The organism is Acinetobacter sp. YH12064, from assembly GCF_013419735.1.
Classification (GTDB): domain Bacteria; phylum Pseudomonadota; class Gammaproteobacteria; order Pseudomonadales; family Moraxellaceae; genus Acinetobacter; species Acinetobacter amyesii.
In genome coordinates, this window is the sequence record NZ_VOZP01000005.1 from 57672 (window position 1) to 115342 (window position 57671).

The 57671-nt window shown below is 39.2% G+C and carries 50 protein-coding genes and 1 pseudogene (1 of these 51 only partly in view); 28 read left to right on the forward strand and 23 right to left on the reverse strand.

The genetic code is table 11. The features are described 5' to 3' along the window. Positions 1–70 precede the first annotated feature (70 nt). The 4 genes from FTU13_RS06400 to FTU13_RS06415 all read left to right on the forward strand — a co-directional run bounded on the left by FTU13_RS06400 (position 71) and on the right by FTU13_RS06415 (position 4333). A complete protein-coding gene (locus tag FTU13_RS06400; RefSeq protein ID WP_180011423.1) occupies positions 71–1078 on the forward strand; it encodes an SDR family NAD(P)-dependent oxidoreductase in 1008 nt (335 codons plus the stop codon). 199 nt (positions 1079–1277) lie between these two features. Then, on the forward strand, positions 1278–2672 hold the full coding sequence (fumC, locus tag FTU13_RS06405) for a class II fumarate hydratase (RefSeq protein ID WP_180110934.1): 1395 nt from the start codon (positions 1278–1280) through the stop codon (positions 2670–2672). 360 nt (positions 2673–3032) lie between these two features. Then, entirely contained in the window at positions 3033–3524 is a 492-nt protein-coding gene (locus FTU13_RS06410; protein ID WP_078193829.1) for a hypothetical protein, read from the forward strand. A gap of 206 nt (positions 3525–3730) precedes the next feature. Further along, the gene (locus FTU13_RS06415) at positions 3731–4333 is read left to right on the forward strand and encodes a nitroreductase family protein (protein ID WP_180127677.1); all 603 of its coding nucleotides are present in this window, start codon (positions 3731–3733) and stop codon (positions 4331–4333) included. Between the two features lie 154 nt (positions 4334–4487). On the opposite strand, the gene FTU13_RS06420 is transcribed toward FTU13_RS06415, so the two are convergent. Then, positions 4488–6275 (reverse strand): acyl-CoA dehydrogenase, encoded by a 1788-nt coding sequence (locus tag FTU13_RS06420; protein ID WP_180127675.1) that lies wholly within the window; start codon positions 6273–6275, stop codon positions 4488–4490. 122 nt (positions 6276–6397) lie between these two features. Here FTU13_RS06420 and FTU13_RS06425 point away from each other — a divergent pair, with 122 nt between their 5' ends. After that, complete coding sequence (locus FTU13_RS06425) at positions 6398–7384, forward strand: GlxA family transcriptional regulator (RefSeq protein WP_180127673.1); 987 nt, start codon at positions 6398–6400, stop codon at positions 7382–7384. 7 nt (positions 7385–7391) lie between these two features. Here FTU13_RS06425 and FTU13_RS06430 read toward each other — a convergent pair whose 3' ends face one another. From FTU13_RS06430 to FTU13_RS06450, 5 genes are all read right to left on the reverse strand, one after another. Then, positions 7392–8591 carry an MFS transporter gene (locus tag FTU13_RS06430; RefSeq protein WP_180127671.1) on the reverse strand — a complete coding sequence of 400 codons (1200 nt, stop codon included), beginning with the start codon at positions 8589–8591 and terminating at the stop codon, positions 7392–7394. After that, positions 8575–9021, reverse strand: a complete 447-nt coding sequence (locus FTU13_RS06435) for a MarR family winged helix-turn-helix transcriptional regulator (RefSeq protein WP_180127669.1) — start codon at positions 9019–9021, stop codon at positions 8575–8577. Before FTU13_RS06435 ends, FTU13_RS06430 begins: the two co-directional genes overlap by 17 nt. 189 nt (positions 9022–9210) lie before the next feature. After that, the gene (locus tag FTU13_RS06440) at positions 9211–9975 is read right to left on the reverse strand and encodes a DUF805 domain-containing protein (RefSeq protein WP_180127667.1); all 765 of its coding nucleotides are present in this window, start codon (positions 9973–9975) and stop codon (positions 9211–9213) included. A 139-nt stretch (positions 9976–10114) separates the two neighbouring features. Beyond that, positions 10115–10669, reverse strand: coding sequence for a thermonuclease family protein (locus FTU13_RS06445; RefSeq protein WP_180127665.1), 555 nt, complete (start codon positions 10667–10669; stop codon positions 10115–10117). Positions 10670–10885: 216 nt separating this feature from the next. Beyond that, positions 10886–11803: a LysR family transcriptional regulator gene (locus FTU13_RS06450; RefSeq protein ID WP_180127663.1), complete on the reverse strand. Its 918-nt coding sequence runs from the start codon at positions 11801–11803 to the stop codon at positions 10886–10888. 93 nt (positions 11804–11896) lie between these two features. Here FTU13_RS06450 and FTU13_RS06455 point away from each other — a divergent pair, with 93 nt between their 5' ends. The 5 genes from FTU13_RS06455 to FTU13_RS06475 all read left to right on the forward strand — a co-directional run bounded on the left by FTU13_RS06455 (position 11897) and on the right by FTU13_RS06475 (position 17169). Further along, positions 11897–13138 (forward strand): acyl-CoA dehydrogenase family protein, encoded by a 1242-nt coding sequence (locus FTU13_RS06455; RefSeq protein ID WP_180127661.1) that lies wholly within the window; start codon positions 11897–11899, stop codon positions 13136–13138. A gap of 110 nt (positions 13139–13248) precedes the next feature. Then, positions 13249–14370, forward strand: a complete 1122-nt coding sequence (locus tag FTU13_RS06460; protein WP_180127660.1) for a phosphotransferase family protein — start codon at positions 13249–13251, stop codon at positions 14368–14370. Then, positions 14367–15065 (forward strand): histidine phosphatase family protein, encoded by a 699-nt coding sequence (locus FTU13_RS06465; protein WP_180035743.1) that lies wholly within the window; start codon positions 14367–14369, stop codon positions 15063–15065. Before FTU13_RS06460 ends, FTU13_RS06465 begins: the two co-directional genes overlap by 4 nt. Positions 15066–15084: 19 nt before the next feature. Beyond that, on the forward strand, positions 15085–15828 hold the full coding sequence (locus FTU13_RS06470; RefSeq protein WP_078190968.1) for an SDR family oxidoreductase: 744 nt from the start codon (positions 15085–15087) through the stop codon (positions 15826–15828). Between the two features lie 294 nt (positions 15829–16122). Beyond that, positions 16123–17169, forward strand: a complete 1047-nt coding sequence (locus FTU13_RS06475) for a fatty acid desaturase (RefSeq protein ID WP_180127658.1) — start codon at positions 16123–16125, stop codon at positions 17167–17169. Between the two features lie 64 nt (positions 17170–17233). Here FTU13_RS06475 and FTU13_RS06480 read toward each other — a convergent pair whose 3' ends face one another. Continuing rightward, entirely contained in the window at positions 17234–18598 is a 1365-nt protein-coding gene (locus tag FTU13_RS06480) for an alpha/beta hydrolase-fold protein (protein ID WP_180127656.1), read from the reverse strand. 217 nt (positions 18599–18815) lie between these two features. On the opposite strand from FTU13_RS06480, the gene FTU13_RS06485 reads away from it, so the two are divergent. Then, the gene (locus tag FTU13_RS06485) at positions 18816–19532 is read left to right on the forward strand and encodes an SGNH/GDSL hydrolase family protein (RefSeq protein WP_180127654.1); all 717 of its coding nucleotides are present in this window, start codon (positions 18816–18818) and stop codon (positions 19530–19532) included. 39 nt (positions 19533–19571) lie between these two features. Further along, a complete protein-coding gene (locus FTU13_RS06490; protein WP_180127652.1) occupies positions 19572–20180 on the forward strand; it encodes a uracil-DNA glycosylase family protein in 609 nt (202 codons plus the stop codon). Between the two features lie 107 nt (positions 20181–20287). Here FTU13_RS06490 and FTU13_RS06495 read toward each other — a convergent pair whose 3' ends face one another. Then, on the reverse strand, positions 20288–20725 hold the full coding sequence (locus FTU13_RS06495; protein ID WP_180127650.1) for a hypothetical protein: 438 nt from the start codon (positions 20723–20725) through the stop codon (positions 20288–20290). 270 nt (positions 20726–20995) lie between these two features. Between FTU13_RS06495 and FTU13_RS06500 the strand changes: the two genes are divergently transcribed. Continuing rightward, positions 20996–21535: a class I SAM-dependent methyltransferase gene (locus FTU13_RS06500; RefSeq protein ID WP_257226729.1), complete on the forward strand. Its 540-nt coding sequence runs from the start codon at positions 20996–20998 to the stop codon at positions 21533–21535. A gap of 94 nt (positions 21536–21629) precedes the next feature. Here the strand turns inward: FTU13_RS06500 and FTU13_RS06505 are convergent, their stop codons facing one another. Further along, positions 21630–23186: a phospholipase D family protein gene (locus tag FTU13_RS06505; RefSeq protein ID WP_180127648.1), complete on the reverse strand. Its 1557-nt coding sequence runs from the start codon at positions 23184–23186 to the stop codon at positions 21630–21632. A gap of 125 nt (positions 23187–23311) precedes the next feature. Between FTU13_RS06505 and FTU13_RS06510 the strand changes: the two genes are divergently transcribed. From FTU13_RS06510 to FTU13_RS06520, 3 genes are all read left to right on the forward strand, one after another. Further along, entirely contained in the window at positions 23312–24427 is a 1116-nt protein-coding gene (locus FTU13_RS06510) for an S-(hydroxymethyl)glutathione dehydrogenase/class III alcohol dehydrogenase (RefSeq protein WP_078193885.1), read from the forward strand. Positions 24428–24717: 290 nt separating this feature from the next. Then, positions 24718–25737 (forward strand): flavin reductase family protein, encoded by a 1020-nt coding sequence (locus tag FTU13_RS06515; RefSeq protein WP_180127646.1) that lies wholly within the window; start codon positions 24718–24720, stop codon positions 25735–25737. 35 nt (positions 25738–25772) lie between these two features. Then, positions 25773–26942 (forward strand): acyl-CoA desaturase, encoded by a 1170-nt coding sequence (locus FTU13_RS06520; protein ID WP_180127644.1) that lies wholly within the window; start codon positions 25773–25775, stop codon positions 26940–26942. A 122-nt stretch (positions 26943–27064) separates the two neighbouring features. Here the strand turns inward: FTU13_RS06520 and FTU13_RS06525 are convergent, their stop codons facing one another. Further along, the gene (locus tag FTU13_RS06525) at positions 27065–28648 is read right to left on the reverse strand and encodes an ATP-binding cassette domain-containing protein (RefSeq protein WP_180161101.1); all 1584 of its coding nucleotides are present in this window, start codon (positions 28646–28648) and stop codon (positions 27065–27067) included. A gap of 700 nt (positions 28649–29348) precedes the next feature. Between FTU13_RS06525 and FTU13_RS06530 the strand changes: the two genes are divergently transcribed. Together FTU13_RS06530 and FTU13_RS06535 are read left to right on the forward strand one after the other, a co-directional pair. Then, positions 29349–30431: a 3-deoxy-7-phosphoheptulonate synthase gene (locus FTU13_RS06530; protein WP_180127640.1), complete on the forward strand. Its 1083-nt coding sequence runs from the start codon at positions 29349–29351 to the stop codon at positions 30429–30431. 270 nt (positions 30432–30701) lie between these two features. After that, entirely contained in the window at positions 30702–31892 is a 1191-nt protein-coding gene (locus tag FTU13_RS06535; RefSeq protein WP_180021768.1) for a PilT/PilU family type 4a pilus ATPase, read from the forward strand. Between the two features lie 96 nt (positions 31893–31988). Here the strand turns inward: FTU13_RS06535 and gcvH are convergent, their stop codons facing one another. The 11 genes from gcvH to FTU13_RS06590 form a co-directional block, all read right to left on the reverse strand. Beyond that, positions 31989–32363 carry a glycine cleavage system protein GcvH gene (gene gcvH, locus FTU13_RS06540; RefSeq protein WP_078193810.1) on the reverse strand — a complete coding sequence of 125 codons (375 nt, stop codon included), beginning with the start codon at positions 32361–32363 and terminating at the stop codon, positions 31989–31991. A 72-nt stretch (positions 32364–32435) separates the two neighbouring features. Next, positions 32436–33464 (reverse strand): AraC family transcriptional regulator, encoded by a 1029-nt coding sequence (locus FTU13_RS06545; protein ID WP_078190954.1) that lies wholly within the window; start codon positions 33462–33464, stop codon positions 32436–32438. Between the two features lie 149 nt (positions 33465–33613). Continuing rightward, the gene (locus tag FTU13_RS06550; protein ID WP_180023633.1) at positions 33614–34063 is read right to left on the reverse strand and encodes a MaoC family dehydratase; all 450 of its coding nucleotides are present in this window, start codon (positions 34061–34063) and stop codon (positions 33614–33616) included. Continuing rightward, on the reverse strand, positions 34041–35915 hold the full coding sequence (locus FTU13_RS06555) for an ABC transporter ATP-binding protein (protein WP_180127638.1): 1875 nt from the start codon (positions 35913–35915) through the stop codon (positions 34041–34043). The genes FTU13_RS06550 and FTU13_RS06555 overlap by 23 nt, the downstream gene beginning before the upstream one ends. Before the next feature lie 94 nt (positions 35916–36009). Continuing rightward, positions 36010–37293, reverse strand: coding sequence for a GGDEF domain-containing protein (locus tag FTU13_RS06560; RefSeq protein WP_249708660.1), 1284 nt, complete (start codon positions 37291–37293; stop codon positions 36010–36012). A gap of 314 nt (positions 37294–37607) precedes the next feature. Then, on the reverse strand, positions 37608–38858 hold the full coding sequence (locus FTU13_RS06565; protein ID WP_180127636.1) for a mechanosensitive ion channel family protein: 1251 nt from the start codon (positions 38856–38858) through the stop codon (positions 37608–37610). A 246-nt stretch (positions 38859–39104) separates the two neighbouring features. Beyond that, on the reverse strand, positions 39105–39641 hold the full coding sequence (locus FTU13_RS06570; RefSeq protein WP_078193805.1) for a DUF2058 domain-containing protein: 537 nt from the start codon (positions 39639–39641) through the stop codon (positions 39105–39107). Positions 39642–39653: 12 nt separating this feature from the next. Then, positions 39654–40328, reverse strand: coding sequence for a YoaK family protein (locus FTU13_RS06575; protein ID WP_078193804.1), 675 nt, complete (start codon positions 40326–40328; stop codon positions 39654–39656). A 34-nt stretch (positions 40329–40362) separates the two neighbouring features. Beyond that, positions 40363–41556: a serine/threonine transporter SstT gene (sstT, locus tag FTU13_RS06580; protein ID WP_078193803.1), complete on the reverse strand. Its 1194-nt coding sequence runs from the start codon at positions 41554–41556 to the stop codon at positions 40363–40365. A gap of 204 nt (positions 41557–41760) precedes the next feature. Continuing rightward, complete coding sequence (locus FTU13_RS06585) at positions 41761–43497, reverse strand: SulP family inorganic anion transporter (RefSeq protein ID WP_180127634.1); 1737 nt, start codon at positions 43495–43497, stop codon at positions 41761–41763. A 306-nt stretch (positions 43498–43803) separates the two neighbouring features. Further along, on the reverse strand, positions 43804–44121 hold the full coding sequence (locus tag FTU13_RS06590; RefSeq protein WP_078193801.1) for a helix-turn-helix transcriptional regulator: 318 nt from the start codon (positions 44119–44121) through the stop codon (positions 43804–43806). A 282-nt stretch (positions 44122–44403) separates the two neighbouring features. Between FTU13_RS06590 and cysK the strand changes: the two genes are divergently transcribed. The 5 genes and pseudogenes from cysK (at position 44404) to FTU13_RS06610 (ending at position 49329) form a co-directional block, all read left to right on the forward strand. Further along, positions 44404–45402, forward strand: coding sequence for a cysteine synthase A (gene cysK, locus FTU13_RS06595; protein WP_111884368.1), 999 nt, complete (start codon positions 44404–44406; stop codon positions 45400–45402). Positions 45403–46028: 626 nt separating this feature from the next. Continuing rightward, positions 46029–46136: pseudogene (locus FTU13_RS17625) on the forward strand (cation transporter); the annotation flags it as partial. Between the two features lie 72 nt (positions 46137–46208). Next, entirely contained in the window at positions 46209–48647 is a 2439-nt protein-coding gene (locus tag FTU13_RS06600) for a copper-translocating P-type ATPase (RefSeq protein WP_373423881.1), read from the forward strand. Position 48648: 1 nt separating this feature from the next. After that, positions 48649–49068, forward strand: coding sequence for a Cu(I)-responsive transcriptional regulator (gene cueR, locus FTU13_RS06605; RefSeq protein WP_180003682.1), 420 nt, complete (start codon positions 48649–48651; stop codon positions 49066–49068). A 66-nt stretch (positions 49069–49134) separates the two neighbouring features. Beyond that, positions 49135–49329 carry a heavy-metal-associated domain-containing protein gene (locus FTU13_RS06610; protein ID WP_078190942.1) on the forward strand — a complete coding sequence of 65 codons (195 nt, stop codon included), beginning with the start codon at positions 49135–49137 and terminating at the stop codon, positions 49327–49329. A 65-nt stretch (positions 49330–49394) separates the two neighbouring features. On the opposite strand, the gene FTU13_RS06615 is transcribed toward FTU13_RS06610, so the two are convergent. After that, positions 49395–50000 (reverse strand): TetR/AcrR family transcriptional regulator, encoded by a 606-nt coding sequence (locus tag FTU13_RS06615; RefSeq protein ID WP_078190941.1) that lies wholly within the window; start codon positions 49998–50000, stop codon positions 49395–49397. 605 nt (positions 50001–50605) lie between these two features. Here FTU13_RS06615 and FTU13_RS06620 point away from each other — a divergent pair. The 4 genes from FTU13_RS06620 (at position 50606) to FTU13_RS06635 (ending at position 55813) form a co-directional block, all read left to right on the forward strand. Further along, a complete protein-coding gene (locus FTU13_RS06620) occupies positions 50606–52384 on the forward strand; it encodes an acyl-CoA dehydrogenase C-terminal domain-containing protein (protein WP_180041492.1) in 1779 nt (592 codons plus the stop codon). Positions 52385–52485: 101 nt separating this feature from the next. After that, positions 52486–53655, forward strand: coding sequence for a thiolase family protein (locus FTU13_RS06625; RefSeq protein ID WP_078193795.1), 1170 nt, complete (start codon positions 52486–52488; stop codon positions 53653–53655). A gap of 117 nt (positions 53656–53772) precedes the next feature. After that, complete coding sequence (locus tag FTU13_RS06630; protein WP_180127630.1) at positions 53773–55272, forward strand: succinate CoA transferase; 1500 nt, start codon at positions 53773–53775, stop codon at positions 55270–55272. 223 nt (positions 55273–55495) lie between these two features. Beyond that, positions 55496–55813, forward strand: a complete 318-nt coding sequence (locus FTU13_RS06635; RefSeq protein WP_372491152.1) for a hypothetical protein — start codon at positions 55496–55498, stop codon at positions 55811–55813. Positions 55814–55903: 90 nt separating this feature from the next. Here the strand turns inward: FTU13_RS06635 and FTU13_RS06640 are convergent, their stop codons facing one another. Beyond that, positions 55904–56605: an HAD family phosphatase gene (locus FTU13_RS06640; protein WP_180127628.1), complete on the reverse strand. Its 702-nt coding sequence runs from the start codon at positions 56603–56605 to the stop codon at positions 55904–55906. Positions 56606–56795: 190 nt separating this feature from the next. On the opposite strand from FTU13_RS06640, the gene FTU13_RS06645 reads away from it, so the two are divergent. Then, positions 56796–57671, forward strand: the 5' portion of a protein-coding gene (locus FTU13_RS06645; protein ID WP_078190935.1) for a LysR substrate-binding domain-containing protein. 18 nt of this gene lie beyond the right edge of the window; only the first 876 of its 894 coding nucleotides appear in the window; the start codon lies at positions 56796–56798; the stop codon falls past the right edge of the window.

Below are 57671 nucleotides of genomic sequence, written 5' to 3' on the forward strand. Positions count from 1 at the left end.
AGTTGGTGACGACACCAAGATGATGCCAAAGATTTGTAAAAGCTTGATAACTATAAGGAGTGTCTAAACAATGATTTTAGTGACTGGTGGTTTAGGCTTTATAGGCTCACATATAGCCTTGAGTTTAATGGCTCAAGGTCAAGAAGTCATTATTGTGGATAATTTATCCAATGCAAATTTACAAACACTTGAACGACTAGAATTTATTTCAGGCATGTATGTGCCTTTTGTCAAACTCGATATTCGCAATACTCCCGCACTCAATAAAGTATTTGAACAATATACCGTCGATGCTGTCATTCATACGGCAGGCTTTAAGTCATTGGAAGAATCCGTCCTTAAACCACTTGAATATTATAATGATAATGTCAGTTGTATCATGAGTTTGCTGCGTGCCATGCAGCGAACAGGTGTACGAACACTGATCCATTTATCAAGTTTAGCGGTATATGGTCAGTCGTCGGCAGAATTAACAGAAGACACAGAAATCAATTTTACCTATCCAAATCCCTATGTGAAATCTCAACAAATGGTGGAAGAAATTATACGGGATACTGCACGTACGGATAATGAGTGGAAAATTGCGATTTTGCGTTTAGGAAACGTCGCAGGTGCTTTCGAGCATGCAGTTTTAGGTGAGTTTGTAGCGCCATTGCCAAAAAATATTGTGCCGCTTGCGATGCAAGTCGGGGCTTTACAACGAGACTTTATCGAACTTCGCAAACAAGCCAAAACTGAAGATGGTACTGTGGAACGGAGTTTCTTGCATGTACTCGACTGTTGTAAGGCGGTATGGCAATGTTTGCAATGGTTGTCACAGCAACAGTTTGCCTGTGAGGCCTTTAATATTTCAGGTGAGTTGGTTTCGATACAGCAACTGTTGGATACGCTTTCAGAAGTGACACAGGCGGAGATTAAGACGGTCGAATCTAGTTTTTACCCAAGCCATGAATATGACCAGCTTGGGGCAAGTACACAGAAAGCGAAAAGTACTTTTGATTGGCAGCCTGAACAAGATTTAAAGAAGATGCTAGAAGATGAATGGCGTTTCTATCAACAAACATTAAGAGGGAATTAACTCGTCTTGTATTGGGTAAATTTAATCGTCGTGCATGATTTTCTTTATAAAATCACGATAAAGATTATCAAATAAACCACTTATAATTGATAATGGTTATTATTTACAAATCTAAGCAAGTTACCTAAACTGTATTTATCAGCAGAATTTGATTCTGCACAGACGTTCAAGTTTTATAAATAAGGATATGAGGTCATTTATGCAAACACGTATTGAACATGACACAATGGGCGATGTTGAAGTACCTAGCGATGCGATGTGGGGTGCACAAACACAGCGTAGTTTGCAAAACTTTAAAATTGGTGGTGAACGTTTACCACGTCCAATGATTCGTGCAATGGGTCTCGTGAAAAAATCAGCTGCGATCACCAACGCAGCATTGGGTCAAATCCCTCAGGAACTTTCTGGTTATATCGTCAATGCAGCCGAAGAAGTGATCTCAGGTCAATGGGATGCACAATTCCCACTGGTAGTTTGGCAAACGGGTTCTGGTACGCAAAGTAACATGAACTGTAATGAGGTAATTGCCAATATTGCCAATCAAAAACTAGGCAATCCATTGGGTTCACAAAAACCTGTCCATCCCAATGATCATGTCAATCGTGCTCAATCGACCAACGATTCATTCCCAACTGCAATCCATGTGGCTGCAAGTCTACAAATCAATGAGCTTTTAATTCCTGCTGTAACGAAACTGCGTAATACCTTAGAAGCTAAATCTAAAGAATTTAAAGATATTGTTAAAATTGGCCGTACACATTTACAGGACGCAACGCCTTTAACATTAGGCCAAGAGTTTAGCGGCTATGTTTCACAGCTCGATCATGGTTTGAAGCGTTTAAATCAAGCTTTAGAAGGACTGTATGAATTACCACTAGGTGGTACAGCGGTCGGCACAGGTCTGAATGCACATCCTGAATATGCTGTAAAAGCAGCAGCAGAACTTGCGAAACAAACGGGTCTGCCATTTGTAACTGCACCCAACAAATTTGAAGCACTTGCAGGACGTGATGCTGCTGTATTTGCATCGGGGGCGTTAAAAACACTTGCTGTAAGTTTAAATAAAATCGCCAATGACGTGCGCTGGTTAGCCAGTGGCCCACGCTGTGGTTTTGGTGAGCTACGCATTCCAGAAAATGAACCAGGCTCAAGCATCATGCCAGGTAAGGTCAATCCAACTCAAAGTGAAGCCATGACGATGGTGGTCGCTCAAGTACTTGGAAATGATACAACTATTAATGTTGCGGGGGCATCAGGTAACTTTGAATTAAACGTGTTTATGCCGGTTATTGCCTTTAACTTATTGCAATCTATTCAACTCCTCGGCGATGCATGTAATAGCTTCAATGACCACTGTGCAGTAGGCATTGAGCCAAACCGTGAAAAAATCGATCATTTTTTACATGATTCATTAATGTTAGTTACGGCACTCAACCCAGTGATTGGTTATGAAAATGCTGCAAAAGTTGCTAAAACTGCATATAAAGAAGGTAAAACTCTAAAACAAGTTGCGGTAGAACTCGGTTTAGTCACTGCAGAGCAATTTGATGAAGTGGTTCGTCCTGAGCAAATGGTTTCACCCAATACCAAATAAATTTTTTGAGATCATTCAATTAGAGTGTTTGAAAATAATTTGAGAGGCTGACTCATACTCAGCCTCTCTTTTATTGGATAAATTTTTAATTCTTTTTTATCGCTAAATACTGGCTAACACATATTTTTTTGAATCATAGTCATCTTGAAATGTATGTATATAAACAGGACTGTTTATTAAAAATAGGGCAACGAACAAAATGCAGCAAGACCGGAGTATGAAGCAAGTAATTCATAGGATTGGGCTTTGAATTCATTGGCACACTTGTTAAAATGCCTTTCTTTTTCTGTTTTCGTTGCTATTTGACATTTGTTTGAATAAATATTTGCAAGACAGTGTTTTATTTAAGGATTTCCCCCAATGCTCACCATCTATTTGACAGATGTCCAAAAGAACGTTCAATTTAAAGACTATCCGGGCGAGCATCCTGTTAAATTTGTTTTGAATTTTAAAAAGATTTTCCCAAGTGTTATGGAGCTTTTGCTACCAGTTTTGCCTGAAAATGAAAATCTAGAAGAAATGAGCTGGGAATCGACAACGACAGATTTTGAAAAATTTAAATTGCTACTCAGTGGTTGGGGCGTAATCGAACTGCGTTTGAATGCTATTGCCCAATATAAAGACCGTGCTTATGCAGATAACTTGGTAAAAAAAGCACAGCAAAAGCGCAAAGAATATAAAAAAGCACAGTCAAAATTACAAACTGTTGAACTGGATTATCTATTCATGCACGAAGTTCATGGTTTAATTGATGCTGAGTTGGTCGAGCTAGGTGAAAAATTCTATCTACCGACTTTACGTGAGCTTTGGAAAAACCAAGTATCAGCGAATGTATTAGAAGCAAAATTCTAAACTGTACAAAGTTTTAGTCGAAAAATCCTCCGCTTAGGAGGATTTTTTATATGTACAGCAGAACTTCAGATTTACTTCGACAAGTGACTGTTTCATAGTGACCGATCTAGCAAGTAGAGCATTCAAAACATTTGGAAAGTCGCGATACTCATCATTCCAAATGTTTCTGACTCATCTGCACATTTTATTTTAAAGGACCATTTTATATGTCAAATCAGTTTATTGACCTGATAAGCAAACGTCGTACTATTTATGCTATTGGGGACAATGTAAGCCAAAGCACAGAATATTTAACTGATTTGATCCAAACAGCGATTAAACAAAGCCCGTCTTCATTTAATTCACAATCTTCTCGTGCTGTTATTTTATTTAATGGTGAAAGCGAAAAATTTTGGGGCTTAGTCGCTGACAAATTAAAATCTTATGCAAAAGATGAAGAAAGTGCTGCGAAGACGACTGCGAAAATGGCAAGTTTTGCAGCAGGTTTAGGTACGGTTTTGTTCTTTGAAGATTTAGATGTGGTCAGTAGTCTACAAGCACAGTTTCCGTCATATGCAGAAAACTTTCCGATTTGGGCAGAGCATTCAACTGCCATTGCCCAATTTGCGACTTGGACTGCGTTACACACCGAAGGTTTAGGCGCATCACTACAGCATTACAACCCAATTGTGGATGAACAAGTGCATGCGGAATGGGACATTCCTAGGCATTGGAAACTTCGTGCTCAATTGGTTTTTGGTTCAGTGGAAGGTGAAGCGAGAGAAAAAGGTTATATGGATGATGCTGCTCGTTTTAAAGTCTTCCAATAATTGCAGCGTATAACACACAATTTCGATAAAAAAGGAACGAAAACTAAGTTCCTTTTTTATTGTTTTTTTATTGAAATAGATAGGGTTGGACAAGATTTTCATCCGTGAAAACCTTGTCCAGATTAGCCCATTGAGGACTGAGCTAAACGGGTGGCTAGAACCAACTTTCTTGCATGTTGAGGCAAGTATCATCAAGTTCTAGCAATAACTTGGCTTGATGTTCTATTTCAGGTAACTCCCAGCGGATAAAATATTGCGCGGCTTGTAATTTACCAGCTAAGTATTGTTGATCTTCAGCTAAATCGGAATGTTCAAATTTCACAAGGGCTTGATTGGCCATTTCAAGCCATAGCCATGAAATGATGACTTTGCCCATCATGTCTAGATACAAGGCAGAATTACCCAGTGCCTGATCGACATGACCTTGGGCGAGGACTTGTCCCAAAGTTTGTGTGGTTTTCTTCACCGTGTTTAAATGCGCTGAAAAAATCGCTGCAAGCGCCTGAGTTTTTGGATGTTGAGCTTGATCAATCGTATTTTGCATACGTTGTAATAACAGCATCAAACCTTTGCTGTTGTGCTGCCAAAGCTTACGACCCAACAAATCCAAAGATTGAATCCCAAATGTACCTTCATGGATCGGATTTAAGCGATTGTCACGATAGCATTGTTCAAGTGGATATTCACGGGTATAGCCCGCACCACCTAAAACTTGGATGGCTAAATCATTGGCTTTTGGACCATAGGCAGAAGGGAATGATTTGACGACAGGGATAATTAAATCTAATAACAGCGCACTGTCTTCGTTGTTAGCGGCTTGATGTTCATCAATTAATCGTGCAGCAAATAGGCATAATGCAAGTGCGCCTTCCACATAAGATTTTTGCGCCAAAAGCATCCGTTTAACATCTGTATGTTGAATGATATTGACAGGTTTCGCAGCAGGATTTTTATCTGATACTAAGCGACCTTGTGGACGGTTTTTGGCATATTCGAGTGACTCTAAATAGCCACGGTATCCAATCATGGCTGCACCTAAGCCGACACCGACTCGTGCTTCATTCATCATCTTAAACATATATTTAAGACCAGCACCTGCTTCACCAATCAGATAGCCTGTACATTGGTCTTTTTCACCAAAGCTCAGTACTGTCGATGTTGTACCTCTGTAGCCCATTTTATGTAATAAGCCAGCCAGTTGAACGTCATTGGCGCCTGCAAGTGAACCATCGCTCAGGGTTTTAAACTTCGGAACAATAAACAGCGATATACCTTTCACGCCCTGAGGTGCGTCTTGGATGCGAGCAAGGACCAAATGCACGATATTTTCAGTGATGTCTTGGTCACCCCCTGAAATAAACATCTTTTGGCCTTTGATGAGGTAAGTACCATCGGCTTGTGCTATGGCTTTTGTGGTCAAATCACCCAAAGATGAACCCACATCAGGTTCAGTCATGGCCATCGTTCCAGCAAAGCGACCACTGAACATATGCGGTACAAACATATCTTTTTGTTCAGTCGTACCGAAAGCCTGAATCACATTTGCAGCCGCAGCGGTTAGAAATGAATAAGCCACTGACGATGGATTTGCCGACATGAAATAGGCATTAGCAGCCATGTTGATCAAAGTCGGAAGTTGCATACCGCCTGCATCATAATCATGCTGCGCACAAAGCAAGCCGGCATCTGCAAATTGCTTCCATGCCGTTTTGACTTCAGCAATGGTTTTAACCTGTTGACCATCAAACGTAGGTTCGTTTTGATCGGCTGTTGCGTTATGAGGTGCAAAAAAGTCTTGAGCAATACCTTGTGCAGTTTCTAGGATGCTTTTGAAGGTTTCAGCATCATGCTCAGCAAAACGTGGGTAATGTGTTAAGTCTTGCGCTTTAAACACGTCAAATAGCAAAAAATTTAAATTTTTGTCATTGATTAACTGCGCCATTGATCAATCTCTAATCGGGTCGAATTTTATGGCTTAAGCCTAGCAGTTGATTTTTAGATATAGAATTGTCAATAATGACACTTAATAAGTCAAAAATGACATTTTGATAATTTGAACTTTAAATGAAGAAAATCATAATTTTAGCATTTGATGGCGCTTTAGCTTCCGCGATTACTGGGGTCATTGATTTATTTGCAATGGCGGGGGTCAGTTGGAACCGGATCCAAAAACAAAATGTGCAGCGGCTATTTCAGGTCAAAATTGCCTCACAACATGGTCAAGCAGTGCAATGTATCAATGGCATCAAGCTTTATGCAGATTTAGCATTTTCTGAAATAACAGATGCAGATATCATCATTGTTCCAACGATAGGCGCGGCGATTTTAGATGTTTTAGCGCAAAATTCAGCGCTGATCGAGTTATTAAAAACTCAGCAAGTGCAGAGCGGAATGATCGCAGGAAATTGTACGGGTAATTTTTTTCTGGCGGAAGCAGGGCTTTTAGATGGTAAGCAGGCAACGACGCATTGGGGCTTTCAGCAAATGTTTCGTGAACGCTATCCTTTGGTCAAACTGAATGCAGATCAGCTCATTAGCCATGACCAAAATATTTACTGTGCAGGCGGCGGCTTAGCATGGTTTGATTTGGGACTACACCTAATAGAACGTTTTTATGGTTTTGAAACGGCAATCCATACGGCAAAATCATTTGTACTGGATTATCGTCGTGATAGTCAGTTGTCCTATTCATTATTGAAAATATCTAAACCGCATCAGGATGGTTTGGTGCAAAAAGTTCAAGATTGGTTAGAACAGCATTATCATGAAAATATTGTCTTAGATGAACTTGCAGCGCAGTTTAATGTGACAACGAGGACATTGATTCGACATTTTAAAACGGCTTTGGATATTCCACCGAATCAATACTTACAATCGATACGGATTGAAGCTGCACGAAAGCGTTTAGAAGAAACGGGACATGCTTTAGATCTGATTATGCGAGAGGTTGGCTATAGTGACCCAAGCTCATTTCGACGGTTATTTCAGAAAAAAACGGGGCTGAGCCCCTTAGAATATCGTCGACGTTTCAGCCGACGATTTGATGTTTAAATACAGTTTAAGCGGTTCGAACGGCATAACGACCATGTAAAATGTAGTAGGCACCCATACATGCAAAGGCAGCAAATGCGCTATACAAATACAATTGTGAGTAACCAATATGGTCGAGCAATTTACCGATAAAGTATGGTCCAAAGCCTAAGCCTGCATCCAAAAAGATAAAGAAAGTCGAAGTGGCAAAGCCCATACGTTCAAGCGGTGCACTTTTCACGGCAACTGTTTGGCAGACCGACTGAATATTGCCATAACCGAGTCCAAGTAAGCCGGCACAAAGTAAAAGCATCCATGAACTCTGTGTGATACTGAGCAGTACCAATGCTACGCCCATAATCACAAAAGCAGGGTAGATCACAATATTTTCACCTTTACGATCCATCAACGGGCCGGTAAATGGGCGAGAAATTAAAATCGCAATGGCATACATCAAAAAGAAAAACGAGGCTGTTTCAACCAAATCGATTTCTTTGGCGTAGAAGTTAATGAAAGATAAAACACCTGAATAGCAGATTGAAGCGAAAAGCATGATGAATGATATCGGTAATGCTTTAGGTTCTACAAATTGAGCAATCCAACACGGTTTTTTGACGGCTTCAACAGTATCGAGGGGTTTATTGATTTTGGGTAAATCGGGCACTTGAATCAGCAAGGCAACCAATAGGCAGCTCAATGCGATAATCGTAGAAACGATAAAAATCGCGTGATAACCAATGTGTAACATCATCCAAATGGCAAGAAATGGCCCAATAGCTGTACCTAAAGTACTACTCATACTGTAGTAGCCAATGCCTTCACCGCGACGTGTCGCTGGTAAGATTTGGGCAATTAAGGTACCCAGCACTGTTGATGCCATACCCATCATAAAGCCATGCATAAAGCGTATGAAGAGCAATATGCCGACGCCAAACTGTATGAAGTAAAAACCAGAAAAAATTAAAAAGCCAATTAAACCAACGATCAGTGTCGTTTTACGTCCAAAGCGTTCTAGGAACTTGCCTACCAATAAACGCCCGACCAATGTGCCGACAATGAACAAGCCTGAAACTAAACCTGCTTGGGCTGTAGTCGCACCCAATTCAGCCACCGCATAGCCCACGATCACCACAACCAAGAGATAAAAGGTTAAAACCAATTGGAAGTTAATGGCGCTGACTAAAATAAAATTTCGAGTCCAAAGTGGTGCTTTATCTTGCATGATCATCACCTACAGTGTTTTGTTCAAGTTCTTGCATGACACGGTGTAAAATTTGAATGGAGCGTTGGATATCTTGGCTAGCTAATGGCGCGATCAGGCGCTGCTCAAAGGCATCTATGTCTTTTGCACATTGCTGAAATAACTCACGTCCAGTCTCGCTGAGCTTCATTTTCTTTTGACGTTTATCGTCAGTTTGTACGTGACTCAAAATATCCATCTGTGCAAGAATTTTGACTCGCTTTGTGATAGATGGCTTGGATACATTTAAATATTCAGCCATTTCAATAGATGTACAAGCGGTTTTTTCACGGATGACAAACATGACTTGCCAAAGCGAATAGTTCAATTGATAGGGCAATAAAATTGTGTTGATTTCATCACTCATCAAACGCGCACAGCGCAGAAGTGAAGAGCGGAAACCTAATGAGGTATTCATGATAGTTAACTAGGGTAACTAAATTATCGCAACTTTACGCCTAATTTATTTTGAATTCAAGTGAACAACTCAAAGCATAAAAACAGGTATAAAAAAACCTGTGCGCACACAGGTTTTCTTGCATAACATTTCATTTAAATTTTATCGTTCAATGCATATCGTTGAATTGATACCTTAAACAATACGTGTTTATTCTACAGCTGCAATTGCAGCATCTTCTGCTGAGCTGTCTGCATTTTCTGAAATTTCTACACTTTCACCATCTGCATAAGCAAGTTCTTCACCTTCTGATTCAGCTTGCTCTAAATAAGCCGCAATTTGTTCATCTGTTAATTCTTCAGGTTCACCTTCAGACATCATTGCTTGTTCTTGTAATTGGGCTTGTTCTAAATTGCTCATCATACTTTGCATATTGAACATCAATGGGATCATGACCAATAAATAAACAATCATCAGGATTAGATACAATGACCCAATGACTTTTTCTGTTTGTTCCGTAGGACGCTTAATGCCAAATTTATTTTCACCTTCAGTACCTTTTGCAGCCATCACATAAATGCTAAAGATGGTACCGACCAGTGGGATGAGAAAAATTAAACAGAGCCAACCGCTTTTATTTAGATCATGTAAACGACGAATCGTAATGCAGATCATTGCGACAAACATTGCAATAATGGAAACGACAATCAGTGCGATTGCACTGAGTCCTAAGAGTGAATTAAAAAGTGCATCAATACTACGTTCTGCTGAATTGAAAAATGCAAAAAGACCCAGCGCGACGCTGATGCCCAATAGGCAGGTATAAATCATACTAATGATAAATAACCACGCTAAATAGGACAGGCGGCCAAAACGTCCTTCAGGAGACAGTGGATGATCGGCTTTTTGAATTTGAGGCTGAATATTTTGATCTTGTTGAAACGGATTCAATTCGTTTGAAGTAAGTTCAGTCATTATTATTCCAATTTTAATTATCTAATTTATTTTCTATGCCCAAAAGAGCAGCATTATTGTATAGCGAAGTAAAAAAAGGTCAAATATTAGACATGGCTAAGTCATCAAATATTCCTTAGCCATGCTGCACTGTGGTCTGTTATTTATGTAATTTACGATACTCTTTAGGGCGCATTGGACGACTGGCTTTCCACAAACCTTTCTTTTGTTTACGTGCTTTACTTTGTAAATTCATCATATAGTGCAAATGCTTTTGGTCACGGATGTATTCTTCGTACACCCACGCAGCACCACGTTTTACCATTTCTTCATTCATGCATTTACGATAGCGATAAATAACCCCAACGCAGCGGCCATAACGGTCTACATCAGTGATTTTTACGCGGACAAATTTCTTATAAACCATGGATTTGATCAGGCGGGCTGACTCTTTACCGTAGGCTTGTGTCGATTCTGGCGCATCCACATAAGCAAAGCGAAGTTTGGTTTTAGAACGTCTTAAATTCATCCGATAGCAGGTGAGGGTATCGCCATCACTAATATCGGATACACGGCAGAGGTAAGATTTTCCTTTCTTAAAAGGCTGGAAAAAATCCTTTAAGAAAATGGTGACTTTATAGAGAACATAGACAGTGATCAGGCACAGTACTGCACCTAACGACATGAGCCAATTCGCGGAGAGATTTGAAAGCATACACAATGATATGAACGAGCTCATATCGCATAAAAACAGGAATTTAGATTTTATAAGAACTCATGATTTATGGCTGTCGAATAAACCGACGGTCAGTTGAAAATACCTTAAATAATCAGCATTTGATCTATAAATATACAGAAAGTTTCATCACGCAAAATTCAATCTAAATCCATGTAAATAGCCTAAGCAAATTGGTATCTCATTGAAAATAGCCTAAGCAAAAATTTTAGAAATTTCGCTTCGCAAAAAAACATGCCGTGAATTTAGTTCCAAATCATTATGCCAATACATCCCTAGTTTAATTTTCGGCAAGTCTACAGGTACATCAAAAATATTCAGTTCGGGAGCAACCTGTAAATGAGTCAAAATATTTTGTGGAATCGTTAATATTGCCTTGGGTTGCTGTGCCAAAATTTGTAGTGCAGTAGAGTAATGCTGACAGCGTAAAAAAATCTCTCTAGAGTGTTTTTTACGATTTAAATAAATATCCTCGACTAATACACCTGCACGTCGGGAAGAAACCCCAATGTGAGGAGCAGAAAGATAAATAGACTCATCCATCTTAGGGTGTTGACTACAAATCACGAATTGGTCTTCAACCAAGGTTTGAAAATTGATCTTTTCACCAAAGTTTTGCTCAAGGTCAATCGCAAAATCGATTTGCTGTGCAGCAAGATCAGCCACAATGGTTTTGCGATCTAATTTGATACTGGAAAATTGGATCTGAAACTGTTGCTGTTGAAAGTGTTCAACTAACTTGGGAAAAATGATCGGTTCAATTTCATCATGTACCGCAATTTTCAAGCTCTGTACCATTGAAGGAGTAAATTGTTGTTTTTGGATAGAAATACTTTGAATCGCAATAAGCGCATTTTTAATTACAGGATAAATCTGCTCGGCAAATGGCGTCGGAAGCATTTTTGCTCCAGCACGTACAAATAAGTCATCTTGTAAATGTTGTCTTAACCGTTGAAGTGCATGACTCGCTGCAGACTGAGTAATACACAAAATTTTTGCAGCTTTTGAAATGCTTTTTTGTTCATAAATTGCGATATAAAGTGGATATAAATTGATATCCATACGGTGGAAAACCCCCATATCGATGACGGTGTTTTTATGAATACTATTCATGTTCATCTATTGAATTAAATCATTTTGTTCATATTAGATTTCAGGTTATGGTGTTGTAAAGCGTAAAGAACATAATATTTAAAGGATGTTGTCATGTTTGAACTTTCAGCACGTGCACAAGATTATATTGAAAGAACAAAAAAATTTATTAAAGATGAAATTGAACCTGTAGAAACTGAGTTTTGGGCAGAAGTTCATGAGCTGAACCAAGGTGGCGATTGGACCAAATGGCAATGGCCGGCACAGTTAGAGGTCTTAAAAGATAAAGCCAAAGCTGCGGGCTTATGGAATATGTTCTTACCTTGTTCTGAACTTGGGCAAGGCTTATCTGTACAAGAATATGCACACATCGCAGAACTTTCAGGCCGTAGCTTACTTGCACCTACGGTATTCAATTGCAATGCACCTGACAGCGGCAATATGGAAGTGATTTGGCGTTATGGTACCGAAGAACAAAAGCAGCAATGGTTAACACCATTACTAGACGGCAAAATCCGTTCGGTATTTTGTATGACAGAACCTGTTGTTGCTTCAAGTGATGCCACCAATATGGAAGCTACGGCTGTCGTTGAAGGCGACGAAATTGTATTGAATGGCCGTAAGTGGTGGTCTTCAGGTTTAGGTGATCCTAATGCCAAAATCATTATTTTTATGGCGCATACACCAGATGAAAGCAAAGACCGTCATCATCAGCATTCTATGGTTTTAGTACCTGTTGAAACTGCTGGAGTCAAAATCGAACGTATGTTACCTGTGTTTGGCGACTATGATGCGCCACATGGACATGGTGAAATTAGCTTCACAAATGTTCGTGTTCCTGTTGCAAACTTTATTGGCGGCGCAGGTCAAGGTTTTGAAATTGCACAAGGTCGTTTAGGCCCAGGCCGTATTCATCATTGTATGCGTTGTATTGGTGCTGCCGAAAAATCGCTAGAACTGATGATTGACCGCGGTATGAGCCGCACTGCGTTTGGTAAAGAAATTCTAAAACTCGGTGGCAATTTAGAACGCGTAGCAGAAGCGCGTGTTGCAATCGATCAAGCACGTTTACTGACCCTTTATGCAGCATATAAAATGGATACTCTAGGGAATATGGCTGCATTAACCGAGATTTCTGCAATTAAAGTGGTCGCGCCGAGTGTCTTAGAAAAAGTTGTCGATATGGCGATTCAAATTCACGGCGGTGCTGGAGTTTCTCGAGATACACCGCTCACAGGTTTCTTTGCGCAAGCACGTTCACTGCGTCTAGCTGATGGCCCTGATGAAGTGCATAAAGGCATGATTGCCAAATTAGAGTTGGCTAAGCGCGGTTACAGCAGTCGCCGTAAAAAATAAACAAGTTGTAGTCACATATTTGGCATGGCAACCCCGAATTGTCCATGCTATAAAACTATAGAAAATTATATTTTTATCATCATGATAGATTCAAGTTTAGGAAGAAAAGCATGTCAGTGATCGATGTAGGCGGTTCAGTTCGTGAGGGTGAAGAACTGGATGTACGTGCTGTAGGAAATTGGTTGATTGAACATGGCGTTGAAATAGAAGGGCCTGTAGAAGTCACTCAATATTCAGGTGGCGCATCAAATTGGACTTATCGCTTAAAATACGACAATGCTGATTTAATTTTACGTCGTCCACCGAAAGGCACCAAAGCCAAGTCTGCACATGATATGGCACGTGAATATAATGTACAGAAGGCATTATCTGAATTTTATCCTGTACTCCCAGAAATGGTGGCGCTATGTCAGGACGAATCAGTGATTGGCTGTGATTTCTACGTGATGAAACGCGTAGAAGGCATCATTCCACGTGCAAACTTACCCAAAGAATTAAATTTTGATGAAAGCCAAGTTCGCGAATTATGCATCAATGTGATTGATAAACTCGTTGAGCTGCATCAAGTGCCATACCAAGGCACAGATTTAGAAAAAATAGGCAAGGGCGACGGATACTGTCGTCGTCAAGTGGAAGGTTGGGACGCACGCTATGAAAAAGCCAAAACCTTAAATGTTCCTTCTTTTAAATATGTCCGTAATTGGCTCAAAGACAATATTCCTGCTGACTCTAAAACCTGTGTAATTCATAACGATTGGCGTTTTGATAACGTGATTTTAGATCCAAATGATCCTACCCAAGTGATTGGCGTATTGGATTGGGAAATGGCAACACTTGGTGATCCATTGATGGACTTAGGTTCGGCTTTGGCGTATTGGGTTGAAAGTGGCGATAACGCAATTTTTAAAGCGACACGCCGTCAGCCGACTAACTTGAGAGGCATGTTTAGCCGTAAAGAAGTCGTTGAATATTACTTAGAAAAAACTGGTCTACAAACAGACAACTGGACCTTTTATGAAGTGTTCGGCATTTTCCGTTTAGCGGTAATTGCACAGCAAATTTATTATCGCTTTTACCACAAGCAAACCAATAATCCGGCATTTAAAGATTTTTGGATTGTGATCCATGCTTTACATATTCGTGCCTTAAAACTTATCGGTTTGCAAAAACTTGAAGCCAATGATGTGGCACAAAAATATATTGAAAAAATGAAGGATATTTTAGGGAAATGACCACGATATATTTAATTCGGCACGGTCAGGCTTCTTTTGGTGCGGAAAGCTATGACAAGCTTTCTCCCAACGGTGAGCTACAGGCTAAGGTGCTGGGACAGTATTTCGACCGTATTTTAAAAGAAAGTCCTTATGTGGTTGCGGGCTCCATGCAACGTCATCAACAAACAGCCAATCTTGCATTGGCTGAATGCTTTCCAGAAGCACAAGTTGATACAGATAACGCATGGAATGAATTTAATCATCAGCAAGTTTTTGCTCAATATGAACCTCGATTTAACCAGCCGCATTTATTAAAAGAAGATGTATCGAAGCATGAAAACCCGCGTGCTTATTTATCTAAAATTTTTGAAGGTGCTATTGAACGTTGGACAGGCGGAGAATTTCATCATGAATACGATGAATCTTGGCCACATTTTAAAAATCGAGTCGAAACAGTGCTAGATAAGTTATGCAGTCAACTGGCTGAAACCAAACCGCGTTATGCCGTTGTGTTTAGTTCAGGTGGGGTGATCTCCGTTGCCGTAGGTAAAATTTTAGGGCTGAGTCCTGAAAAAACATTTGCACTTAATTGGGCCATTGCCAATACCAGTATGACAACACTGCGTTTGGTTGGAAATGAACCGCAATTACTCAGTTTAAATGAACACCATTTTATAAAAGCAGTTGATCCAAATTTATTGACTTGGATCTAAGGTAAACAAAGGAATTATCATGGCTAAAACAATTTTAATTACAGGTGCAAGCTCGGGAATTGGTGCAGGAATGGCACGCGAGTTTGCACAAAAAGGCTACAACTTGGCCATTTGTGCACGTCGTTTAGAGCGTCTAGAAACACTAAAACAGGAACTGGAAAGCCAATATGGCATCAAAGTGATTGCGAAAACCCTCGATGTCACAAATTACGATCAAGTATTTGAAGTGTTCCGTGCCTTTAAAGCAGATTTTGGCAGTATTGACCGTGTTATTGTCAACGCAGGTGTCGGTGAAGGTCGTCGTATTGGTAAAGGTAATTTTGAAATTAACCGCGCCACAGTTGAAACTAACTTTATCTCTGCTTTGGCGCAATGCGAAGCTGCGGTTGAAATTTTCCGTAGCCAAAATGCAGGGCATTTGGTGGTGATTTCGTCGATGAGTGCTATGCGTGGTATGCCTAAACATTTAACGGCTTATGGTGCAAGTAAAGCAGGTGTTGCTGCTCTAGCTGAAGGTATTCGTGCAGAGCTGATTGATACCCCAATTAAAGTGACGACTATTTTCCCTGGTTATATTCGTACGGAGATCAATGAAGGTGCGAAAAAACTACCATTTGAAGTCGACGAAAAAACGGGTTCACATCTTTTAGCAAAAGCAATTGAGAAAGCACCGGTTAAAGCCTATGTACCACAATGGCCATGGTTACCTTTAGGTCTTGCGATGAAAGTATTGCCGTTAAAGATCGTGAATAAATTGGGTTAAACCTTTATGCAATAATAAAGCTCCAATTTTGGGGCTTTATTATTCTCAAATGATATTCGTCATCCTCTGTAGGTTAAAAAGGAATACATAAAACCTGTGATGAAAAGATATTAAAAGTAGCTGACTTTACAAAGAAAAATTGGAGTAATTACTCAGATTATTTATAAATAAGATATTGAAAATAAATAAAATGTTGAATATTTGAACAGACGATGATTTGTTCTCAAAATAGCGATTTCCTTTTTTTTAATTTGCTTTAATGTACAACTGTTCATTAATTTTTAGGTTTGTACTATGTCTATGTCTTCCGATATGACAGATCAACAGCGAATTAACAAAGTCAGAACTGTCGTAACGAAAGCTGGTGAAGACTTACGTCAGCAATATCCCATTTTAAAACATCAAAACTTTATAGGCGCAGCCATCCTTATTTTTGCGCTACTGGGAATGTTGGGTTCAGCTTGGGCGTTTGCTGTTGGCATTTTACCGGCATGGGCTTGTGTGATTTTAGTGGCGATGTTTGCGTCACTGACACATGAATTAGAACATGACCTGATTCATTATATGTATTTTAAAAAGACGCCGTGGGCTCATCATCTCATGTTGGCCTTGGTTTGGTTAGCACGTCCCAATACTATTAGTCCTTGGGCACGTCGTCGTTTGCACCTCAACCACCATAAGTATTCAGGTTCCGAATACGATCTGGAAGAACGGGGCATCAGTAATGGCATGCCGTGGGGATTACGTCGTATATTGGTCATTAGCGATCAATTGATGACGGTGTATTTGCGCCCATTTCAAATGTTCAAAATGATTGGGAAATTCATTGAAAAACAACCTGAAAAAGAACGTAAAACTGCATTGATCTCTCAACTGACTGGATTTTTTCCTTTGAGTTTTGTTTATTACGGCATTTGGTATGTATTTGTCATTTATCATGTGGTGAATGGTATTGCTCCAATGTTGGGACAAAGTATTAGTTGGTCAGTCAATTTAGTGAAGTTAATTCCAACGATTAATTTTCTAGCTGTGGTTTGGATTATTCCGAACTTTATACGCTCTTTCTGCTTACAATTTATCAGCTCAAATATGCATTATTATGGTGATATAGACCCACGCGATGTCATTAAACAAACTCAGGTGTTAAATCCGTGGTGGTTGTTCCCAATGCAATTATTTTGCTTTAACTTTGGTTCGACCCATGCCATCCACCATTTTGTGGTCAAAGAGCCGTTTTATATTCGTCATCTAACCGCAAAAACTGCACACCAAGTCATGCGTGAGGTTGGTGTACGTTTCAATGATTTTGGAACCTTTAAACGCATAAATCGCTGGAATTAAATCAGTACTAGCTTCAAAAAAAGCCCTCAATTGAGGGCTTTTTTATGATCTAAACGTTTATAAACTACTTTTGCGCAAAAAAATGTTTGAGTGCATCTTGCAAGGCAACTTGCCATACCGCGTAGGAATGTCCGCCTATATACGATTTGTAATGTACATCATGACCTTTATTTTTTAAGTCGGCTGCAACAATAGGCGAAGTCTCTAAAATACTCAGTTCATTATTATTGCGTGAGCTTTCATAACTATTGGCAGTAATAAACCAATGCTGTTTAGGTTGCGAGGTTTTATCACGAATGATTTTACTCATGCCATTTGGGAGGTCTGTCGCTTCATTTTGCCACCAAAATGATCCAGATAAAGGTACGACGTGACTAATTTGATTTGGATTTTCTAAGGCTAAATAAGCTGAACTTAAACCGCCAAGACTTGACCCAAGTAGTACCGTTTTCTTCGAATCGACTTTTGCAGGTGCATTTTTTTGAATCCAAGGCATCAGTTCATCACTAAAAAATGCTGAAAATTTTGCATTGGGTGTTAATTCTTTAGGTCGTTCCTGATCATTCGGTGGAGAAACAAAAATGGCTTGAATTGGCGGCAGTTGACCTTGCTCAACTAATATATCTAATGCCTTTGGAACATTCAGCAACTCGTTATATTGCTGACCATCAAAAAATATAGCGGTGATATAGCTTTGATTTTTCTTGGCTTTAGATTGGTAAATTTGGATTTTACGTGAGTTATTCAAAATTTTGCTGTCTAGAACAAACTCTTGTAATTGGGGCTGGTGCACATTTGGATATTGTTTTGGATCAATAAAAGGCGGGGCATCTTTAAGCGCCACTAAATTTTCATTACGCAAGCCTGACGTGTCATCACTTGCGAGATAAGTCTTTTTATTGAAAGGATCAATCCGTTGTACCTGTATCACAGCACGACGCTGCATTCTTGATTCTTTAAGTTTTGGATTCAGATGCGGACAATAATTTGACAGATAGCCTTCTAAGTTCGGTAAATCGACAGCAAAGCTATAACTGCCAATATAACGATGATCAATAATCGATTCTTTAAACCAAATATCGGTATTTGGTAGGCGTGTTAACCATTCATGGTCATTACTTGGGCCACCAATAAGGCGAACATTATGCTGCGCACCTTTCCATAAAAAAATTATACGGTCATGTTTTTCATCATAGTTTTCAATGATTGGTGTACCTATAAGCTCTACACGCTTCCAAAAATCTTCAAGAATTTGAGCATGTTGTTTTGGATTTTGATTTAACTGATGCTGTAGGTTTAATAATATTTGGCTTTGCGCTTTGACATCTTCACATGCAGCAGCAAAGGGAAAATGTTTTTTTTCTGTTGTATCGGTTAAAGCGGGTGAATTTTGAGTTTGGGCAAAAGCAGAAGAAACAGCAATGCTCATAGAGCAAGCTAAAAAAAGTGGGGAAAGTTTTTTCATTGAAATAATAAAATAGCTAGAATGAAATCAGATAAATGATAATCATTATTAATATAAAAAACTAGCAATATGCCACTTTTAACAAAAGAAAACGTAGAAAAATAACAATAGAGTCAATGCTTTGTTTTTTAAAATAATTAAAATAATGCAGTCGACAAGCTCTCAATCATTGCTAAATATTATGCTACTCAAAGTATCAACACTGCTGCTGTTACCTGCATTACTGATCCAAGGTTACCGTGTGAAAAAAAATACACCACGTTTAGCAGAACCGGTGGGAGAGCGCTGTGGAATGATTGGTCAGGGTAATCGGCCATTATCGGTATTGATCCTTGGTGACTCAGCGGCAGCAGGTGTCGGCGTCGAGCATCAGTCGGATGCGTTATTGGGACAATTGCTTAAAATTTTATCGCCTGATTATCAAGTTCACTTTTGCCTTGAAGCCACAACGGGGCATAACAGCCAGCAAATCATCAATGCTTTGGATAATGTCGCAAAGCAGAACTTTGATGTCGTGATCAGTTCTGTTGGTGTTAATGATGTTACAACATTAAAACAGCCAGACCAATGGTTGAAGCTCCAGCAGCGTTTATATCAAGCTGTCGAGGAAAAGTTTCATCCAAAGCTATTGATCATTTCAGGTGTGCCACCAATGGATACGTTTCCAGCTTTACCGTTTCCATTGTCATGGTTGTTTGGACAATATTCACAAAAGATGAATGCGCTGTTAAAAAATTATGTTAACACTCAAGCGAATATGCGGTTAATTGAATACGATTTACAAGAATATCGTGAGAAAAACTTACAAATGGCCAAAGATGGCTTTCACCCGAGTAAAGAAATTTATCAGTTATGGGCTGAAAAAATAGCTAAACAAATCACTGAACAATTTTCATAGACATTTTATGATTCAACCACTGGGCGAAGTTAAATTTATATGAGCAAAGACATTTCCGACGCGAATCCGCAAATCGAAACGCATCCTTTAGCACCATTTTTGCCATCAAATGGGAAACTATTGATGCTAGGGAGTTTTCCGCCACCCAAAACACGCTGGAAAATGGATTTTTATTATCCAAATTTTCAAAATGACATGTGGAAAATCTTTGGCCTATGTTTTTTTCAGGATAAAAATCATTTTCTCAATGTAGATAGCAAGACTTTTAAAGAACAGCGCATTCGAGATTTTTTAAATGAAAAGGGTATAGGCATTTTTGATACGGCCTATCAAGTGATTCGTTTGAAAGGCAATGCATCAGACAAGTTTTTACAGATCTATCAGCCAACCGACATTGCGAAGCTGCTTACACAGATGCCGAATTGCCACAGTATTATGACGACGGGAGACAAGGCGACTGATACTTTGATGCTCTCGATGCCAGAAAATACTGAAAAACCACACATTGGGCATGCTGTTCGTACCGAATTTGCAGGCAGAGATTTGACTTTATACCGTATGCCGTCATCATCTAGAGCTTATCCACTAGCATTGGAAAAAAAAGCCGAAGCCTACCAAAGCTTATTTAAAGATATAGGCTTCCTTTAAGTAAGTTTTCGAATTTATGAAATGCCTTGAATAAAATTTCTTATTTAAACAGGCAAACATTCAATGATTAAAACGTGGCATCTTAATAATGGATAAACATCAACTCCTTAGCCATCATATTCAACATAATCCCAAAGGTTTAATCGCGCTTTAATTTCTTTGCGAATATTTGGCAGCATAGGCAGTAAAGTGCCATCGATCCATAAACTCAGTGTTTGGGACGAAACTTTTTTGTTTGCATCATCTACAATTTGCGCGCCTTTCACGATCACCAAAGTTTCTTCGCTAGCAGCAGTTTCAATGCCTTTAAATAAAAGCTGTAATTCATGACCTGTATCTTGAATTAACCATTCCAACTCAATTTGAATATTGTGATTAGATTTAAGCACAGCTTGCCCTTCAATCATGTCATTGTCAGATAAGCAGTCATGCTCAACCCGAACTTTCGACAAAAACCATTCTTGATGACCAAGGTTAGAGAGCGTTGTAAAAGGCGTTAAAATATCACTTAAATTGAATTGGCGGCTTAAATCAAAAAATTGCATTAGAAAACTTTAGGAGGAGATAAAACAAAATAAGAGGTGGATGTTAAAGCATCATCAAGTGTGAGTAAAACATTTGCTTTTATTGAGATATTTTATGTATAAATAGCATTCAATCTATCTAAATTAAGTCTAAGAAAATGAATTGCGAAAATAATATTCACATAAATGATGTGCACAGCCCCATAGACTTAAAAGATCCAATCGAAGCTAAACAATGGGCTGCTGACTGAAGTCAATCTTAAATGTCCGTGGCGTTATGACATCTTTCAAATGTATGTCGACTCTATTTTGGCTTTCAACCCGAATGCGCACGTGCTTGAACTCGGTTCAGGTCTAGGCTATTTTGCTGAATTTTTAATCAATCATTATCCAAATATAGATTACACAGCATTTGATTTTTCCGAAGCTATGCATGACTTGGCAAAAGGAAAACTAAGTGCAGCGCAACGCTTAAAATGCAATTTTATAACTGGGGATTTCAAACAATCTGCTTGGGAAGAATCACTTCAGTTTAATCAAAACAGCACCTTTGATGTGATTGTTATTCATCAAACTTTACATGAGTTGAGGCATAAGGCGTATGCAGCAGAGTTTCATCGGACTGTAAAAAGGTTGTTAAATACACAAGGCGTGTATTTTGTATGTGATCATTTATATGCACCACATGCTCAGCAAAATCATGAGTTGTATATGTCAGTTGAGGAACATTTAGCAGCGCTGAAAGCAGCCAATTATGGGCGAGTGGAATTCATTGGTGAAGTCAATGGTTTGGTTATTTTCAAAAGCCAGCACTCATATGAACGAGACTGAACAAGAGCATTATTGAGTTGCTTGAAATTGCTTAAATCGTTCCTATTAGATCTTATCGATGAGAAAAACTTAACCAATTAGCAGTACATTGTCATTACATCATCCATTCAATAGGAAGATATGACACTGCTTTTATACTAAATCGTTGGAATCGAGTTGTTTCGGGTTCATGGGTATAGGTGTTGATTTTTCCATTTTTTTGATGCTCTAACCAAATGATTTCGCCGTTTTTATCCAGTTTTAATTCATATGCAATTTGCGGTAAATACTGGTTTAATGCCGCCGAAATATCGTTTTGTAATCGATCAGATTTAACGACTAAACCAACTTCCGAATTTAAATTTGCGGAACGTGGATCAAAGTTAAACGATCCAATAAACACCATACCGTCAATATCGAAAAATTTTGCATGCAAACTAGAGGCATTTTTGCCTTTCGCAGGGATGATATTTCCGGTCATGACCTCATACCATGTGCGTTTTGAACGCTCAATATAAGGTTTAAATTCATATAATTTCACGCCATTTTCGAGTAAGTCTTTGCGATATTTTTGATAAAACGCATGAACGACAGCGACGTCATTGGCTAAAAATGAATTGGTTAACACACGGACTTCTACATTTTTACCTGCAAGACCCGTTAGAAAGTCAGTGCCTTGTTGCGTGGGAACAAAATAAGCTGAAACCAATTCCATGCGTTCCTTGGGCTGTCCCATCAAGGTCGAAAATTGGTTATAAATTAATTCTTGCTCTTTAGCCTCACCACGAATTTTATTCGGACTATCCGCAATGAAATGTGCTTCGGCCCAATTCACCGGTCTTAGTTTAAGCTGAGCCGCCAGTTGTTGCTGTGCATAGTTAATGCGCTGTTGATCTTTAGTCAACGTTGTAGAGTTTTCTTGGTACGTTTGTCTTAATTGATTTAAGTCTTCTTTTGTACCTGCACCAATCCATTGCTGAACAGAATAACTTAAATCATCATTCCAAAAGTTCAAAAACACTTGATTGGCTTGTTGAATGGCTTCCCCATAGAAAAGGATGTCCAAATCTGTAAATTGAAAACTTTCACTGGCATCAAAATATTCATTACTGATGTTACGACCGCCAGTTACGCCCATAAAACCATCGGCAATAATTAATTTATTATGCATACGATGGTTAATGTGCTTTAAGCGAAATGCATAATCAATGACACGTAATTTTCTAAATTTATAGGGATTAAACAGTTTGATTGAAATGTTGGGATGAGCTGAAAGGGATTGTAAGGTCGGATCGAGTTTCGTCCCGTTTTGATCATCAATTAATAGCCTTACCTTTACCCCCCGGTCAGCGGCATGCAGTAATTCTTGAAACATCAGATGCCCAATAGTATCATTTTCCCAAATGTAATATTGCAAATCGATGGTGTATTTTGCATTTCGAATCAAATGTAGGCGAGAAGCAATGCTTAAGAAGGCATCATCTAAGGCTAAATAAGCCGTTTGTTTTTGTTCTAATTTTTCTAAATCCGTAGCAGACGTAATCCATTTTTCTGCATGTGATTGTATTGGGACATCTTTTTTTGACTGATTGCTAGGTAAGCTGCATCCAGTTAATAGGCTGATGGAAACAGTTAAACCGACAGTACAACTTATTTCACGTAATTGTATCATTCGAATAGCATTAATCATTCCTTGAAAAATTCATCATAACATCATGTTTTAAGGTTGTATCTAGGCTTAAAAAGAGGTTACTGTAACTCATCTGTTAATATAAGCCATACAGGATGTTTTTAGACATGAAATCACGTGCAGCCGTTGCTTTTGGACCGGGTCAGCCTTTAGAAATTGTTGAAATTGATGTGGCACCACCTAAAGCAGGTGAGGTTTTAGTCAAAATTAGCCATACAGGTGTGTGTCATACAGATGCATTTACATTATCAGGTGATGATCCTGAAGGCGTATTTCCAGCAATTTTAGGGCATGAAGGTGCAGGTGTTGTGGTTGAAGTCGGTGAAGGTGTGACTTCAGTGCAACCAGGTGATCATGTTATTCCACTTTATACTGCAGAATGTGGTGAATGTTTATTCTGTAAATCGGGTAAAACAAATCTTTGTGTATCTGTACGAGCAACACAAGGGAAAGGTTTAATGCCGGATGGCACAACACGTTTTTCGTATAATGGTCAGCCGATTTATCACTATATGGGGTGTTCAACTTTCTCTGAATATACAGTGGTTGCAGAAGTATCTTTGGCAAAAATTAACCCTGAAGCGAACCATGAGCATGTGTGTTTGTTGGGGTGCGGCGTAACAACAGGTTTAGGTGCAGTTAAAAATACCGCTAAAGTTCAGGAAGGTGACTCAGTTGCAGTCTTTGGTTTAGGCGGAATTGGTTTGGCTGTGGTACAAGGTGCTAAAAAAGCCAAAGCAGGTCGTATCATTGCCGTAGATACCAATCCTGATAAATTCAAACTGGCTGAAGAATTTGGCGCTACAGATTTTGTTAATCCAAAAGATTATGATCGTCCAGTTCAAGAAGTGATTGTAGAAATGACGGGCTGGGGCGTCGACCATTCATTTGAATGTATTGGCAATACCAATGTGATGCGCTCTGCTTTGGAATGTGCTCACCGTGGTTGGGGCCAATCTGTGATTATTGGTGTAGCTGGTGCAGGTCAAGAAATTTCAACGCGCCCATTCCAATTGGTTACTGGTCGTACTTGGAAAGGCACTGCTTTCGGTGGTGTTAAAGGTCGTTCACAATTACCGGGTATGGTAGAAGAAGCCATGTCAGGCGAGATCAAACTTGAACCATTCGTGACCCATACTATGGGGCTGGATAAAATCAATGAAGCCTTTGATTTAATGCATGAAGGTAAATCAATTCGCTCTGTTGTACATTTTGAAGACTAATATTGATTTAAATATTTTTGATTAAACGACTAATTATTTAAATATTAATGCGTTAATTTTCACTGTTTTAAAAACTAGGCTTTAGCCTAGTTTTTTTATTTGTGTCGTTATAACAAATCAAAACTTCAAATTAGGATTTGCAAAAAGTGACAGATTGTTAGACATAAAATGATAAAAAATGCCAAATGATAGATTTTGTCCCGAATTCACATGGTGGGAAATTAGCACTAAACATAAGGTAAGCATAATTTAAAAACAAATGTATATTAATGCATTATCCGAGGCAAAAAATGACAACTACAAGTTACAAGCCTGAGTGGATTCGGCAAGATTTTATTGATTTTATTGCAGAAAAATTTGATGCAATTTGGGCCTACAAACGTGTAAAAGCACAATTGGTCAAATCACGTTGTGTGGGGATCGGGTTTTATGAACTGAGTTTTTTAGCGAATCACAACTTTAAAGCAGCAAACTATCGACCAGGCCAATGTATTCTAGTGACAGTGGTCAAAGATGGTGTACGTCATCAACGTAGCTATAGCATCGTCGAAATCAATACATCAGGTCATGTGGTCATCGCAGTCAAACAACAAGGCAAAGTGTCCAACTACCTGACGCAATTAAAAACAGGTGATGTTGTTGAATTATCGCAACCGCAAGGTGAGTTTGGCCTAAAGCTAAATTCGGATCGACCAATTTTACTGCTTGCTTCAGGTAGTGGTATTACCTCAATCATGGCTTTGTTTAAACAAGCGATTCAGCTTGGGCGTACGGTTGACCTGATTTACTTCAATCGAGATGATGCGTATTTGGATGAATTGATTCAACTAGCGAAGCAATTAAACCATGCACACTTACATGCGATTAATACGCTGAAAACTAAATTACATATCTCACCAGAGGTGCTAAACCACATGGTCCCCGATTTTAAGCAGCGAGATTGCTATGCCTGTGGTGCAGCACCAATGATGCAAAGCATTGAACAACTGTATCGTGAGTTCAAGCTTTCAGATTATTTATACACTGAATATTTTCAAATGATTGCTGATGATTCAGTACCTGCTCAACCTGTCACTTTTAGTTTAGCCCAGCAAGATTTTTTAGCAGAAGGTAACTTACTTGAAAGTGCTGAAAAAGCCGGTTTAAAACCTGCGCATGGCTGTCGAATGGGTATTTGTAATACTTGTTCGTGTACGAAATTACAGGGGTCAGTGAAAAACTTAATCACTGGCGAAATTGATCATGCGAATAACACACAAATCAAGTTATGTGTCTCTCAGGCCATTTCACCTGTACGTATTCAACTCTAATCCAAGCCGTATAAAAATAAATCAGGGGCGTCATCATGAATCAATCGATATATATTAGTCCGAATAGTAAGTCACGTTATTTATCTCCAGAACAAACTGCTGAATTTGGCGAAAAAGTTGAGCAAATTCGCCGTGAAATCATGCAGAGTGTAGGTGAAAAAGATGCAGCGTATATTTATAAAATTCGTAATTTTGTCCGTTATAGCGAGATTGCATCTCGTGGCATGTTGATGTTTGCAGGCTGGATTCCACCGGTGTGGTTACTGGGTACGGGTTTATTGGGGATTTCTAAAATCGTAGAGAACATGGAACTCGGTCATAATGTGATGCATGGTCAGTTTGATTGGTTAAATGACCCGAGTTTAAATGGTGCTAATTATGATTGGGATACCATTGCCACAGGTCAAGACTGGAAATATACCCATAACTATGTGCATCATACCTATACCAATATTGTCGGTATGGACCATGATGTCGGCTATGGCTTAATCCGTGTAAGTGAATCGCAAAAGTGGGAGCCGCGTTTCCTTTTTAATATTCCACTGGCTGCCCAACTCATGGTTTTCTTTGAGTGGTATGTCGGCATTCAACGTTTACATTTAGAAGATGTTATTGCGTATAAAACCAAAACTTGGAAAGATGTATGGCATGAAGCAGCCGATGTACGTCAGAAAATTAAGCGCCAAGTGATTAAAGATTATGTGTTTTTTCCACTTATTGCAGGTCCCAATGCGATTCCTGTATTTGCAGGAAATGCGGTAGCCAACGTGATTCGTAGTTTATGGGCTTCCGCTGTCATCTTTAATGGCCATTTTACTGAAGATGCGGAAAACTTCGAGATGGACAATACTGAAAATGAAACTCGAGCAGAGTGGTATCTCCGTCAAATTCGTGGCTCAAGTAATTTTAGTGGAACGCAATGGTTGCATATACTCAGCGGTAATTTGAGTCACCAAATTGAACACCATTTATTCCCAGATATGCCTGCAAACCGCTATGCAGAAGCCGCACCTAAAATTAAAGCACTCTGTGAGGAATATGGTATTCACTACAACGAAGCCAGTTTTATCAAACAGTTTGCCAGCGTTTGGGTTCGACTCGCGAAATGTTCAGTGCCAAATGACTGGCGTGCCGAGCTTAAGGAACGTTCAGCTACACTTCAGCAGCGCCTTAAACAAAAAATCATGAAGAAAATCGGGTGTTAAAATACAGTATTGTTTAGCAATATTGCCCTTAATGCTTCCAATGGATGATTTCTAAAGCATTAAATTCGCCAAAGTAGCGTTCATCTACTTTGGCTTTTTTAGATATATCTAGCGAGCGAGAGTTATTCAACTAATTGCACGCTATTCTGAATGCCACAAGATTCTACAAAATATGCATCATGTGAAACGAGGATCACCGCACCTGTATAATGCTGAATGGCTTGAGCCAATAACATTCTAGACTCTATATCTAAGTGATTTTCAGGTTCATCTAACAATAAAAGCTCAATATTCGGTGTTAAATAATTTAAGCCCAACAAGGTCACTTTTAAACGCTCACCACCACTTAAACAGTGAAATGGCAGTTCCGCTTTTTGACCACGGATTCTAAGTTGACCGAGTTGATTACGCCATTCCATTGACGAAACCTCAGGATTAAACTTTGCCAAATTGTCCAAAACACTCAGTTCAGGTGATAAATTACTCAAGTTTTGATCTAAATATAGGGTATGCACAGACAAAAACGTTTCATGGCTAGACTGTGATGTGGTCTGACTCAAATACTTTAGAAATGTAGATTTACCAATACCATTTTTTCCTTTTAAATGAATTTTTTCACCTGCCTGTAAGGCTAAGTCGAAAGGCTGGTGCTGAGATGTTTTGCGATGAAAATGTTTAACTCTTAAGATTTCTCCTGTTTTTTCAGCGTGATGTTGAAAAACGAATTGCTGCTCTTTGACATGCTCAAGTTGTTGCTGTGCCTGAATCAGTTGAGATCTCTTTTCTTCCAATTGCTTCTGCTGTTGCGTTTGAACTGAAGCGAGGCTTTGACCGGCTTGTTCCTTTTTAAAATCGAGTAACACTTTGGCTTGGGTGCTTGACTTGCGTAGGACACGCCCTTGTTGTTCTCGTTTTTGCGCTTTCATCTGTGTTTCGTGTTGTTGTAATTTGAGTTGTTTTAACTCACGCTGCTGCTGTAAAGCATTACGCTGTAAGGCTTTATTTTGCAGATCATTTTGTTGAACGTAGTCTTCATAGCTTCCAGTAACATGACTGAGTCCAAACTCATTTAAAGCATAGATATGCTCTACATGTTGCAGCAATTCTCGATCATGACTGACGACGAATGCACCCGCAGGATGGTTTTTTAAGCGATCGATGAGCCATAAGCGTGAGGATGCATCTAAATGGTTACTTGGTTCATCCAAAAGTAAATAATGGTCGGTTTTTAAAAATAATGCACACAAAGCCAATTTGGTTTTTTGACCTTCACTCAGCTGAGCGACTGGGAAATTTAAATCTGTCGGAAGTGACGCCTGCTTAAGTTGTTGCTGCCATAGTGCAGGACGGTGCCATTGGTTTTCAGTCAGCTCAAAGTCTTCAAAACTTGCGCTGCCTATTTCGATACGTTGAAATGCGTCATATAAGTCTTCAACACCGAGTGCAGAAGCAATCGTGTCAGCTTCTAGTCGAGAAAATTGTGATAAATAGGCATGTGGTACATTCCATGAAATTTCACCTTCATAGGGGAGATCTTTCAGATTTTGCGCATGTAAGATTTTAAGGATGCAGGATTTTCCTAAACCATTGCGACCAACACATGCCGAAAGTTGTTGTTGATTGAGGTTAAATTTCAGGTTTTTAAAAAGTGTTTTGGATGGAAATTCCAAGCTAAATTTGGAAATTGTACAAGCCGTTTGAGTCATAGATGCACCTTGCGATAGCAAAGATGCGCAATACAAATAACTAATTTTATTCTATAAAAAAGACAATATTTGAGAAAATGCAGTCGAAGTCATTAGCCATGTGTTTGCACATCAAAAAAATGGATTTGATGATGAAAAAAACAGGGCTTACTTCATTGGCAAATACTCGAATTAAAAATAAATGGAAAAAAGCTTTAAACAGCCTAATGTTGTGCAGTCTAATAAATGTTTATTTATTAATCAATACATCAAATTTTAAAAATAGGTCGCTATAATTGACAGCAGCGTTATTTAATACAACAAAATAGCAAAAAACTATTGTCAAACCGATGAATACAGCGTATTTTAATTTTCAGACAGATACTTTTTGATGAAATCAAGATGTTAAAGCAACCTTTAATCTCAAACGCATATTATTACTTCTGGCAGTTTAGATAATTGCCTGAACGCGTTCGGGCATGAAAAAGGTTGCCCACCAAGTTTATACCTGATCGGCAACCCTGATCAGGTTTTTTTATGTCTTGATTTTTATAATATTTTTGGAGAAATCTCATGTTTACAGTAAATAATTCATATTTTAGCAACGGTTATTGGTTTTACTTTAGTCAGTCTATGTCTAAAGCCTTGAAGTCCCAAAGTCCCATAACGCTCAGATAAAAGATCGGACTGTTTATACGTACAGTCCAAAGGAATAGAACCAATGAATGCGCTAAATACAGCTTTACAACAAACTCAAAATTCAGAAATTCAGAAATCTACACGGCCAAAAGAAACGCTTTTGAGCTTGCCCCATCAACTGAAACAACAATTACCTTTATCAGTTCATGCTGCAGAACAAATTGCTGCACATCGTGCAACTATTCAAAATATTTTGACAGGTCTAGACCCGCGTCTAATGATTATTAGCGGCCCATGTTCAATCCATGATCCAATTGCTGCGTTGGAATATGCTGAAAAATTAAAACAATTACAGGCACAGGTTTCAGATCAAATTTTTCTTGTGATGCGCGCATATATTGAGAAACCACGTACTACAGTGGGCTGGAAAGGCTATATGTATGACCCAAGTTTAGATGGATCATCTAATATGCAATTGGGCTTAGAAAAATCGCGTGAGCTATACTTACAAATTATTGAAATGGGTTTGCCAATTGCCTCTGAAATTTTAAGCCCAATGGCGACGGGTTATTTTGATGACCTTTTGGCATGGGGTGCAATCGGTGCGCGTACCAGCGAATCACAAATTCATCGTGAAATCTCAAGTCATATGCCATACAGCATCGGTTTCAAAAACGGAACAGATGGATCAATCCAAATTGCACTAGATGCCATTCAATCTGCTTCGCATCCACACCAGTTCTTAGGTATGAGTCAAGCCGGCTTACCGTGTATTTTAGAATCCGTTGGCAACCCGCAAGCACATTTGATTTTACGTGGTTCTAATACAGGTCCAAATTATAGTTTGGCTGAAATAGACAAAATTCGCAGTAAAGTAAAAGGCGATTTACCAGCTTTAGTGATCGATTGTAGTCATGGTAATAGCCATAAAGATCCAATGAAGCAACCTGAAGTATTACGCACAATTGTAGCAGAGCGTGAGCATACCCAAGTGCGTGGTGTGATGTTAGAAAGTCATTTAGTGGGTGGTAATCAAAAAATTAGTTGTGACATGACTTATGGTCAATCTGTAACAGATGGATGCTTAGGTTGGGACAAAACCATAGATTTAATTCAACAGGTTGCGAATGAGCTTCGTGCATCACAAATCAAACGTAGTGCTTAACAATCAACAGCATACTCAGTCTGAATTGATTTAGCCCAAAGCCTTAGAACATTGATTGTTCTAAGGCTTTTATTTTGAAAAATCCTTTGTTGCTTACTTCAATATAAAAATTGAAATATGGCCTATATTTTAAAATATATACTGATAATTCAGTATTTTATGTTTGAGTGAATCAAATTTTTTATGCACAATAATGTCTAAGCCCAATACAGCGCCTGAAATAATGACAATCTGTGCTTGGGTGTTTGAAATTTTATATTGGGGAAGTTGATGTACACTGCTGAATTGCTGGAAGAAGCACGCCGTTTTATGTTCCACATGTTAACAAAAGTAGTTGAATATGGTGGTTCTGATTTATTTATTACGGCAGATTTTCCACCAAGTATTAAACATCAAGGCATGATGAAACCCTTTGGGCAGCAAGCGCTTGATGCTGAGAAAACAAAGCTTTTCGCCTATAGTTTGATGAATGAGAAGCAGCGCAAAGAATTTGAGAAAGAATTAGAATGTAACTTTGCGATTAGTGTGCCAAACGTTTCGCGTTTTCGTGTCAATGTATTTCAGCAACAGTTACATGTAGGTATGGTCATTCGTACCATTACCGCAGAAATTCCAAATTTTGAAAAGCTTAAATTACCGGCTTCGCTTAAGCACGTGATTATGGAAAAACGTGGTTTGGTTTTAGTGGTTGGTGGTACAGGTTCGGGGAAATCAACCTCTTTAGCGGCGCTGATTGATTATCGAAATGAAAATAGTGCAGGCCATATCATCACTGTTGAAGACCCAGTGGAATATGTGCATAAGCATAAAAAATCTATGATTACGCATCGTGAAGTGGGTGTAGATAGTCATTCGTGGCATAACGCCTTAAAAAATACACTACGACAAGCGCCAGATGTGATTTTAATCGGTGAAATTCGTGATACCGAGACTATGGAACATGCGATTGCCTTTGCTGAAACAGGACATTTATGTTTAGGTACGCTACATTCAAATAATGCCAATCAAACCCTAGATCGAATCATTAACTTCTTCCCAGAAGAGCGAAGAAATCAATTGCTTATGGATTTATCGAGCAATATGAAAGCGATTGTTTCGCAGCGTTTAATCCGGACTGAAGATGGTAAAGGACGCCGTGCAGCCGTTGAAATCATGTTAAACACGCCGCTTATTTCAGATTTGATTTTGAAAGGTGAGTTTCATGAATTAAAAGCGATCATGGCAAAATCTCGTGAACTTGGGATGCAAACTTTCGACCAAGCTTTATTTGATTTATATAATGACGGCGCAATTTCTTATGAAGAAGCCTTAAGAAATGCTGATTCAACCAATGAACTACGTTTGCAAATTAAACTAAAAAGTTCACGTGCAAATGGTACTTCAGCGGCTGCGCAATCGTTTAGTATGGTTGAAGAAAAGAAAGAAGAACCTGAAAGTACCGAAGCTTCTGAAGAAATATAAGCTGCATATTCATGCAAATAGTATATAAGCCAATTCAGCCATCATATTGAAATAAAAAATCAGCCTCAGGGCTGATTTTTTAGATATTAGAAATATTTACAGGCCAGCTTCATATTGTTCGCTGGTCAATAAAGCATCTACATCAGCCATATTGTCTGGTTTAATTTTATAAATCCAGCCTTTGCTATAAGGCGCATCGTTTACAAAATCTGGATCATCTTCAAGGTCTGGATTGACTTCAACAACCACACCAGAAACCGGTGCATGAATATCAGAAGCGGTTTTTACCGACTCAACCACACCTGCTTGTTCGCCAGCAGTGATATGTTGACCAACATCTGGTGCTTCAACATAAACTAAATCACCCAATGCGTCTTGTGCATGATCGGAAATGCCTGTAACAACAAGGTCACCTTCAATTCGCACCCATTCATGTGTACTTGCGTACTTTAAATCTGAAGGATGATTCATTGATAACTCCTTAAATCCATTAAATTCATTTTTGGCATGAGTTATACATGCTTTTTAGGTAAAACAAAAGACTTATAAGTACGGATCTTTACGCCAATTGCTTGGGCTACGACCACTCCAACGCTTAAAAGCACGGCTAAAATTGGCGACATCGCTATAGCCCAATTCATCAGCAATTTGCTCTAAGGTAAAATCAGTTCGTGACAGGAGCGAAGTAGCATGACGGTAGCGAACTTCGTCAACCAATGTTGAAAATGAAGTCCCTTCGGCAGCAAGTTGGCGTTTAAGAGTTCGATCGGACATGTGTAGCCGTTCAGCAACACTTTCGATACTTAGATAGTGCTGTTCGGAGTTGGTTAAAATATCACGAACGCGCATGGCAATACGGTGACGTTCGCCCAAAGCGGAGAGTTCAGCTTCACATTGGTTAATCGCAATTTGACTAGCAATCGGGTCTGCATGGACCAATTTATTGGTTAAATATTGCTTATCAAAACTAAGTAAGAGATGTGGCTGATCAAATCTAAATTGGTGCCTTGGATATTTGGCAATAAACCGCTCAAAACCTTCAGGTTGAGGAAAATCAAAATCAATTTCACCAGCAGAATAATCCACACCGGTAATTGCTTTGCCCATGCTGATCATGCCAAAAATTAAGGCAATTGAAATTTCGGTACGTAAAGGCTCAATCGTAACGTCGGTTTGTAGTTGAACAGTAGCTTTGGTTCCAAATGTCGAGAAAAAAAGCTGTAAAAAGGGCATGCGTAACTGAATAAAACGGTTTGCCAAGACTAAGGCATCGGTTATGTCCTTCGCCGTCATGATGGCATAGCCAATAAAACCATGAATCGAGATGCGCATTTGGTTGCCTAAATGAAAACCTAATGTTGGCTCACCAGTTAAACGTAGTGCGTGCTCTACCAATTGATTGGCGATGGGTGTTGGAATACGGAAATCTGGTTCAGCCAATTGTTCGCTGTTTAATCCGAAGGGACTAAATAATGTCTCTGCAGTGTAGCCCCATCGAGAGACCACATCTAATAGGAGCAATCCATATACTCCGGGAATACCCTGATCCTGACGGGAATTAATTGTTTTCATAGCGTTCCGTTGCAATGCGGGTTTTTCTTCTGTTCAAGCTTATATTGGCATGATTCTGTGTTGTATCCCACAAAAATTGTTGGACAAACTGACTAGGCTCAACTATTTATAGCGGCCTACCTTAGCGTTGTAAAGTAGGCCGTTAAGGATTAATTCGGTTTAAAATCTTTGGAAAAGACCACAATTTTGGTCGTAGACATATACAGAACGTCATTGTGCTGATTGAGCGCTTGCGTAACATAGGTCACAATGCCGCGGTCTGTCTTACTTTTCGATGGAGTAATTGCTGATATTTCAACTTCTACACGAATTTTATCCCCCGGACGTGTTGGGCGCGGCCAACGCAGACTTGACTCTGAGCCGATTAAGCCATAAGCCACAGGGAAACATTCAGTCCATAAGCGCATTGTTACAGCAGCAGTATGCCAACCACTTGCCGCTAGCCCTTGAAAGATCGGGTGTTGTTGGGCTTTGACTTCATCTGTATGAAATTCCTGAGGATCATAAGCGATGGCAAATTTTTTTATTTCTTCAACAGTCATTTCATATTCACGACTGCTAAAGTGATCACCAACTTTAAGGTCTTCCAGATACAGCATTTTCATCTTCCTTTGATTCTACTTTATGTTGTTCTATTAAAAAGCCACCGGTTTGACGCTGCCACAAGTGTGCATAAATACCATTCAAAGCGACAAGCTCTTCATGGGTGCCTTGCTCAGCAATACGTCCTTGATCCAAGACAATCAATCGATCCATTTGCGCAATGGTTGAAAGTCGATGCGCAATGGCAATCACAGTTTTGCCTTGCATCAAATCATCTAAACTCGATTGAATCGCAGCTTCGACTTCTGAATCGAGCGCACTTGTGGCTTCATCTAAAATTAAAATTGGTGCGTCTTTTAAAAATACTCGAGCAATTGCAATACGTTGACGCTGACCGCCAGATAATTTAACACCACGTTCACCAACAAATGCGTCATAGCCACGTTGACCACGTAAATCGATCAATTGAGGAATGAATTCATCAGCTTTCGCTTTGCGTACTGCATCATACATTTCTTCATCAGTCGCATTCGGACGGCCATATTTAATATTTTCTTCAACCGTGCGATGCAATAACGAGGTGTCTTGGGTCACCAAAGCAATATTTTTTCTCAAGCTATCTTGGGTAATATCTTCTATATTTTGGCCATCAATCGAAATACGACCATGGTTGATATCGTAAAAGTGGAGTAAAAGTTGAATTAATGTCGATTTTCCGGCACCTGAACGCCCGACTATACCGATTTTTTCACCTGGTCGAATGGTTAAATTAAATTGATCGATGACATTTTTATCATTATAAGCAAAACTGACATCTTCAAATTTAATTTCGCCTTGCTGTACTTTTAAGTCGGTTGCATCAGGTTTATCTTGAATATGAATCGGGCGGCCCATAGTCTTCATACCATCTTGAATGGTCCCGACATTTTCAAAAAGGGCAGACGTTTGCCACATCATAAACTCGGAAATACTACTGAGTTTTAAAATCATGGCGGTCGCTGCTGCAATGACCCCAAGCTCAGCTTGACCATCCATCCAAAGCCAAACAGCTGTTCCAAGTACACCACCATATAAAACTATGATCAGCAAATTCGTCGTGATATTGTATTTTGCTGCAAGACGCATTTGCTTATACACCGTCACCATAAATTCTTTCATTGAGGCTTTGGCATATTGGCTTTCACGGCCCGCATGGGCAAATAATTTCACTGTTTGAATATTGGTGTAGGCATCGGTGACACGACCAGTCATTACTGCGCGTGCATTGGCTTGTTCATTTGAAATTTTGCTTAATTTTGGGATGAAATAGCATGCAGAACCAATAAATAAAGCCAGCCAAAGTAATAATGGAACAATCAACAGTGGCGATATAGCACCTAAAATCACGGTGATCGAAATCAGGTAAATGAAGACATAGGCCAACATGTCACCAAGAATAATCCAAAACTCACGTACAGCCAGTGAAGTTTGCATAACCTTGGCAGATAAACGGCCTGCAAAATCGTTATGGAAGAAATCTAAACTTTGTTTCAGTAATAAGTTATGAAATCTCCAACGTAGGCGCATTGGAAAGGTACTATATAAAATCTGATGTTTAATAATGGTTTGAAGGCAAGAAAAGAAGATATTAGCTAATAAAATAAAGCTCAAAATGGTCAGATTGGTCTGGTGCTGCTGTAAAAAGGTTTCAGGTTGAGACTTACTGATCCAATTAACTAATTCGCCAATTTTGGAATAAAGCAGTGCTTCAAAACTCGCTACACCTGCTGTACAGAGTACCAATAACAATAGGTATTTTTTTACACCCTTCGCAGCTTGCCATACAAAGGGGAAAAATTTTGTCGGCAATGGTTTATTCAAGTCCTGTTCAGGATAAGCGTCAACTAAATTTTCAAACCATTTAAGCATGCAGATAACCTGAGATTTTACTGTAATTAATCTTTCTTTCTTCAGCTCTGAGTGTAATGGATTCGCTGGTTTTTCTCCATTTTGATTTGTTTATTTACTTAAAAGTTTGGCTGCAAAAGCTCATAGAATTAAAATGTACAACCCGATTACGACCTTGGCGTTTTGCTTCGTATAGAGCAATATCGGCTTGTTTAATTAACTGATCAAGTTTGGCGTGGTCAGGGTCAATTTTGGAAACACCAATGGAGATCGAAAATTTCAGCAATTGACCATCTATATAAAACTGGTATTGTTCCATTTTATGTCTTAACCGTTCAGCAATTTTTAATGCATCTTCTGGGACGGTATAAGGCAAAAGTACAATAAATTCTTCACCCCCGAAACGCGCCAATATATCGTAAAAACGCATTTCTTTCCGTGCAATTTCAGCAATTTGGCATAACACTTGATCGCCGACATCATGTCCGTATTGATCATTAATCGCTTTAAAATGATCGACATCAAAAATCAAAAGACTGGTACAGACCGTCATTGGGGTTTCTTGGATTTTTTTATTTGCAGCATGTACAAATTGGCGACGATTGCTTAACTGGGTTAATTCATCCGTATGGGCAATTTTGCGCAGGGTATGAAAGTTCCAGTCATCTAGCAGCGCTCTTAGAAACGTTTTACGAGAGTTGAGCGTAGAGTTCCAGCAGATATACATACTGAACAGCAGCACAGGAACGTACACCAATAAAAATATTGTAAAATCACCAAAATCATTAATGCGCCATGCGCCAAAAAGGATCGCTGCCGTGATCATGGCTGAGGTCATAATCGAAGGGCGAAAATGCACATGAATACTTAAATTACCCAATACGATCAAAATAATGGCGGCATATTGATAGCTATGAACCAGTTCATTTTTCGACTGAAGTAATATCTCAAACCAGAGGATTGCAGAAAGGCAAGTCGCTAGTGGTAATATTAAATCGAGCAATTTAATCTGTTTGATATATTTAAACAGAATATAATTCAGACTAAATGCACCAATAATGGCAATGATACGAATCACACCTGAAAGCATTTCTACGTCTGGCAGCACATAGCGATCTGCCCAAAAATAGATTAAAAAGGCCAACTGAGCGAAATAGTTGACCTGCTTTAAATAGTCTTTCTGGTTGTAGTACAAAAATTTGTAATAAGCATTTTTAAACTGTGCCGGAATACGTGCAATCGGGTCGGATAAAGCACGCTCAATACGGACACGATTCTCTAGGTCACATGCTTCTGCCTGTATGAGCGTATGTTTGGCAGAAGTGCGATTCATCGATTCTATGAGTAATTGTGATTCGTTTTTAACTGATTTCCGAGAAGGTTGATTGGGGCCTTCCATGATCAAGTTCCTATTTTTGAAGCGTTTTTATGCAACTGTTAACAAATAGTATCTAAAAATGTCTACATTTGTATAGTATTTGTTCTGATTATTTAATTATATTTAGTTGTTTCGGATGAATTATATTTTTAAGGAATCGAGCGATTAGCGCATTTATCTGATTCGCTTTTATTCCTTATATCGCATGATCTAAAGTAATTGCGGAAGTAGAGGGGGGTAACCGATAGCCCCATGTATATTCAAAAGCCATTGTGACTTTTTAAATTTGCAGAATTTCTTCTTTGAATATACATGGGGAGAGGAAAGTTTAGCTCTTAGCTTCTATCGGCATTTGGTTGAACGAGGTCTTTAAAATCGGCACTAGAAGGAGCTTGATAGATTTTAAGACCAAACTCAGGTGTGATTGCAATCAGATGGTCAAAGATATCAGATTGAATCGCTTCATAATCTTTCCATGCAATTGTTTTACTAAAAGCATAAATCTCTAAAGGTATGCCTTCACTCGTGGGTTGTAACTGACGCACCAAAATCGTTTGGTGTTGGGCAATGCCTGAATGCTGTTGCAAGTAGAATTCTACGTAGGCACGAAAGGTCCCAAGATTGGTTAAACGGCGCTGATTATATTTCGATTGATTTGAAAGTTGCTGATTAAACTGAGCAAGCTCTTCATGCTTATGATCAAGATATTGATCTAATAATAAAAATTCTTTGAGTTTGTTTTGCTCATCCTGTGTCATGAAATGAATAGAGCTTTGATCAATATAAAGCGAGCGTTTGATACGTCGCACACCAGACTGTGCCATACCACGCCAGTTTTTAAAGGTGTCAGTCACCAGTTTATTGGTTGGAATCGTGGTAAAGGTCTTATCAAAGTTCTGCACGGTAATAGTATGTAATGACATATCAATGACATCGCCATCCGCATTGAGCGAAGGCATCTCAATCCAGTCACCAATTCGCACCATGTCATAAGAAGAAATTTGTACCGAAGCCACCAGTGACAAAATGGTGTTCTGAAAAACCAACATGAGCACGGCCGCCATAGCACCAAAGCCTGCGAGTAATGTAAATACATCTTTTTTCAAGAAAGTACCTATAATCATCAGGCCACAGACCAAAAAAATAATCAATTTGACCAACTGCAAATAGCCTTTAATCGGTTTGTTTCTAGATTTTGGATTACGTTGGTAAATCAGATTAAAAATATTCAGTAATTCAGAAATTGCTAAAGCAATGGTCAAGAAGATAAAAGCCTGACAAGCCATCTGCACGATTGAAATAAATTTCACAGATAAATGTGGGACTGTGGTTATGCCATTTAAGATCACAATTGCTGGAACAATGTTAGCAAAGCGTTTAATCACACTATGTTCTGACAAAATTTGACTATGGCTAAAGGCCATTTTAGAAACGAGCTTACGAATTCCACGCACCACAATTTTCTTGGCGATAAAATTTGCAATGATGGCAAAAATAATAATGAGACTGAGCGATGTCAGCAATTCTAACCAAGGGTATTGATCTGACCAATCTTGAATATTTTTAATGAACTGAAATTTTTCCAAAATTATCCTACTCTTATTGAAGTAAATGAAAGGCTTAATGATCAAACTATTGTAATTATGATGATTATATAAGCAATTTTATACTCGTAAACTTTACGGAGTTACGACATGTATAGTCCATAATGTTACTTATTTTGTGCTAAAAATGATTTTTTGAAGGTATAACCTAATTGATGAACTAAAATAAATAAATGTTGAGCTAAAAAAAGCTCCCTAATTGGGAGCTTCATTAGTGATATGAAATGCTTACCACATTAAATCATCAGGAATTACATAAGCTGCATATGGATCTTCTTCATCCGTGGTTTGCTCATTCACTTCAGAATTATTCACAATAATAAAGCCTTCCATTTTCGCATTAATACGGTCGGCTAATTCTTTTGGTAAAAAAGCATAGTTGCTATTTTCACGTGCAATAACAAGACTGCCGGCAACGAGGGCATTATAAATTTGCTGATTGATATAAAGCTTTTTGATCTTGGCATCATCGATAAATTGATAGGTCGATTCGCCATCGGTATCACGAATTTTATGCTGATTAATCATTTGCATGATGGCAGCTTTTAATTCTTTTTCTTGCAAAACTGCTTTACGATCTTGCTCTAAAGCATGATCTTTGGCCATTTTCTGCTGCTGATCTTGCTCAATTTTCGCCTTGATTTCAGCATCTTTACTTTCACCAGTACGTTTTTCATGTATGGCTTGTTTAGACAATTTTTTTGCCTTTTTATTATCGACCAGACCTGCTTTAAGCAGTTGCGCCTGTAATGCATTTTTAACCATAATACGTTCCAACTAATCGTGTATATGTCGATAATGAAAATAGATGATCCAATATACTGCGCTCATGACTAAACTGAGTGCGGCAGGAATCAGGAATGCGTTTAATTTTAAATAAGGATAAAGCCAACTGGCAAGTATGCCACCAACGATAAATCCCGCCAAAATTAATAAATGTAAGACCACACGTTTAGACTCAACCGGAAGTCCACGGGCTTTATAACCCAAAGCCAAACCTAAGTCCGTCAAAACACCAGAAAGGTGTGTGGTACGAATAATGGTACCTTTATAGTGGCTAACCATTGCATTTTGTACACCCATAGCCACACATGCCCAAAGCAAAGCGTAACGTGGAAAATAGGGCAATAGTAGCCAACACAGGACAATAAAAAAAGCCACCAAGCTTAATGGGACGCCATAACGTCTGGTTAAGCTAAAGTGACTATTTCCAAGAATAAGCCCACTATAAAATGAGCCAATCACATAACAGAGTAAGACTAAAATCAAATAAATAATCGTATTTGGCTGCCATGCAATGAAGGCCATGGCTAACATACTGACATTACCGGTCATGTGAGATACTGACTGGTGCAAGATGGTCACCAGTCCAAGTACATTAATCATTCCTGCATTCACTGCGAGGAAAAAAGCACCCAGTTGTATCCAAAGCGGTAAAGTCTGTAAAGGCATGGCCTCGCCTTAAAAAGTATCCAATATCAGGATATTATCTTAAACCACGGTCTACTGCAGCTGTAAATAATACGTCAGTCGAAGAGTTTAAAGCGGTTTCAGTTGAATCTTGAAGTACGCTAATAACCATACCAATGGCTACAACTTGCATCGCGATATCACTTGAAATACCAAACAGGCCACAAGCCACTGGAATAAGCAGCAATGAACCACCAGCAACACCTGAAGCACCACATGCAGAAACGGTAGCAACGACTGATAAAATTAACATTGTGCTGAAATCAACAGAAATGCCCAAAGTATGAACTGCTGCTAGTGTGAGGACTGTAATTGTGACCGATGCACCTGCCATATTGACAGTTGCACCTAAAGGAATCGCTACGCTTGCAGTTGACTCTGGTACACCAAGACGCTTTGCAAGGTCTAAGTTAACTGGAATGTTTGCAGCGGAACTACGTGTAAAGAATGCAGTGATACCACTTTCACGTAGACATTGGAAAACCAATGGGAACGGGTTTGAGCGAGTCATAAATGCCACCATTAGTGGGTTAATGACCAAAGCTACAAAGAACATGGTACCGAGTAATACCGCAAGTAAGTGCGCATAACTAACAAGCGTTTTTAGACCTGAGTCGGCAAATGTAACAGCAACCAAACCGAAGATACCAATAGGTGCAAAGTTAATCACTAAACGGATCACTTTATTCACTGCATCAGCAGCGTCAGATAAAAAGACTTTGGTGTTCTCTGATGCATGACGAAATGCAATACCTAAGGCAACAGCCCAAGCCAAAATACCAATGAAATTTGCTTCAGAAATTGCTGTAACAGGGTTTGCGACAAAACTTAATAATAAGTTTTTCAATATTTCAGCAAGACTGCCTGGCGGCACAAGGTTTTCTGCAGCAACATCAAGAATTAATGTACTAGGGAATAAAAGGCTTGCTACTACTGAACTTAAAGCAGCAAGGAACATACCAATAGCGTACATCAATATAATTGGTTTAATATATGCATTACTGCTACCCACTTTGAAATTTGCAATGGATGACAGCACAAGTACAAAGACCAGTATCGGTGCTACGGATTTCAATGCCTTAATGAATAAATCACCAAGCAAACTTAAATAGGGTGCAACGCCTGGAGCAACAACAGCAACCAATACACCTAAAATAATGGCGATAATAATTCGGGTTACTAAACTCAAGCGTGTAAATGCTGAAAACATAGGAGAGCCTTGTCAGAATTACAATGACAAAATGATGAAAATTAGCCCTGTATTTTATACGAAAATGTCGCATGCTTAAAAAATAATTTAATTTAAAAATAAACCTTTGTTTTTTATAATCTATTTTTGTGTATTAAAATGTAAACCCTTCAAAACTCACTGTTTATCAAATTCGCATTGATTAAACAGTGAGCTAATAGGCCTTTAAATTTGGTACTCAGAACTGGCTGTCGCAAGCTCTGTAACGGCTTGATAGTGGGTAAGAAAAATTTGACCACTCAAATGCGTGAGTAATTTTGAGTGCTGCAATTTGTCCATGACAGGACCTTTGACCTCGGAAAAATGCAGTCGAATATCTAATTTTGATAATTCAGCATTTAAATCTTCCAACATTTCTAAGGCACTGAGGTCAATTGAACTGACGCTTGAGCAGTTGATAACAACATGCTCTAGATCAATATTTTCACTGACTTCATTGATCAAGAAACCTTTAAGCGTATTGGCATTTAAAAACGAGATATTTTCATCTATACGGAGCGAGAGTATATGTGGTGCGGTATAGACATGATGGCGCTGTACATTGCGGAAGTGCTGTGTGCCCTCAACCAAGCCGATCACCGCAATATGTGGACGACTAATGCGCCATAACAACAGAATAAAGGTAGAAATAATACCAATAATGAGACCAGTAGAAATGTCGATACACACCACACCGAAAAAGGTCACCCACATCGCAATACCATCAGCTTTTGAATAACGCCATGTATCCACAAAAGGTTTAAAGTCGACTAATTTCCAAATAGAAACAATAATCGTGGCCGCCAAAATGACTAAAGGTAAGTCTTGGAAAAAACCAGTGAAGTAGAGACTGACAACGATAATCAGCAATGACGACAACACGCCAGCCATCGGTGTTTTTGCACCTGCATCTGCATTAACAACTGTACGCGATAAGCTACCCGTCACAGGAAAGGCAGAGCTAACACCTGCGCTTAGATTGGCTAAACCTAAAGCGATCAACTCTTGGTTACTATTGAGTTGGCTGCGTTGTTGTAAGGCAGTGGCTTGGGCGATAGACAGTGACTCAACAAAACTGATCATGGCAATCATTGTTGCACCGGGCAGTAAGGTTTGTACCAGTTCCCAGTTCCAATGTGGAAAGCTTAAGGGTGGAAATCCTGAAGGAATTTCACCGACGGTTTTAATGCCGACATTTTGCAGGTCAAATAACATCACCGATGCAATCGAGATCACCACTAGTATCAATGGAAGTGCTTTACTTAGAAAGGCAGTAGAGCCGAATCGAGATTGGATCGATTGAGTGGCCAACATTTTTGGTACATAGATTAAAAACAGTATGGCCAGCACACCAAAGATGAGTGAAGCAAAGTGAGTCAAACTCAGGTATTCCCACAGACTTAAAACAAACTCAGGGATGTTGTTGGCTTTTAGCGGGACATCGACAAGAAACTTAAACTGACCAAGTGCAATGAGCAGTGCCGAAGCAATAATGAAGCTTTTAATGACAGGATGACTGATCAACTGAATTAAAAAACCGAAACGTAGTACACCTAGCAGCAGAGAAATCAGCCCGACCATTAAGGCCAAAAGTGTAGCGGCTTCAATATAAACAGGCGAACCAACTTCAAATAGCGGATTGAGCGTGGCGAAAGTCATCATCGAAATGATTGCCACAGGGCCTATCGATAAGGTTGAGCTTCCACCAATGAGGGCGTAGACAATCATCGGTAAAATACTGGCATATAAACCCATGATTGGAGGTAAACCTGCCAGCATGGAATAGGCCATACCTTGAGGAACCAACATGGCAATCACGATCAGCGAAGCAAGTACATCAGATTTAAATTTCACGGTGCTGTAGTGCTGTAACCACTGCCAAGCAGGAAATTTCTGTAAGAAATGAGGTTTTAAATCTGACATAAACTTATCTAAATCACAATTTCATATATATTATGCATAAAAAATGCTAAGAAGTCTTGTGCAATAAATTGACCGTGCAATTTCGCTGTTTATTTACGGGATATGTAAGAAACCATCATTCTAAATGAATTAATGAAAAGTATGAGCTGATTTAAAGCTTTGGATATTCGATATAAATATAGATATTGAAATTTTGAAGAAGTCTGGAGGGTAAATTTAGATATTGAATTGCTGTCCATTGCGATAATTCATCTATAGTGGTGCAAGAACAGCATGTCTGGCTTGAAATTTTAAAATAACTGAGTGTTATTTATAAGATTGGTTGCAATACAATTGGTAAAGAGTATTGAGAACTTGAACTAAATTTGCATCTTTAATTGAATAATAAATTTGCTTACCATCACGACGCGTGGTCACAACATCACTTTTGCGTAACATCATTAATTGTTGTGAGAGGGTTGGCTGTTTAATATCAGTGATTTCTTCAATCTGAGACACATTCAATTCTTGCTGTGCTAGATGACATAAAATTAGTAGACGATCCGTATTTGCCAGCGACTTTAAAACGCCCACGACTAATTCGGCAGAATCACGCATAGTAGTGATTTCCAGATCGGTATTCATTGGATATGTCCATACGATTAACAACAGCTCAAGTATACGGATATCACGGCTTAATACATTGAATAAATAAGACAATTTCTATGGTTTTTTATGAAATCAAATATCATTAATTTTTATAAGTTTAAATTTAGTTAATCAGTTAAATTTATTGCTTGATTTTAGTGCAAGCTTTCACAAAATGCACATAAATATAAGACATTAGCTTAAAAAATCATGCACACTTTCAAAATAATTGTATCATCTAAAGATCGTATTCAATAAATACACAAGGGATAAATAGTCATGACAACAGATTCAGCTTTTCCAGCAACGAGTAATTTAGGTATCGCAGTATATAGTAATAACGCTGAAGCGATTGGTAATACACCTTTAGTTCGTATTAATCGTGCGATTCAGTCAGAAGCAACGGTCTTGGCGAAAGTAGAAAGCCGTAACCCAGCATTTTCAGTGAAATGTCGTGTAGGTGCAGCTCTCATTGCTGATGCAGAAGAAAAAGGTTTATTAAAACCGGGTATGCATATTGTAGAACCTACAAGTGGTAATACAGGGATTGCTTTGGCATTTGTTGCAGCTGCGAAAGGTTATGCAATTACATTAACCATGCCAGCAAGTATGAGTATTGAACGCCGTAAGGTGTTGAAGTCTTTTGGTGCAAATCTCGTATTGACTGAACCTGCTAAAGGCATGAAAGGTGCGGTCGAAGAAGCACAGCGCCTCGTTGCCGAACATCCTGAAACGTATTATTTACCACAACAGTTTGAAAACCCTGCAAACCCTAAAATTCATGAATTGACCACTGGCCCAGAAATTTGGGAAGCGACCGGTGGTAAAGTGGATATTTTAGTTTCAGGTGTAGGTACAGGCGGTACGATTTCAGGCATTTCAAGCTATTTTGAAAAAGTGAAAAATCAGCCGCTTTATTCTGTTGCGGTAGAACCGGCTGAATCTCCGATTATTGCCCAAGCGAAAAAAGGCGAAACACTGACTCCTGGGCCACATAAAATTCAGGGGATTGGCGCTAACTTTATTCCGGGTAACTTAGATCTAGACCTTGTTGATGAAGTGATCGGTATTGAAAGTGCTGAAGCAATTGAGTGGGCGCGTAAAACGGCTACTCATGACGGTATTTTAGTGGGTATCTCTAGTGGCGCGGCAATGGCAGCTGCGGCAAAACTTGCTGCACGTCCTGAGAATGCAGGCAAAACCATTGTGGTCATTTTACCGGATGGTGGTGAACGTTATCTTTCTTCAGTTTTATTTGAAGATATTAGTGCTGACTAATAATTCTGACATGAAAAAAAGCCCGTTCAATTGAATGGGCTTTTTTATTGATGATTTCGTTATTTATAAGTATCTTAAGCCGGGTCTTGATCATCGTTTTTGGGATTTTGTTGTTTTATTTTTCGTTTAGGCGGTTCATGTCCTAACTTTCGAGCGATGTATTTAAACAGGAAGCCTAAGAGTATGCATATCGTGACAGCAGGGATAACCACTTGAGTGAGCCAAACATCAATATGATCTAGACTCCAACTTAAAATTAAAAATAAAAAAGCACACAAATATGCGCAGTTAAAGCAAATGTTCGACAGTTTGTACATGCGAAAGAGAGTAATTCGTTTGGTGGTCACGAATCTTTATCTTACTGAATAATGAGGAAAGGTGTAGTTTTAATATCAGAAAAACAAACTAATTGAATAATGATTATTCAATATTATTGATTATATTTTTGAATATTCGCAATTTTTTATATCGTAAAAAAAAAGCCTTGCTGTGAGTCAGAAAAACTTGACCTTCCCATTGTGGTAAAGTTTAAGCTATAGCCTAAAACAAGCACATATGATTGGGATGTTGCCATGACAGATTCGACAGAACACAAACTTTTTGATGGCACACTTGCTATTGAAGGGATGACCTGTGCTTCTTGTGTGGCACGGGTGGAAAAAGCCTTAAAAAAAGTCGATGGCATCACTGATGCTCAAGTGAATTTAGCCACAGAAACAGCACATGTTCAGAGTGATAAAAATGTGGATTATTCTGCTGTAATTCAGGCCGTTGAAAAGGCAGGTTTTGGTGTTGCACAGAAGCAGATTGAGCTTGAAATTGAAGGGATGACTTGCGCATCGTGTGTTGCACGTGTTGAAAAAGCATTAAAGACAGTTCCAGAAGTCATCGATGCAAAAGTGAATTTGGCAACTGAAAAAGCCACGATTACGGCATTGGCATCTGTTGAAAATTCTGCATTGGCGAAGTCTGTAGAAAAAGCAGGTTTTCATATTGCACAGCCCAATATTGAATTAAATATTGATGGAATGACCTGTGCTTCATGTGTGGCACGGGTTGAAAAAGCCTTAAACGCTGTAGACGGTGTCAATAAAGCAACGGTAAATTTAGCCAGTGAAAAAGCCTTTGTTCAGGCTCCCGCTTCAAAAACACAAAAATTGATCGCGGCAGTTAAAAAAGCGGGATACAGTGCTAGCATTGCTACGCAGCAACAACCGACAATGGCAGAAAAAAAAGCCGACGAAGCTCGGTTACTCAAACGTGATTTAATCATCGCATTGGTACTCGCTGTTCCTGTTTTTATCTTGGAGATGGGATCACACATGATTCCAGCTTTTCATCATTTTATTGCGCATAATTTAGGAACACAAAATAGTTGGTATATTCAGTTTATATTAACCACTTTGGTGTTAATCCTACCCGGAAGACGCTTTTATCAGCACGGCATACCAGCACTTGCGCGACTTGCCCCGGATATGAATTCTTTGGTCGCAGTCGGGACTTTATCTGCTTATAGTTTTTCTTGTGTTGCAACATTTGCTCCGCAATTATTACCGCAAGGTACGGTTCATGTGTACTTTGAAGCAGCCGCAGTAATTGTGGCGTTGATTCTTTTGGGTCGTTTTATGGAGGCGAAAGCCAAAGGTAAAACATCGCAAGCTATTCAATACTTAGTCGGCATGCAACCCAAAACAGCACGTGTAGAGCAATCTGGTACCTTTATAGATTTGCCGATTAGTGATGTTAAAACAGGTATGTTGATTGAAATTCGGCCTGGTGAACGTTGCCCAGTCGATGGTGCTGTAGTGTCTGGGAACAGTTATATTGATGAATCCATGATCAGTGGCGAGCCAATTCCTGTCGAGAAAAAAGCCGGTGATCAAGTTGTCGGTGGAACGATTAACCAAAATGGGGCCTTGAAAATACAAGCCACTGCGGTAGGTCAAGATTCTGTTTTGGCACAAATTATCCAGATGGTTGAACAGGCTCAGGGTTCAAAATTACCGATTCAAGCTTTGGTGGATAAAGTCACGTTATGGTTTGTACCGGTGGTAATGGCGTTGGCGTTGATCACCTTTTTAGTTTGGTATGTAGTTGGACCTGAACCGAGTTTAACCTATGCCTTAGTCAATGCTGTAGCAGTACTGATCATCGCATGTCCATGTGCAATGGGTTTGGCAACACCAACGTCTATTATGGTCGGTACAGGGCGAGGTGCAGAGCTTGGAGTATTGTTCCGTAAAGGTGAAGCCTTACAACAACTCAAAAATACTCAAGTGGTTGCAGTCGATAAAACAGGGACATTGACGGAAGGTAAACCGAAACTGACAGATTTTGAAGTCACTGAAGCTTTTGATAAAGATCGCGTATTTCAGTTATTGGTCTCTGTAGAGCAGAAATCTGAGCATCCGATTGCCTATGCCATTGTACAAGCTGCAAAAGAGATGCAAGTGCAACTTTTAGAGGTTGAGCATTTTGATTCCGTGACTGGTGCTGGGATTCAGGCCGTTGTTGAAGGACAAAGCATTTATATCGGTGCAGATCATTTGATGCATAAACTTGGTTTAGATACACAAATCTTTTCATCACTGGCGGAACGCATGGGCAATGAAGGGAAAACCCCGCTCTATGTATCGATCGATCAACAGCTTGCTGCCATTGTTGCTGTAGCCGACCCGATCAAAGCTACAACCTTTACAGCCATTCAAGCTTTGCATGATTTAGGGCTGAAAGTGGCCATGATTACAGGCGATAACCGACATACTGCCACTGCCATAGCACGACAGTTGAAGATTGATCATGTGATCGCTGAAGTAATGCCAGACCAAAAAGTGCAATCTGTACAACAATTGCAAAAAGAACATGGTGTGGTTTGTTTTGTCGGCGATGGCATTAATGATGCGCCTGCACTTGCGCAAGCAGATGTCGGCATGGCTATTGGTACAGGGACAGATGTGGCGATAGAGGCCGCGGACGTTGTGCTTATGTCGGGTAATTTACAAATGGTACCGACAGCGATCGCACTGAGTACTGCGACGATGAATAATATTCGCCAAAACCTATTTTGGGCATTTATTTACAATGCAGCATTGATTCCTGTCGCTGCAGGTGTGTTATATCCATTCTTTGGCATATTGCTTTCACCTATGTTCGCCGCAGGTGCAATGGCACTTTCATCGGTGTTTGTTGTGTCAAATGCCTTGCGTTTAAAAGCATTTAAAGGGCCAGTTTTTCAGGAGTCTTGAGATGAATATTGGACAAGCAGCGAAAGCTTCGGGCATTTCTGCAAAAATGATCCGTTATTATGAATCGATTGGGCTGTTAAATAATGCGCAGCGCACCGATGCCGGCTATCGAATTTATTCAGAAGCCGATATTAAAACCTTGAGTTTCTTAAGACATGCGCGTGATTTAGGTTTTTCTTCTGAACAAATGAAAGATTTACTTGGACTTTGGAAAAATCAAAGTCGGCAAAGTGTAGAAGTTAAAGCATTGGCGTTAAAACATATCCAGACCTTAAATCAAAAAATCGCAGACTTACAGGCTATGGTTGAGATCTTGCAACAGTCTGTCGATGGCTGTGCCGGTAATGATCAAGCCGATTGTACGATTTTAAATCAAATCGAAACGGGCATGGCTGAGTGCTGCCATACAGCAAAGATTTAAATCCGCTTGACCTTACAATCGTGGCAAGGTTTATAGTGTTGTTATTAGAAAAGAAGGATGAATATCATGAAATTTCGTATTGATAATATGACATGCGGTGGTTGTGCCCGTAGCGTAACAGCAACGATTAAAGACTTAGACGAAAATGCAACGGTCACTATTGATGTAGCTACAAAATTAGTTGACGTTGAATCTAGTGCCAGTGCAGAGCAATTGATTAGCGCTTTAACCGAAGATGGCTTCCCACCTGTGATAGCATAACCTAGATATTGTTTAATGAAAAAAAAGCCGAACAATTGTTCGGCTTTTTTATTTATAAATCAATGCTATACGGCTGAAATTTTATCTGGCGTCATCAGCGCCTGATTAATATATAGCTTGATTAAGCGTTCACGTGAACCGATTGATTTTTGATAATGCGTTGAATTGAGGAGTAGGGATGCACCATAAGTGACCGTCCAAATATAAGATAAATAATCACGTATCGACATTGCACTTTCAAGTGATTTTAAATAATCACTGGTCATGTCCTTAATTTCAATAATACGTTCTTCACGAACACGATAGAGCTCTTCAAATAACTCTTTTAATTTACGTTCATTATTGGTTAAGCGTTCTTCAATGACATGTAATAATATAGTTCTATTAGAATTCAACATATTATAAAGCATATATTGTGAAACATAAGTTTTAATATCATGATTATATTTTTTTGAAATTTCTAATAATCGTTTTTCATTTAAGATAATCAGTTCTAAATATAATTGGTTTTTACTTTTAAAATGTTTATAAATCGTGCCTTTGGCAATATCTAGTTCACAAGCTAACTCACTTAAGGTGATGTCTTGATTATTATCTAATAGCAGGGTTTCTGCCATGGCTAAAATTTTTTCCTTGCGAAGGATAAAATTTTGTTGGCGTACTGAACTCATGATAACTGTTCCATAAACATCTTGAGGGTGAACAAGCCTAGCTTAAGCTAAATCTTGTGAATCTTACATTCCACTATGGTCTCAAATATTACATAAATTGGTTTAAAAATAAACACATTAGTAGAGTGCGTAAAACATATAGAATTCATAGCATAAAATTAATGTCAATAAAACTGAACCCTTGAGGTCATTTTTTTGAAATAAAATTCCATTTTTATTTTTTTTAATTTATTGTCTTTTCGCTTTTACAACAAAAGCAGCATTTAACAAAACGGTCTTGGTTGTTATGTTATTAATACAACCTAAATTAAACATGATTATAGGTACTATTATGTTTGGTTTTAATCAATTACCAATTATAAATTTAGTCAATTCAATAAATTTATTTAATTGTAATAAAATAATGCTGCTCAAAATATCAGGTGGTTATTTTCCACTTGTCGGTAAAAACACGTTATCTATATTCTTTTTAGATATCTATCTGAAAAAACAGATCTTTAAAAAATCCACACAAAATTGATTTGATGATTTTGTGCGGGAGCGTGCAACTTTAAAAAAGTACTTTGTCAAAGACGCTGACAAAGCCTGTAGAAAAGGAAAGTACAATGCCAATATACAATGCGCCGTTAAAGGACATGGACTTCATCTTAAATGATGTATTCAATGCAGATGAGTTCTGGCAGTCAAATGAAAACTTAGCTCATATTGATATGGCGACTGCAAATGCCATTTTAGAAGAAATGGCTAAGTTTTCTAAAAACGTTATTCTAGACTTGAACCGTACTGCAGATGAAGAAGGTGGTGCGCAGTTTAGTAATGGTGTTGTTACTACGCCTACAGGGTTTAAAGACGCTTTTAAACAATTCGCTGAAGGTGGTTGGGTTGGTTTAGGCGCTTCTGAAGAATGGGGCGGCCAAAACATGCCGAAAATGTTGACAGTACTTGCTGACGAGATGATTTGGAGTACCAATCCATCATTTATGTTGTATCCACTACTGACTGTGGGTGCAGGTATGGCGATTAATGACCGTGCTTCGCAAGAGCAAAAAGAAACCTATCTTCCAAAATTTTATACGGGTGAATGGTCAGGCACTATGTGTTTAACTGAACCACATTCAGGGACTGATTTGGGGATCATTAAAACCAAAGCAGAGCCGAATGAAGATGGTTCATTTAATATTACAGGCACGAAAATTTTCATCACCAGTGGTGAACATGATCTGTGTGAAAACATCATCCATCTTGTGTTAGCAAAAACGCCAAATGCACCTGCGGGTTCACGTGGTATTTCATTGTTTATCGTTCCAAAATTCCATGTCAATGCCGATGGCTCAGTCGGTGAACGTAATGCTGTTTCAGCGGGTTCAATTGAACACAAGATGGGTATTAAAGGTTCTGCAACGTGTGTTATGAACTTTGATGGTGCCAAAGGTTATATCGTTGGTAAAGAAAACGAAGGTCTTGCGGCGATGTTTGTCATGATGAACTATGAACGTTTATCGATGGGTATCCAAGGGATTGGCGCTGCAGAATTTGCTTACCAAAATGCTGCACAGTATGCGACTGATCGTCTACAAGGTCGTTCTGCGACAGGTGTGAAATCTCCTGAAAAACCAGCAGACTCTATTTTAGTACATGGTGATGTACGTCGTATGTTGTTGAATGTACGCGCCAATAACGAAGCATCTCGTGCATTTGCTGTGTATGTTGGCCAGCAACTGGATATTACAAAATATTCAACTGACGAAGCTGCAGTGAAAAAAGCCAATGACCGCGTGGCTTTATTGACACCTATTGCAAAAGCCTACCTAACAGATACAGCCCTACAAGCTACTTTAGAAGCGCAAATGTGCTTTGGTGGTCATGGCTATATCCGTGAATGGGGTATGGAGCAATGCATTCGTGACTTACGTATTTCACAGATTTATGAAGGCACAAATGGCGTACAAGCGATTGATTTAATTGGACGCAAAACCACGAAATGTAATGGTGCATTTATTGCCGAATACATTGCTGAAATTCGTGACTTTGCTGCAACAATGGCTGATTCAAAAGTTAAATCTGCAGCATTGCAAGTTTCTGACGAAGTTGAAGCATTAACGCAATTCATTGTAGAACAATCTAAGACCACCCCAGACTTTAGCAGTTCGGTGGCAGTCGATTACCTGCACGCTGTTGGTTTACTCAGCTTTGTGTATATGTTTGCGCGTATTAGCAAAGCTGCGGCTGCAAAACCAGAGAGCTTCTTCCAAAACAAACTGGTACTCGCAGATTTCTATGTTGAGAAAGTTCTACCTGACCTTGCTGCCCGTGCTCAACGCATTAAAGCAGGTTCTGAACTTATCATGCAGCTATCTGAAGAATACTTCACCGCTCAATCTTAAAGTTTCATCGAAACCACTGTGAAAAACATTAAGATGGAAAATCTGAGGAACCAGTCATGGTTCCTTGGGGTTAAAAGATTTAAAACAGGATGAAATAAGAAATGATTGTAATTGTAGATGGCGTACGTACAGCGATGGGTGGTTTTCAGGGTTCACTTTCATCTTGTACAGCCCCAGACTTAGGTGCTGCAGCGATTCAGGCTGTTGTTGCACGTGCAGGTTTAGAACCTACAGATATTGACGAAGTTATTTTTGGCTGTGTATTACCGGCTGGTCTTAAACAAGGTCCTGCACGCCAAGCGATGCGTCAAGCAGGCTTACCAGATACAACGGGTGCCACCACGATTAATAAAATTTGTGGTTCAGGCATGAAGGCAGTGATGCAAGCAGCTGATGCGATTAAAGCCGGTTCTGCTAATATTGTGGTTGCTGGTGGTATGGAGTCGATGTCAAATGCGCCATATTTACTTGAAAAAGCGCGTTCAGGCTATCGTATGGGTCATGGTAAAACCACAGACCACATGTTTCAAGAAGGCTTAGAAGATGCTGAGACAGGTTTGTCGATGGGCATACTTGCACAAGATATGGCAGATAAAAAAGGCTATACCCGTGAACAGCAAGATGCTTTTGCCATCAACTCACTCAATAAAGCCGTTGCAGCGATTCAAGGTGGTTTCTTTAAAAATGAAATCGTGCCGGTTACCGTTAAAAGCCGTAAAGGTGATGTCGTTGTTGACACAGATGAACAGCCTTTAAGTGCTAAGCCTGAAAAAATCCCTACACTGCGTCCTGCATTCAAAAAAGACGGCACGATCACAGCTGCCAATGCCAGCTCAATTTCTGACGGTGCATCTGCTTTGGTGGTTACATCAGAAGAAACGGCCCAAGCACGTGGTTTAACACCACTGGCAAAAGTCGTTGCTTATGCTACAAATTCACAGCATCCATCAGAGTTCACGATTGCTCCAGTCGGTGCTATTGAGAAAGTACTTGCACAAGCCGGTTGGGATGCACAAGAGGTTGACCTGTGGGAAGTCAATGAAGCATTTGCTATGGTTACAATGCTGGCGATTGATGGATTTAACTTAGATGAAGCAAAAGTGAACATTCATGGTGGTGCTTGCTCACTTGGTCACCCACTAGGTTCATCAGGTTCACGTATTATTGTGACGCTGATTCATGCCTTAAAACGCACTGGCGGTAAAAAAGGTGTCGCAGCACTGTGTATTGGTGGCGGTGAAGCAACTGCAATTGCGGTTGAACTGATTTAATTTGCCTCAATTTATATAAGTAAGCTTTTAGATAAGCAATAACAAACGCTATCTCAGTTCGCTGGGATGGCGAAAAAAGATGTTTATTTTTAGATATTTATTTTTTGAGATTTAATTATGAATGGTTTAGATCGCATTCGCTTACTCTCCCTTCGCGACAAAGTAATGTCTGCTGAAAAAGCGATTGAGTTAATTCAAGATGGTTCAGTGGTTGGTTTAAGTGGTTTTGGTGGTGCAGGTGAGGCAAAGACGGTTCCATTGGCACTTGCAGATCATGCAGTTTCACATCCTCTTCGTATCACGTTGGCAACGGGTGCTAGTTTAGGAAATAGTATCGATGGTCGCCTCAATGCGGCGCATGCGATAGAACGTCGTTATCCGTATCAGGCAGATCCTGGTTTACGTAAAGCCATTAACGCTGGCGAGGTCATGTATATTGACCAACACTTGTCTGAAATGGCCGATAATATTCGTCATCATAATTTACCGCGCATTAATGTGGCCGTTATTGCAGCGACTGCAATTACAGAAGATGGTCAAGTTATTCCGACAGGTTCATGTGGTAACTCAGCCAATTTCATTGAAATGGCAGATCATGTGATTATTGAAATTGATAATACGATTAACCCAGTGCTAGAAGGTGTACATGATATTTATGTGCCGAAAGCGCGACCAAACCGTGGGCCAATTCCACTGACTCAGGTCGGTGAACGTATTGGTACGATTGGGATCAATGTCAGCCCCGATAAGATTTCAGCTATTGTGTTGAATGATCTGCCAGATACCCAGTTTAAAATGGATGAACCTGATGCTGAAACCCTAGCGATTGCTCAGCACCTGATTGATTTCTTTGAAGGTGAAGTGGCAGCAGGGCGTTTGCCTGAAAATTTAGGCCCGCTACAGTCAGGTGTGGGTTCGATTGCCAATGCTGTATTCGCAGGTTTTGAGCATTCTAATTTCCATGATTTGGAAATGTATTCAGAAGTACTACAAGACTGTACTTTCCAGCTAATTGATTCTGGAAAAATGAAATTTGCCTCAGGCTGTTCAATGACATTGTCTGAGCCTTGTGCACAGCACGTGATGAACAATTTTGATCAGTACAAAGACAAAATTGTGTTACGTCCACAAGAGCTATCCAATAACCCTGAAATCATTCGACGTTTAGGCATTATCGCGATTAATACGGCGCTTGAGTTTGATATTTACGGAAACGTAAATTCGACCCATGTGACGGGTACGAAAATGATGAACGGTATCGGTGGTTCAGGAGACTTTACTCGTCATGCGCACATTGCCATTTTCGTAACCAAGTCGATTGCAAAAGGTGGTGCGATTTCATCTGTGGTGCCAATGGTGAGTCATACCGACCATATTGACCACGACGTTGACATCGTGGTTACAGAGCAGGGCTTGGCAGATTTACGTGGTCTTTCACCACGTGAGCGTGCACGTAAAGTCATTGAAATCTGTGCACATCCTGATTATCGCGCAGCATTGTTGAGCTACTTTGAACGCGCATGTGAGCTTGGTGGTCAAACGCCGCATATTTTAAAAGAGGCTTTGTCTTGGCATGCCACTTTTGAAGAAACCGGTTCAATGCGTCAAATCGTATAAATCTAAAGATTGAAAATATTTAAATAAGCCCACAATCAAGTGGGCTTATTTATTATGAAAGACTACAAATGTTTCAAAACATGACAAAAGAAAAACAACGCCACTTAGTTTGAAACTTTTGCACAACATGAACGGTCTTAAGTTCTCTTCAAGGCTTTCTATAATGCAAAACTCATTGACAAAGAAGGTCAGTATTTTGAAAAAGATTCAATTATTTTCTGCGATGTTGTTCGCAGTTCTCCTCACTGCATGTAAACAAAGTCCAGCGCCTGATTATGCTGGAACATGGCAAAATACCGCAGTAGATCCGCAACTTGAAAATGCGCTGATTATTAGTAAAAATGGTGAAAACTATTTCATTACCAATACTTTAAAAGATAAAAAAAGTGGTAAATCTGAAAAGAAAAATCCTGTACCTGCATCTGTCGCTGAATCTGGGTTACTGGCTGTAAACTCTGGGACAGGTGCTGTTGAATTTGCGATTGACGAAAAAACGGGAAATTTAGTCGGGTCTGGATCCATTTATAAAAAAGTAAAATAGATCAATTATCTATTGATGCAAAAATATCAAAAGCAGCCTCTAAATTGGGCTGCTTTTTTAACTTTAAAGCGAATGTTTATTTGCTTTAACTCAGTTCAGAACCGAAGAGAAATCATGGATAAAATAATCCGCTTTATTTTTGATTTGCTCAATTTCGTGCTCTGAATATGCATCATACACGGCAACCACTTCAATGCCTGCTGCATTTGCAGCTTCTACACCAATGAGTGAATCTTCAAAAATTAAACATTCTTCAGGTCGAACTGCAAAATGTTCAATCGCCTGTAAATAGACTTCAGGATGCGGCTTAATATTTTTGACACTTTCACGGGTCAGGATCAGATCAAAGCTATTTTCAAAATGCAGCATTGGATAGATGTTAATATTTTTTTGATATCGATAAATATTTTGCAGGCTGGTCGTGGTGGTAATTGCCACCTGAATGCCTTGCTGAATGAGCTGTTGAACAAATAACGCTGCATGTGGTTTAAGCAAGATGATATGTTCTAAAAAATGCTGTGAAATGGCATATCGTTGCTGTTTGATTTGATCTGCTGTGTGCTGTTCAATGCTGTAAGTATCTTTTAGATAGTTACAATACATTAAGTAAGGGTCTGGTGTATTTTTAAATAATTGCAGCTGAATGTCACGTTCACGTTGAATTAAACCCAGTTGGATGGTTTGTCCAGTTAACTGTTGAATCAAATCTGCGTCGACCTGATTCCACACGCCAACAGAGTCAATAAGTGTGCCATCTAAATCAAAACAAACCAGTTTTTTTCCTTGAAGCATGTTGATATCCAAATTCGTGCTGGGTCTATTATGCGGACTGATTGGGGTGTTGAAAAGCCAAATGCAACTGAGCAGGCTAAACTGGCGTTTCATCTGCAATAAAAGTAATATTTCGTTATTGGCTTTTTGTATAATTCAGCAGATGATGCACAGCATAACTTGCAATATTTAATTAGGGATTAAATCTTTCGTGTTTGAATTGGACTGTAAACTTCTTAGCATTTTTTTTCATGTTTATAAGTACAAAAATGTGTCACAAGCTGCTGAACACTTGCAGATGAGTCAGCCTACAGTCAGTAATATTTTAAATAAAATACGACAGCATTATAACGACCCCTTATTTTTACGTATTGGTAATGAAATGGTGCCTACGGAGTTATCGCGTCAATTATTTCCTTTAGTCAGCGAAGCCTTGAGTAAAGTCGAAGCCATTAATAATTTTACGATTAATTTTGATCAAGCCATTTCAGATCAACAATTTACTTTGGCCATGACCGATGTTTCGCATTTGGTTTTATTGCCTAAAATCAGCCAATATCTAAAAAAACACGCGCCACAAATACGTCTAAATGTACGCCCGATTACCACTGAAACCAGTTATCAGATGGCGAATGGTGAAATTGATTTAGCACTGGGGTTTTTACCGCATTTGGAAAGCGGCTTTTATCAGCAAAAACTGTTTGAGCAATATTATGTGGTGATTGCAGCTAAGGATCATCCACGATTAACGGGTGACACCATTACAACTGAGCAATATTTATCAGAGTCACATATTGATATTGATGCAGGTATGGGGCACTACCATATTGAAAATGAGCTGCTTAACCTTGATTTAAAACGTGATATTTTGATGCGTTTACCTAGTTATTTAGGTGTAGGCTTAGTTGTGCAAGACACTGATGCGATTGCTACTGTGCCGTATTACTTGAGTGAAGTATTGCTTTCGCGCGGCAACTTAAAAATATTTGACGCACCGATTGCATTTCCAACCTATGGCGTGAAGCAATATTGGCATATGTCCTGCCATCATAAAACCAGCCATCAATGGCTACGTCATATGTTCCAT

Coding starts and splice junctions, on each gene's coding strand:
- FTU13_RS06400 (WP_180011423.1), top strand. CDS start 71: ATGATTTTAGTGACTGGTGGTTTAGGCTTTATAGGCTCACATATAGCC.
- fumC (WP_180110934.1), top strand. CDS start 1,278: ATGCAAACACGTATTGAACATGACACAATGGGCGATGTTGAAGTACCT.
- FTU13_RS06410 (WP_078193829.1), top strand. CDS start 3,033: ATGCTCACCATCTATTTGACAGATGTCCAAAAGAACGTTCAATTTAAA.
- FTU13_RS06415 (WP_180127677.1), top strand. CDS start 3,731: ATGTCAAATCAGTTTATTGACCTGATAAGCAAACGTCGTACTATTTAT.
- FTU13_RS06420 (WP_180127675.1), bottom strand. CDS start 6,275: ATGGCGCAGTTAATCAATGACAAAAATTTAAATTTTTTGCTATTTGAC.
- FTU13_RS06425 (WP_180127673.1), top strand. CDS start 6,398: ATGAAGAAAATCATAATTTTAGCATTTGATGGCGCTTTAGCTTCCGCG.
- FTU13_RS06430 (WP_180127671.1), bottom strand. CDS start 8,591: ATGATCATGCAAGATAAAGCACCACTTTGGACTCGAAATTTTATTTTA.
- FTU13_RS06435 (WP_180127669.1), bottom strand. CDS start 9,021: ATGAATACCTCATTAGGTTTCCGCTCTTCACTTCTGCGCTGTGCGCGT.
- FTU13_RS06440 (WP_180127667.1), bottom strand. CDS start 9,975: ATGACTGAACTTACTTCAAACGAATTGAATCCGTTTCAACAAGATCAA.
- FTU13_RS06445 (WP_180127665.1), bottom strand. CDS start 10,669: ATGCTTTCAAATCTCTCCGCGAATTGGCTCATGTCGTTAGGTGCAGTA.
- FTU13_RS06450 (WP_180127663.1), bottom strand. CDS start 11,803: ATGAATAGTATTCATAAAAACACCGTCATCGATATGGGGGTTTTCCAC.
- FTU13_RS06455 (WP_180127661.1), top strand. CDS start 11,897: ATGTTTGAACTTTCAGCACGTGCACAAGATTATATTGAAAGAACAAAA.
- FTU13_RS06460 (WP_180127660.1), top strand. CDS start 13,249: ATGTCAGTGATCGATGTAGGCGGTTCAGTTCGTGAGGGTGAAGAACTG.
- FTU13_RS06465 (WP_180035743.1), top strand. CDS start 14,367: ATGACCACGATATATTTAATTCGGCACGGTCAGGCTTCTTTTGGTGCG.
- FTU13_RS06470 (WP_078190968.1), top strand. CDS start 15,085: ATGGCTAAAACAATTTTAATTACAGGTGCAAGCTCGGGAATTGGTGCA.
- FTU13_RS06475 (WP_180127658.1), top strand. CDS start 16,123: ATGTCTATGTCTTCCGATATGACAGATCAACAGCGAATTAACAAAGTC.
- FTU13_RS06480 (WP_180127656.1), bottom strand. CDS start 18,598: ATGAGCATTGCTGTTTCTTCTGCTTTTGCCCAAACTCAAAATTCACCC.
- FTU13_RS06485 (WP_180127654.1), top strand. CDS start 18,816: ATGCTACTCAAAGTATCAACACTGCTGCTGTTACCTGCATTACTGATC.
- FTU13_RS06490 (WP_180127652.1), top strand. CDS start 19,572: ATGAGCAAAGACATTTCCGACGCGAATCCGCAAATCGAAACGCATCCT.
- FTU13_RS06495 (WP_180127650.1), bottom strand. CDS start 20,725: ATGCAATTTTTTGATTTAAGCCGCCAATTCAATTTAAGTGATATTTTA.
- FTU13_RS06500 (WP_257226729.1), top strand. CDS start 20,996: ATGTATGTCGACTCTATTTTGGCTTTCAACCCGAATGCGCACGTGCTT.
- FTU13_RS06505 (WP_180127648.1), bottom strand. CDS start 23,186: ATGATACAATTACGTGAAATAAGTTGTACTGTCGGTTTAACTGTTTCC.
- FTU13_RS06510 (WP_078193885.1), top strand. CDS start 23,312: ATGAAATCACGTGCAGCCGTTGCTTTTGGACCGGGTCAGCCTTTAGAA.
- FTU13_RS06515 (WP_180127646.1), top strand. CDS start 24,718: ATGACAACTACAAGTTACAAGCCTGAGTGGATTCGGCAAGATTTTATT.
- FTU13_RS06520 (WP_180127644.1), top strand. CDS start 25,773: ATGAATCAATCGATATATATTAGTCCGAATAGTAAGTCACGTTATTTA.
- FTU13_RS06525 (WP_180161101.1), bottom strand. CDS start 28,648: ATGACTCAAACGGCTTGTACAATTTCCAAATTTAGCTTGGAATTTCCA.
- FTU13_RS06530 (WP_180127640.1), top strand. CDS start 29,349: ATGAATGCGCTAAATACAGCTTTACAACAAACTCAAAATTCAGAAATT.
- FTU13_RS06535 (WP_180021768.1), top strand. CDS start 30,702: ATGTACACTGCTGAATTGCTGGAAGAAGCACGCCGTTTTATGTTCCAC.
- gcvH (WP_078193810.1), bottom strand. CDS start 32,363: ATGAATCATCCTTCAGATTTAAAGTACGCAAGTACACATGAATGGGTG.
- FTU13_RS06545 (WP_078190954.1), bottom strand. CDS start 33,464: ATGAAAACAATTAATTCCCGTCAGGATCAGGGTATTCCCGGAGTATAT.
- FTU13_RS06550 (WP_180023633.1), bottom strand. CDS start 34,063: ATGCTGTATCTGGAAGACCTTAAAGTTGGTGATCACTTTAGCAGTCGT.
- FTU13_RS06555 (WP_180127638.1), bottom strand. CDS start 35,915: ATGCTTAAATGGTTTGAAAATTTAGTTGACGCTTATCCTGAACAGGAC.
- FTU13_RS06560 (WP_249708660.1), bottom strand. CDS start 37,293: ATGGAAGGCCCCAATCAACCTTCTCGGAAATCAGTTAAAAACGAATCA.
- FTU13_RS06570 (WP_078193805.1), bottom strand. CDS start 39,641: ATGGTTAAAAATGCATTACAGGCGCAACTGCTTAAAGCAGGTCTGGTC.
- FTU13_RS06575 (WP_078193804.1), bottom strand. CDS start 40,328: ATGCCTTTACAGACTTTACCGCTTTGGATACAACTGGGTGCTTTTTTC.
- sstT (WP_078193803.1), bottom strand. CDS start 41,556: ATGTTTTCAGCATTTACACGCTTGAGTTTAGTAACCCGAATTATTATC.
- FTU13_RS06585 (WP_180127634.1), bottom strand. CDS start 43,497: ATGTCAGATTTAAAACCTCATTTCTTACAGAAATTTCCTGCTTGGCAG.
- FTU13_RS06590 (WP_078193801.1), bottom strand. CDS start 44,121: ATGAATACCGATCTGGAAATCACTACTATGCGTGATTCTGCCGAATTA.
- cysK (WP_111884368.1), top strand. CDS start 44,404: ATGACAACAGATTCAGCTTTTCCAGCAACGAGTAATTTAGGTATCGCA.
- cueR (WP_180003682.1), top strand. CDS start 48,649: ATGAATATTGGACAAGCAGCGAAAGCTTCGGGCATTTCTGCAAAAATG.
- FTU13_RS06610 (WP_078190942.1), top strand. CDS start 49,135: ATGAAATTTCGTATTGATAATATGACATGCGGTGGTTGTGCCCGTAGC.
- FTU13_RS06615 (WP_078190941.1), bottom strand. CDS start 50,000: ATGAGTTCAGTACGCCAACAAAATTTTATCCTTCGCAAGGAAAAAATT.
- FTU13_RS06620 (WP_180041492.1), top strand. CDS start 50,606: ATGCCAATATACAATGCGCCGTTAAAGGACATGGACTTCATCTTAAAT.
- FTU13_RS06625 (WP_078193795.1), top strand. CDS start 52,486: ATGATTGTAATTGTAGATGGCGTACGTACAGCGATGGGTGGTTTTCAG.
- FTU13_RS06630 (WP_180127630.1), top strand. CDS start 53,773: ATGAATGGTTTAGATCGCATTCGCTTACTCTCCCTTCGCGACAAAGTA.
- FTU13_RS06635 (WP_372491152.1), top strand. CDS start 55,496: ATGTTGTTCGCAGTTCTCCTCACTGCATGTAAACAAAGTCCAGCGCCT.
- FTU13_RS06640 (WP_180127628.1), bottom strand. CDS start 56,605: ATGCTTCAAGGAAAAAAACTGGTTTGTTTTGATTTAGATGGCACACTT.